Here is a 57671-nt window from a genome sequence, read left to right on the forward strand (position 1 = left end):
TTGCTATGGATGTTTCTTTGATTGTTCCGATTGCAATGGAAGAAAAATTGCGTTTTGCTATTCGTGAAGGTGGTCGTACTGTCGGTGCAGGTATCGTTTCTAAAATTATTGAGTAGTAATGGTTTTTTGGGTCTGTATCTGGGATGTTTTGTGAAATAGGGGTATAGCTCAGTTGGTAGAGCGGCGGTCTCCAAAACCGCAGGTCGCGGGTTCGAACCCTGCTGCCCCTGCCAAGTGTCGGTTTTTTTTGGTGAAAGATGAAATGGTTGCTTCTTTCGCTTTTTTTTCTATGGGGCTTGTTTTTTTGTGTGTGAATCGTTATTGGATAGGGGGTGATGGAGTCACATGAGGTTGGAGATTGTTTTTTTTGTATTTTTGTTTTCTCTGTTTGTTGTGTTGATCACGGTGGGATTAAAAAAAGAGTATAGTGTGACTGATGGCGTTTAAAACCAATCCGATTTCCTTTTTTAAGCAAGTTTATGCAGAGACAGCTAAAGTGAAGTGGCCTACACGTCGCGAGACTGTAGTTTCTACTTTTATGGTGTTGTTGGTGACCGCGTTGGCTTCGGCTTTCTTTTTTGTTGTGGATCAGGTTATACATTTTGTTATGTGGCAGGGTATTGATCTTCTGAAGTATTTTTTTAGTTGATGTAATGCAGGGAAGTGTGATCGTGGTTGCTCGTTGGTATATCGTTCAGGCCTATTCAAATTTTGAGAAGAAGGTAGCAGAGGCTATAGCCAAGGAGGCGAGGCAGAAGGGCCTTGATCATCTTTTCGAGAAGATTCTTGTTCCGACTGAGCGTGTTGTTGAGGTGCGCCGTGGTCGAAGGGTTGATGGTGAGCGTAAGTTTTTTCCTGGCTATGTCCTGCTTCGTGTTGAATTAACGGATGAAGTTTATCACCTCATTAAAAGTACTCCGAAGGTGACGGGTTTTTTGGGTTCTGATTCACGTCCTATTCCTATTTCCGATCAAGAAGCTGAGCAGATCCTCAGGCAAGTTCAGGAAGGTGTCGAATCTCCAAAATCTTCTGTGCTGTTTGAGGTTGGTGAGCAGGTTCGTGTTGCTGATGGTCCTTTTGTTTCGTTTAATGGTGTCGTTCAAGAGGTTGAAGAGGAGCGTTCTCGCCTTAAGGTTGAGGTACTGATTTTTGGACGTCCTACGCCTGTTGATTTGGAGTTTAGTCAGGTTGAGAAGCTATGATTTGTTTGGGGTGATTTAATCATTTTTTTTGGTGACACCGCGGGAGGTGAGTGTGTTTTTTTTTGTTGGTTTTTGTGATCGGGGTTGTGCAGCTGCAGTGGGTAGTTGGTGAAGCGGATTGCCGGTGCATTAATAAATAAGGGCGAATTGTTATGGCAAAGAAAATTATAGGTCAACTAAAATTGCAGGTTCCTGCGGGTTCTGCTACTCCGTCTCCACCTATCGGTCCTGCTCTTGGTCAGCGCGGTATAAACATTATGGAGTTTTGTAAGGCGTTTAATGCGGCTACGCAGGATGTTGAGAAGGGTTCGCCGGTTCCTGTGATTATAACTTATTATCAGGATAAGTCTTTTACGTTTTCTTTAAAAACTCCTCCTGTGTCGTTTTTGTTGAAGAGGGGAGCGGATTTAAAATCTGGCTCAAAAGAGCCTGGGAAGGTTTTTGTGGGTAAGATTTCTCGTGATAAAATTCATTCGATTGCGGAAATGAAGATGAAAGATCTTAATGCAAATGATATTGAGGCGGCAATGCGTATGGTTGAAGGCTCTGCTCGCTCTATGGGTCTGGAAGTTGTGGGCTAATGTTATGGGAAGAATTGCGAAAAGGATAAAAAATATTCGTGAAGGTGTTGAGTTTGATAAGCTTTATGCTTTGGCGGATGCTGTCACTATGGTTAAAGAGCGTGCAGTTGCTAAATTTGATGAGACGATTGAAGTTTCAATGAATTTGGGGGTTGATCCTCGTCATGCAGATCAAATGGTTCGGGGCGTCGCTCATCTACCTAATGGGACTGGACGAAATGTTCGTGTTGCCGTTTTTGCGCGTGGAGATAAAGCCAGGGAAGCTGAATCTGCCGGTGCAGATATCGTGGGAGCGGAAGATTTATTTGAGAGTATTAGCAGCGGTGTGATTAATTTTGATCGTTGTATTGCGACTCCAGATATGATGCCACTCGTTGGTCGTCTTGGTAAGATTCTTGGTCCGCGGAGTTTGATGCCGAATCCGAAAGTTGGGACCGTAGCGCTTGATGTCGCTGGTGCGGTTAAAGCTTCCAAGGGTGGTGCTGTTGAGTTTCGTGTTGAGAAGGCTGGTATTGTTCATGCTGGGATAGGTAAAGCCTCTTTCGGGGTCGAGGAAATAGTTGAGAATATTAAAGCTCTCGCTAGTGCGGTTGTTAAGGCTAAGCCGCAAGGTGCAAAAGGTGAGTATGTCAGGCGTGTTTCAGTTTCTTCAACGATGGGTGTTGGAGTTAAGGTTGATCCTGCTACGGTTCGTTCGGAATAGGCTTGGTAGGTTTGTGGTTTTGTTTTTTTTGGGTGTGTGAGTATTATTGAATTATATTTTTGGGTGTCGGTTTTGATCGATGTCTTGCTATCTGGGCTTTATTGAGCTTAGATTGTTCCGGGAGGGATTCCGGAATGTCCTGTCCGAGATTGTGGGTGATGCGTTGAGTGTCTTAATAAAAGTTCCTGCATGAGACTGGGTAAAAGCTGTAGAGTTAGAAAACTTAAAGGGTTTGAGCCAGGGTTGCCTTTGATCGTTATTCGTGAAAAAGGGGACAGGATCCTCGTCGATGGTGTGAAGTATTTTATGCTATTAGGTGTAAGGTATTTTATGCTATTAAAGGTAACCAGCGGGTTTGTTTTAGGCAAATCCGTTAAACGGAGAGATGTAGTGAATAGAGCGGAAAAACGCGAGTTTGTTACGTGGTTGAATGAGGCTTTCAAGAAGTCTGGTTCTATCATTGTTGCGCATTATTCTGGCCTGACAGTTTCTCAGATGAGCGATCTTCGCTCGAGAATGGGAGAAGCTGGTGGTGCTGTTAGAGTCGCCAAAAACCGTCTTGCTAAAATTGCTCTTCAGGGCACAGGATCTGAATCAATAGTGAATTTGTTTACCGGACAAACTCTCATTGCTTATTCAGAAGATCCAGTTACGGCGCCAAAAGTTGCTGTTGAATTTGCGAAGAATAATGATCGATTTGTGATTCTTGGTGGTTCAATGGGTGCGATCAATTTGAGTGTAGATGCCGTGAAGTCTTTGGCTTCATTGCCGTCATTAAATGAATTGCGGGCGAAGCTTGTGGGTATGATTTCTACTCCCGCAACTCGTGTTGCTCAGATTGTTAATGCGCCTGCTGGTCAGGTTGCGCGTGTTATTGGTGCGTATGCCCGGGAGGATAGGGCGGCTTAAGGTTGTTTTGTGTTCATGTGAATGGGAGGGCCTCGGTGCTTTCCTGTTTTTTCGGATGAATTTTAAGTGATGGTTCAAACTTTTTAATTGAAGGAATTTAAAAATGGCTGATCTAGCAAAGATCGTGGAAGATCTTTCTAATTTGACTCTTTTGGAAGCTGCAGAGCTTTCTAAGTTACTTGAAGAAAAATGGGGAGTTTCGGCTGCTGCTCCTGTTGCGGTTGCTGCTGTTGGTGGTGCTGGTGGTGCTCCGGTCGTTGAAGAGAAGACGGAGTTCGATGTCATTCTTGTTGAGGGTGGAGCTCAGAAAATTAACGTTATTAAAGAGGTACGTGCTCTTACGGGGCTTGGCCTTAAAGAGGCTAAGGATCTCGTTGAAGGAGCTCCGAAGCCTGTTAAAGAAGGCGCATCTAAGGATGAAGCAGAAAAGATTAAGTCTCAACTTGAAGCAGCTGGTGCAAAGGTTGAGCTTAAGTAAAATTATCACTGGCGGGCATTTGTGTTCGCCATTCTCTTTCTTTTTAGAAAAGAGAACGAGGTCGGTAAAACTCCCCCCCCAGCGTACGAGAATTGTTTTGGGTGTGAGTTTTTGTTTTAGTATCTATCTGCCGTATCTCGAGTTAAGTGGGTGATAGGTATTGGTAAGGTGTTTTGATGGTGCTCTTAACGGGCATTAAGTGAACTGGTCTGCATATGTAGGTTGATTGTGCAGGTTAATGATGTAAAGCCTTCGAGGTTGAGTTTGCCTTGAAGGGTAAAGATCGAGGAGCGACAATGGCTCAGACCCCGGCGATGACATCTCAATTCAATGGCCGTAGGCGCGTACGTAAGTTTTTTGGTAAAATTCCTGAAGTGGCGGAAATGCCGAATCTTATTGAGGTTCAAAAGGCGTCATACGATCAGTTTCTTATGATTGAGGAACCGAAAGGTGGCCGTCCAAATGAAGGCTTGCAAGCTGTCTTTAAATCGGTATTTCCTATTTCAGATTTTTCTGGTACGGCCATGCTTGAATTTGTTGGCTACGAGTTTGATTTGCCGAAGTTTGATGTTGAAGAATGTCGTCAGCGCGATTTGACTTATGCAGCGCCATTAAAGGTGATACTGCGGCTGATTGTTTTTGATGTCGATGAAGATACAGGTTCAAAGGATATTAAAGATATTAAGGAGCAGGGCGTCTATATGGGTGATATGCCCTTAATGACGACGAATGGAACCTTTATCGTTAATGGTACTGAGCGTGTTATTGTTTCACAAATGCATCGTTCTCCAGGAGTCTTTTTTGATCATGATAAAGGGAAGTCGCATTCTTCGGGGAAGCTGCTTTTTGCTGCGCGTGTGATTCCGTATCGTGGATCGTGGCTTGATATAGAGTTTGACGCCAAAGATGTTATTTACGCTCGCATTGATAGGCGGCGTAAGATTCCTGTTACAAGCCTATTGATGGCTTTGGGTATGGATGCGTCAGATATTCTGTCCACTTTTTATAACAAGGTTTCTTATGAAAGGGATGGAGATGGTTGGCGCATCCCTTATTCTGTTGACCGGTTTAAGGGGATGATGCTCGTTTCTGATCTAGTAGATGCAGATAGTGGTGAGGTAGTTGCTGAAGCTGGTAAAAAGTTAACGGTTCGTACTGCAAAGTCTTTGGCGGAGAAGGGGCTGAAGGCGGTTAAGATTAGTGAAGATGATTTATTAGGGTCTTATTTGGCGGAGGATATAGTTAATTATCAGACAGGTGAGATTTATCTCGAAGCTGGTGATGAAATTGATGAAAAAACGCTGAAAGTTTTGTCTGAGGTCGGTGCTGATCAAATTAATATTCTTGACATTGATCACATGAATATTGGGGCGTATATTCGCAACACCTTAAAAGTAGACAAAAATGAAAGTCGGCAGGATGCGTTGTTTGATATTTATCGGGTGATGCGTCCAGGGGAGCCGCCGACGATGGATACAGCGGAAGCCATGTTCCGTTCGTTATTTTTTGATCCTGAGCGTTATGATCTTTCGGCTGTTGGACGTGTAAAAATGAATTTACGCATGGACATTGATTGTCCAGATACGGTTCGTATTCTGCGTCAAGAAGATATTCTTGCTGTTGTTAAGATGTTGGTTGAGCTGCGTGATGGTCGTGGTGAGATCGATGACATTGATAATCTTGGCAATCGTCGCGTTCGATCGGTTGGAGAGTTGATGGAAAATCAATATCGCATTGGTTTGCTTCGCATGGAGCGCGCAATAAAAGAGCGTATGTCATCGGTTGAAATTGACACTGTTATGCCACAAGATTTGATCAATGCGAAGCCGGCAGCAGCGGCTGTTCGCGAATTTTTTGGCTCTTCACAATTATCTCAGTTTATGGATCAAACTAATCCATTATCGGAAATTACTCATAAACGTCGTCTTTCTGCTCTTGGTCCGGGTGGTCTAACTCGTGAGCGTGCGGGTTTTGAAGTTCGTGATGTGCATCCTACACATTACGGTCGTATTTGTCCTATCGAAACTCCGGAGGGTCCGAATATTGGCCTTATTAATTCTTTGGCGACGTTTGCGCGGGTTAATAAATATGGCTTTATTGAGAGTCCGTATCGCAAAATTATTGATGGTAAGGTAACGACGGAAGTTGTTTATCTTTCTGCTATGGAAGAGTCAAAGCACTACGTTGCACAGGCGAATTCTTCGTTGGATTCTGAGGGGCGTTTTACAGAAGAGTTTGTTGTTTGCCGTCATTCAGGTGAAGTTTTGATGGCTCCGCGAAGTCATATTGATTTGATGGATGTTTCGCCAAAGCAGTTAGTTTCAGTTGCTGCTGCTCTCATTCCATTTTTGGAAAATGATGATGCTAACCGTGCGCTGATGGGGTCGAATATGCAGCGTCAGGCGGTGCCGCTTGTGCGGACTGAGGCGCCATTTGTAGGGACAGGAATGGAATCTGTGGTTGCTCGCGATTCTGGGGCTGCAATTGTTGCGAAGCGTGGGGGGGTTGTTGATCAGGTTGATGCGACGCGTATTGTTATTCGTGCTACAGAAGATTTGGATCCTTCGAAGTCCGGTGTTGATATTTATCGTTTACAAAAATTTCAGCGTTCTAATCAATCTACTTGTATCAATCAGCGTCCCCTTGTGCATGTTGGTGATCGAATAGAAAAGGGGGATATCATCGCGGATGGTCCGTCTACGGATCTTGGTGATTTAGCTCTCGGATGGAATGTTCTTGTGGCGTTTATGCCTTGGAATGGTTACAATTATGAAGATTCTATCTTGCTTTCTGAACGCATAGTTGCTGATGATGTTTTTACTTCGATTCATATCGAAGAATTTGAAGTTGCTGCACGTGATACAAAGCTGGGTCCAGAAGAAATTACGCGTGATATTCCTAATGTTGCGGAAGAGGCGTTAAGAAATCTTGATGAAGCTGGTATTGTTTATATTGGAGCTGAAGTTCAGCCCGGTGATATCCTGGTTGGCAAGATCACACCAAAAGGTGAAAGTCCTATGACTCCAGAAGAAAAGCTTCTGCGTGCGATATTTGGAGAAAAGGCTTCAGATGTCCGTGATACTTCTATGCGAATGCCGCCTGGGACTTTTGGGACTGTTGTTGAAGTTCGTGTTTTTAATCGTCATGGTGTTGGAAAAGATGAGCGGGCGATGGCAATCGAGCGTGAAGAGATTGAGCGTTTGGCTAAGGACCGTGATGATGAACAGTCAATCCTTGATCGTAATGTTTATGCGCGTCTTGCGGATATGTTAGCTGGTAAGTTTGCTGTAGAGGGCCCAAAGGGGTTTTCAAGAGGTGAGAAACTCGACAGTGCAGTTATGGGGCATTATCCACGCTCGCAATGGTGGCAGTTTGCTGTTGAAGATGAAAAGCTTCAGAATGAAATTGAAGCTTTACGTAAGCAATATGATGAGTCAAAAGAAGCTTTGCAGCGTCGTTTTATGGATAAGGTTGAGAAAGTCCAAAGAGGCGATGAGATGCCCCCTGGTGTCATGAAGATGGTGAAGGTTTTTGTGGCTGTGAAGCGCAAAATTCAACCAGGCGATAAGATGGCGGGACGGCACGGGAATAAGGGTGTTGTGTCGCGTATTCTTCCGATAGAAGATATGCCTTTTCTTGAAGATGGGACGCATGCTGACATTGTGTTGAATCCGCTCGGTGTGCCTAGCCGTATGAATGTTGGTCAAATTCTTGAGACGCATCTTGGCTGGGCTTGTGCGGGTATGGGTAAAAAAATTGGCGATTTGGTGAATTTTTATAAAGAAACCGGAGATATACTTCCTTTACGTCAGCGTATTGAGGATTTTATCCCCGATAATGATCGTAATGAGCCGGTGCGTCAGTATGATAATGAGAGTCTCTACAAGTTGGCATTGCAGATGAAGAAGGGAGTATCTGTAGCTACACCTGTCTTTGATGGAGCCCACGAAGTTGATATTAACACGATGTTGGAGGATGCAGGCCTGGATAGTTCGGGACAGGTCACGCTTTATGATGGACGTACTGGGGAGCCTTTTGATCGTCCGGTGACAGTGGGGTATATTTATATGCTCAAATTGCATCATCTTGTTGACGATAAGATTCACGCTCGTTCAATCGGTCCTTACTCACTTGTTACGCAACAGCCGTTAGGCGGTAAGGCGCAATTTGGCGGTCAGCGTTTTGGTGAAATGGAGGTCTGGGCGCTTGAAGCGTATGGTGCTGCGTACACTTTGCAAGAAATGTTAACGGTTAAATCGGATGATGTGGCTGGACGGACGAAAGTTTATGAGGCAATTGTACGCGGTGACGATACGTTTGAGGCTGGTATACCTGAGAGCTTTAATGTGTTGGTGAAAGAAATGCGTTCGCTTGCTCTTGATGTCGAACTTGATGATGCACGTGAACTTATTGCTCAGCGGGCGTCATCTGATACGGTAGAGCAGTGATTTATGGAGCGCATTGGGGGGGTGCGTTCTGGTTGTTCGGGGAAATTAAAAAAGAAACTTCTATTGGAATGGAACAGGCAGTTTTGAAAGTGGAAACAGCTTTTGAGTCGGTGTCTGTAGTGAAATTAGGGAACTTTATAATGGGTTCTAAGAATCTTTGAAGGAGAACGGCATGAACCATGAGGTCATGAATCTTTTCAATCCTCAGACATCGGCGCAGACATTTGACTCTATTCGTATTTCAATAGCGAGTCCTGAGAAGATTTTGTCTTGGTCATACGGTGAAATCAAGAAACCTGAGACAATTAATTATAGGACTTTTAAGCCAGAGCGTGATGGTCTTTTCTGCGCACGTATATTTGGTCCGATTAAAGATTATGAGTGCCTTTGTGGCAAGTATAAGCGCATGAAGTACAAGGGTATTATATGCGAAAAGTGTGGTGTAGAAGTCACCCTCTCCCGCGTACGTCGTGAGCGTATGGGGCATATTGAGCTTGCAGCTCCGGTTGCTCATATTTGGTTTCTTAAATCTTTGCCTGGTCGTATTTCTACTCTTTTGGATCTAACTTTAAAGGATATAGAGCGTGTTCTCTATTTTGAAAATTATATCGTGACTGAACCGGGTTTGACGTCTCTCAAGTTGCATCAGCTTCTTTCTGAAGAGGAGTATATGCTTGCTGTTGATGAGTTTGGAGAGGATCAGTTTACGGCTATGATTGGTGCTGAAGCTATTTATGAGCTTTTGGCTGGCATGGAGTTGGAGAAAACGGCGAATGATTTGCGTGTTGAATTGTCTGAAACAACTTCGGAATTAAAACAGAAAAAACTGATTAAGCGGCTAAAGATTGTCGAGAATTTTCTTGAGTCTGGTAACAGACCAGAGTGGATGATTATGAAGACGATTCCGGTTATTCCGCCGGATTTACGTCCGTTGGTTCCGCTTGATGGTGGGCGTTTTGCGACATCGGATTTAAACGATCTTTACAGACGGGTTATAAATCGTAATAATCGATTAAAACGGTTGATTGAATTACGCGCTCCTGGGATTATCGTTCGTAATGAAAAGCGTATGGTGCAGGAGGCCGTTGATGCGTTGTTTGATAACGGCCGTCGTGGGCGCATGATTACTGGAGCAAACAAGCGTCCTCTGAAATCACTTTCGGATATGTTGAAAGGAAAGCAGGGGCGTTTCCGTCAGAATTTGCTTGGTAAACGCGTCGATTATTCGGGTCGTTCTGTTATCGTTACGGGTCCTGAATTAAAACTGCACCAATGTGGTCTTCCCAAAAAGATGGCTCTTGAATTGTTTAAGCCATTTATTTATGCGCGGCTTGATGCAAAGGGTTATTCGTCAACTGTAAAGCAGGCAAAAAAGCTCGTTGAAAAAGAGCATCCAGAGGTTTGGGATATTTTAGATGAGGTTATCCGCGAGCATCCCGTTTTGTTAAATCGTGCGCCGACGTTGCACCGTTTAGGGATACAGGCTTTCGAGCCTATTTTGATTGAAGGAAAGGCTATACAGCTTCATCCGTTAGTCTGTACTGCTTTTAATGCAGATTTTGATGGTGACCAGATGGCGGTTCATATCCCCCTTTCTCTTGAGGCACAGCTTGAAGCACGCGTTTTGATGATGTCCACTAATAATATTCTTCATCCAGCTAATGGTGCACCGATCATTGTGCCGTCACAGGATATGGTTCTTGGCCTTTACTATCTTTCAATTGTCTTTGAGAAAGAGCCAGGCGAGGGAATGGCATTTTCTGATATGGGAGAACTGCACCATGCTTTGGAAAATAAAGTGATAACCCTCCATACAAGGATCAAGGGTCGTTTTAAGAACATTGATGAAGAAGGAAAAGAGGTTCCTAAGCTTTATGATACGACGCCTGGCCGCTTGATAATTGGCGAGCTTTTGCCAAAAAATCGGAATATTTCTTTTGATATTGTTAATCAAGAGATGACTAAGAAGAATATTTCCAAAATGATTGATCAGGTTTATAGGCATTGTGGGCAGAAGGAGACTGTTATTTTTTGTGATCGCATCATGCAGCTTGGTTTTTCTCACGCTTGTCGTGCTGGAATTTCTTTTGGTAAAGATGACATGGTTATTCCCGATAGTAAATCGCGTTTGGTTGCTGAAACAGAAGCGTTGGCCAAAGAATATGAGCAACAATATAATGACGGTTTGATTACGCAGGGTGAAAAATATAATAAGGTTGTGGATGCTTGGGGAAAATGTACTGATCGTGTTGCGTATGAAATGATGAAGCGTATTCAGGCTGTTGGGTTTGATCCTAAGACGGGCCGTCAACGGCAGATGAATTCGATCTACATGATGTCGCATTCTGGGGCGCGTGGTTCTGCTAATCAGATGAAGCAGTTGGCTGGTATGCGTGGGTTGATGGCAAAGCCTTCGGGTGAGATCATTGAAACGCCGATTATTTCAAACTTTAAGGAGGGGCTAACTGTTAATGAGTATTTTAACTCGACTCATGGTGCACGTAAGGGGCTTGCTGATACTGCGTTAAAGACCGCTAACTCTGGTTATTTAACACGGCGTCTCGTTGACGTCGCTCAGGATGCTATTATTTCAGCTGTTGATTGTGGCACTGCCAAGGGTTTGACTATTCAGCCGATTGTTGACGCCGGGCAGATTGTTGCCTCTCTTGGTCAGAGAATTCTCGGTCGTACGGCGCTTACTGATATTTTGCACCCAGTTTCTGGAGAGGTTATTCTTGAGGGTGGTGCAATGATTGAGGAGGCTGATGTTATTAAGATTGAGGAAGCTGGGATTCAATCTGTTCAAATTCGCTCTGCTTTAACATGTGAAACGCGTCTTGGTGTTTGTGCTAAGTGTTACGGTCGCGATTTGGCGCGTGGAACACCGGTTAATCAAGGTGAAGCTGTTGGTGTTATTGCAGCTCAGTCTATTGGCGAGCCAGGGACTCAGCTCACTATGCGTACTTTTCACTTAGGTGGAACTGCCCAAGTTGTTGACTCATCGTATTTAGAGGCATCTTATGAAGGTACGGTGGAGATTCGTAATCGCAATGTTGTTCGCAATTCAGAGGGTCGTTCGGTCGTTATGGGGCGCAATGTAGCCGTAGTTATCAAAGATGAAACTGGGAAAGAGTGCATTGTACACCGTGTCAGCTACGGTGCGCATATTTTTGTTGATGATGGTGATGTTGTTAAACGTGGTCAGCGTATAGCAGAATGGGATCCTTATACGCGTCCTGTTTTGACCGAAGTTGATGGCTATGTCGGCTTTGAAGATATGATTGACGGTTTATCGGTTACAGAGACGGCGGATGAGTCTACGGGTATCACAAAGCGTTTGGTTGTTGATTGGCGGGCTAATCCACGTGGTTCCGAGCTGAAACCGGCTATTGTTATCCACACGGATGAAAAGAATGGGGTTGTAGCCAGGTTATATAAAGGGGGTGAAGCTCGGTATATGATGTCGGTGGATACTATTCTTTCTGTGGAATTGGGTGCTCGTGTGAAAGCAGGGGATGTTATTGCTCGTTTACCTATGGAGAGTGCTAAAACAAAAGATATCACAGGTGGTTTGCCACGTGTAGCTGAGCTTTTTGAAGCGAGGCATCCAAAAGATCACGCTATTATTTCTGAAATTAGTGGTACGATACGGTTTGGTCGTGGTTATAAAAATAAGCGCCGTATCATTATTGAGCCAAATGATAAATCCCTTGAGCAAGTGGAATACTTGATTCCAAAGGGCAAGTTGTTTCATTTTCAGGAAGGTGATCAAATTGAAAAGGGGGATTATATCCTCGATGGTAATCCGGCGCCTCATGATATTTTGGCAATTAAGGGTGTTGAGGCGTTGGCGTCTTATCTTGTTAATGAAATTCAGGAAGTTTATCGTTTGCAGGGTGTTTTAATTAATGATAAGCACATTGAAGTTATTGTTCGTCAAATGTTGCAAAAAGTTGAGATCACTGAATCTGGGGATTCTGGTTATATTCCAGGCGATCATGTTGATCGTATTGAATTAGATGAAATCAATGATAATTTGGTTTCCGAAGGCAAGAAGCCTGCGTCTGGTAATCCCATTCTTCTTGGAATTACAAAGGCGTCTCTTCAAACGCCGTCGTTTATTTCCGCTGCGTCATTTCAGGAAACAACTCGAGTGCTTACCGAGGCAGCGGTTTCTGGGAAAATTGATACTCTGCAGGGACTTAAAGAAAATGTTATTGTCGGTCGTCTCATTCCTGCAGGTACGGGTGGTACGATCGCTCAGATTCGTCGTATTGCTTCAGTGCGTGACGATTTGATTGTAGACGAGCGGTATAAGTCCAACAATGAAGGAGCGGCTAAGGCTATGCTGACGAATATGGCGACTGATGTTGTAGCTAAATAATTTGAATGCGTACAAACTACTGCTAGGATGTATGAGTATAAAATCAGGTGTCCTATTGGTTTTAGGTTATGGGGGGGTCTGTTGGAGTGGTATGCTACGGTTCAAAAGGGGGGGGTATTTTTGTGTGTTTAGCATTTATTCTTCGGATAGAGTCTTTTATTCGTGAAGCTAGGGTGGGGTCTGTTTTAAATGTACTCAAATTAGAAAAAGCGAGTGGAACAAGCGGAGTGTATCGGTTGACTTTATTATGAGGGAGAATGGTGGGTTATTTGAGAAGCGGTTACTCGATATCTTTAAGAGATTTTTTTAGTTAATTGGTGTTCTTTTAAAGTGGTAAGAAAAAAATAGTGAAATAGCCGAAATATTTTTTGATGGCGGAGTTATTTCTTGCGGAATGTAGAAGAAATACAGGGTGTGTGTATATGATAAAGGGATTTTATACTTATCGTTATCATAATATTTTACCAAGTTAAAGAAATAAAAGAGATATAAACTTCTCGATGATCAGTGCATTATGCTTAAAATGTACTTGGGGGGGATTTTTTAAATTTCCCTTTGTATAGAATGTCAAAAGAAACTTTTAACAAAAGTTGTGAATCATAAATCTGTGACCGGTACATTAACGGCTTATAATTTTCAGTTAACTTCAAAATTTTTTAATTTCACAATGGATGATGTAGAAGGGGGGCAGTGGATTGTTTGATGAAAAATGAAATCGGAAGTTTACCTTTTAAAATGGTGTTATTATTGGTAAGAGAGTCATTAGAATAAATAAAAACAAACTAAAAATAGTTTCTTTTGCAGATGTGGTTGTTGTGAAATTGAGTGAAGCAGAGTTATTCAATGAAGAGATGACTGATTGCAGAGCTTTGCACTAAGCGATAGATGGTCGTGAAAAGATTTCTAAAGATCAATGTGCTGCTGATGTAATTTGTACTATCTTACAGAACAACAAAACTTCTCTGTTTGTGAAGAAAAACAGTGAATCTACTAATGATTTTTATTTGCTCTTGGATAATGGAGATGTCGTTCGGGTGTCATCTTGTACCGCAGTGAGAGTTTTAATACAATTATTTTCACTTCTAGGTACTCTATAGATATAAAAAAGAAAACTACCAGTCCGTGCTAGCGGTTTTTATAAGTCTTATAATTCCAGGCTATATTTAAGGGAAGATAATGAATGGGTCGAGGAATTCAAAGCGGTGTGTAATCAAAACTAGATAAAGTCCAGTGACACAAAAAAGTGTTCAAAAGAAATCCCCAATCTGCTTCACTATATTGTAAAGACCGGGGGGCGGTGACGCGGAACTGAAAAAACAAAAAAACCCAAAGAGTTTTTGCAAAAAAGAGAAGACTTCATTCTTAGATCAAAAGAAATAAATTTTTCAATAAATTCTTTAGGTGTCCAATTCAACGCCATTTTCACAAATAATTCGCAATTAGTGGCGGAATTGTGCACTCCAATGTGGCAATAAAATGTCAAGATGTTGTCTAATAAGTAAATTTGAGCGGGAATTTTAGGTGATTGTTTAAATTTTGTATCGTTGCTTTTTGCACAATTTAGAAAATATTGGGAGGTTTGAAAATTTGGCTAAGTTAAGATATTAGTATTAACTTTTGAAGAGTCATTTCATTTTTTATGAAGGGCAGTTCGTTTTAACTTGATTAATAACGCTAGCGGGCTGGGGAGTCTTTTGTTTTGTAAAAGTATATCATGCGGAAAACAGTATGGTTTTTTATTGAGACTGATTATTATTAAAAATAGCAATGACTTATTTTTTATTACAGAGAAGAAATGACGAGAGAAAACAAAAATGGTGGATTCTTCTAAGGGGATTTTTCAATCTATTTTGTCGCGAAAATCGATTCGGGCTTTTACTGATCAGCCTGTTTCGCAGAAAATAGTCGAAGAAATTCTAAAACTTGCAGCGCGTTCTCCTTCTGGGGCGAATATCCAGCCTTGGCAGGTCATTGTTCTTACAGGAGAAGTGTTGGAACGAGTGGGACGAGAGCTTTCCCAGTTATCGCTGTCTGGTGTAGAAGGAGAGCGTGAATACGATTATTATCCACGTGAGTGGAGGGAGCCTTATATTTCTCGACGTCGAAAAGTGGGTTTAGACCTCTATAAAAGTCTTGGAATTCAGAAAGATGAGCAAGAAAAAATACTCCGCCAAAAGGCTCGAAATTTTTCATTCTTTGGCGCACCCGTAGGGTTTTTGTTCACGATGGATCGTGATATGGGAATTGGTAGTTGGCTTGATTTGGGTATTTTTATGCAGACCATTATGCTGGCAGCGCGCGGATTCGGATTAGATACTTGCCCACAGGCTGCTTTTGCCAATTATCATGAACAAATTCGCACATTGTTATCAATACCTTTTGATCGATGCGTCATTTGCGGTATGGCACTTGGTTACCGTGATGCAAGTGCTCCAGAAAATAATTTTGATACTGAACGTGCACCAATTCAAAATTTTGTGCGTTTTGCCGAATCTCATTCATAAAATATTTTTTACTGCTATTGAATATAAGACAACTCAAGATACATAGGAGGAGTTGGGTAGGGAATTTTTGTTCCTGTTTCATTTTGGTGTTGCATGTTAATGTTTATTTTACTACGTTCTCCTCGTCTGAATAGTATTTTCGGGGGCGTCGTTTGTTTTTCGAAGGTTGGCTATGGAAAGCGCTGTAGAGAAGAGATGTTGGCTTGTGGCGCGGCGGGCGACATTTGTGTTTATTGCCGTTATTTTCTTAGTTTATTTGGCAATATAGTTTTGATTTATTTGGCAATCAGTAAAATCGGTGAGGAAGCGCGTACCCTGGTTTTTTAGTTGATTTCGAGGTGTTCGTTGTTTTTATCTGTTTTTGATCTCTTTAAGATTGGTATTGGTCCTTCTAGCTCGCATACGATGGGGCCGATGGTTGCTGCTAATATGTTTTTGCAAGAGATTGTTAAGTGGAATTTGTTGCGTTCATCCCCTGCGAAGGTTTCTCATGTGCGTGTCTATCTTTATGGTTCATTGGCTTTTACGGGGATTGGTCACGCCACGGATAAGGCTGTTACGTTGGGGCTTTTGGGAAAAAACGCCTCCACTATTGATCCTGACTGTATAAGCCCGCTACTAGAGAAGGTTAAGCGTGAAAAGGAGGTGCAACCTGAGGGGCATCCCGCCTATAAATTTGATTTGCGTAATGATCTTATCTTTGAATGGAAGATAACCTTACCTGGACATGCCAACGGGCTCGCGTTTGAGGGACTTGATGCCGATGGAACTGTTCTTCTACGGCGGGTTTTCTATTCTATTGGTGGCGGTTTTGTTGTAACTGAAGATGAATTAAGCCATATGGGTTGTGGCGCACAGCCAGAGGCGCTTGATGTGCCTTATCCTTTTGATACTGCGAAGAATATGTTGTCGATGGCAGAGAAGTCTGGGTTGTCGATCGCTGAAATGAAGCGCATAAACGAAGAAACAAAAATAGAACGTTCTGCCCTCGATACTGGTCTTGATAAAATTTTTTCGACCATGGTTAGTTGTATTGATAGAGGGCTTTCAATGGAAGGTGAGTTGCCGGGTGAGTTGCATGTTCGAAGACGTGCTAAGGAATTACACGATAGGCTTTTAGAAAGTCAGAAGCGGAATTGCAATTATCCACTTTTGGCGAATGACTGGCTTTCTGTTTATGCTATGGCGGTGAATGAGGAGAATGCAGCCGGGGGCCGTGTCGTTACTGCACCGACAAATGGTGCGGCTGGTGTTGTTCCTGCGGTTTTGCGTTATTATATTCAGTTTAATGATGGATCAAATCAAGATGGGATACGTAACTTTCTGCTGACTGCAGCGGCCATTGGTGGCGTTATAAAGCATAATGCTTCTATTTCTGGCGCAGAAGTTGGTTGTCAGGGTGAGGTTGGAGCGGCGTCTTCGATGGCAGCTGCGGGGTTGACAGCGGCTTTGGGCGGGACGTCTGCTCAGATCGAAAATGCGGCGGAGATTGCTCTTGAGCATCATTTGGGAATGACGTGTGATCCAGTTGCGGGTCTTGTGCAGGTTCCTTGTATCGAGCGCAATGCAATGGGAGCTGTTAAGGCGGTGACAGCTTCTTCTCTTGCCTTACACGGCAATGGAAAGCATTTTGTTTCTCTTGATGCTTGTATAGAGACAATGCGTCAGACGGGACGCGATATGAGCGAACGCTACAAAGAAACGAGTAAAGCTGGGCTTGCAGTTAATGTGATATCTTGTTAATTTTTTTGTATTTCTAGTTTTGTGGATTTGTGTCTTATTATTGAGCTGTGGGTTAAGTGGCGACTGTGTTGCTTGAGTGAGGGGGGTGAGAGTCTACTCTTTATTAAATTGTTTGCAGGGATATTTTTTTTGAAGTTCCTAGTTAGCGCGCTTTGTTCCTCTACAGCTGCGAGAAAGTGTTGAGGAATACCCATATTCGGGCGCGATTCCCTTTTAGTATTGTCGGAGCGATTTTAAGAAATGGTCTATTTAGGGTTAAGAGATCGAGAATATATGGTCAAATATAATAAAACAAACTGTAGGGGAAAAGGTTGTTGTGATGAGACTATATATCTCAAAAAGATGGCGCGCGAACATTTTAATTAAAAAGCAGATTGCAAAGATCAAGTGAATTTAAGTATTCGTCGCGCCTAAGCGGATTTTAATAGGCACACCATCGCCTGTTTGGCTTACAACGCGTAAGTGAATGCGCACAGGGGGTATAGCTAAGCGGCGGCTTCTCGTTGTTTGGCAAATAAGGAGATTAACAAGATAGTGCGTGTTCAGCGTAGCAGGGGGAGTGTATTTGAAGCAAGCTAACTTTATCACGGCATCATGAAGAGAATGTAACGAAAGGGGATATGACTGCCTCAATAGTTTCCCTTTTTCTCGGGATGAAGCAGTAACGTTGTATGTCATGGAATTATCCTTAATGCAGAATTCAAGAATCTTCAGTAGGCTACAGTATAGCAGTTAAAATTTGCTTTCTTTAAAGTAGAACAAGCATTCGATGCAGCCTTTTTCGATGGGAAGCCTATAAATCGAGCGCGGTAATAATGGTGTCCACTCTTTTTGAATAGCTGCGTGTGCGAAGATGTGCGTTTTAAAGCCGAGGAAGCGGCATTTTCTGCTTTCAAAAGTAGAGCTTTTGCTTGTTTTTTTTCGGAAAGCGAACCAACTTGGATAGCCCATTTGGTGCTCGCAGATAAAGATGCAGTTACAATATGATTCTCTTTAACTTTTATTATCGCAGCTTTTTGAGGGTTAGGGATTGGTATAATTGCTTGATTTATGGCTGCTATTTGGGGGTTAGGGATTGGTATGATTGCTTGGTTTATGGCTGCTATTGCCGTGTCGGAAATTTTGGGCTGCTCTGCAAGTGCTGTCAACAAAGTGGAGACTTCATCATCAAGATCAGTTGGATCAGCTTTAACGATTGGCACGGGGGCGTTTAGGCCTGTAGGCAAATCATAGCGCGCAGAAGCCATCAGATAGTTCCCACCTTTTGAGAGACTTGCTTTTGGCATATATTTACTTAATAGGTTGCTCATATGATTATCACGTGCGGCGGACGACTTACCTCCCATAACGACAGCGACGATGGAGCGTCCATTCATACGCATGGATGTGGCTAAATTAGATCCTGACATTTGCGTATAGCCTGTTTTAATTCCGTCGACACCTTTCATCATTTTGACTAATTTATTATGGCTGCTAATGGTTCGACCGTGGAAGGTGAAGCTTGTCGTTTTAAATAGTCTGTACCGTTTTGGAAAATCTTTACGAAGAGCTAACGATAAAATAGCCATATCTCGTGCTGTAGAATAATTGCGCGCATCTGGAAGTCCTGAAGCATTTGCGAAATGGGTATGCATCATGCCAAGTTTACGGGCTTTTTCTGTCATTTTCTTAGCAAATTTTTTTTCATTACCGCTGAGATATTCCGCAACAGCCGTAGCAACATCATTTGCTGATTTTGTAATAAGCGCTTTGACTGCTGCCTCTGCGGAAATCGTCTGGCCCGCTTTGAGTCCTATCTTTGTCGGTGGGCGTGCAGCTGCGTAACTTGAAACAGGGATTGGTGTTTTCGGCGTTATACGACCTGTGTGCATAGCTTCAAAAAGCATATATAACGTCATCATTTTTGTTAAAGATGCGGGATAACGTTTCAATGTTGCATTGGCTTCAAATAAAGTTTTTCCTGTGTTCGCATCAATAACGATAGCCGCGTATTTATCTGGATAAGCTCCCTTAGGGGTGGCTGACGCCCAGGAGCAGGAAAGGGCTAAAACAATGTAGGAAATTACTAGCTTCTTACAGAAGTATACAATTTTTTTGCCGTCAACACACACTTGCTGTATCCTATTTACTCGTTCGTTTTCAAAGCTTTGCCAAGGCGCTCCCCCTTGTCGCAGTTCGTTTGCGCAATCTAGACGAATGATATTACCAATTTGTTTACGGAAACCGCTTTACGAGTCCCTATATTGATCTAGTTCTACCAAAAGGAAAAGCTCTTCCACGTAAATACACATTGCGGTGGTATCAGAGTGTTTTACAGGCGACAAGGAGCGCAATACGCAGGAAGTGCTGCCAACACTAAAATCCATAACGATTCCGATGCGTTTGCAATGTGCAAAATGAAAAGGGCAAAAATTAGAGAGAAAGATGATATGATTCTGTTATGAATGCTCGAGCTTACGCTTGGGCGGAGCGGTATTATATTTTTTACTTAATAGTGATATATCTCTACGTGAGTTTTGTTTTTTGGTAGTTTTTTCAGAAAATTGGAAAAATCGATATGCAATATATTGGATATTCGTCAAAGTGAGATGGGGTGAATTTTAGCTTGTGTTGATTGAAATTGGTTGAAATGAAAGTTGCAAGAATTGCAGAATTTTTTATGCCGAAATAAATATTTTTTACGACGCATAATGGGATGGAAGTAGAGAATTGGCCATGTCTTCATTCTTGGGCAAGATGCCGGTGGAAATTTAACGGGACGCTTTCTTTTTTCTGGGTATTTTAGGTAATGTCTGATACGGATTCAGTTGTCTTGCTCATCAAGCGGGCCGGGAAAGACTGCAAGAGGGTTTAACTGGTTGATTTAATATCACGATACTGTATTTAGTTATTCTAACAAGGTGAAATGTTTTAGATTAGCATTTTTCCCGCAATTTTGTCTGTCTATGAAGATTATGCAGCATAATTTTGAAAGTTTGTTGTGGTTAAAATGCAAGCTGGGTAAAGTAACGGAGGAATTCGCAAAATTATCTTCACTGTGTATCCGGTCGGTATTTGTTATTATTAGTATAGAAATTTCACGATTGGTTATGCGCTACTGCTTTATCTGCGACTTTACTTTTTTACTTTGGTTGATAACAATCAGGTTGTGCGGGGGGGGGTGTTTTTTGTTCGAATTACGATTCATTGATGGGGATTTTTTTAAATTAACTACCTTCGCCAAATCATCTTCTCTCTAAACGAAGGAAAAACGTTCGAGGGAGTAGAGGCTTGTTGTATTATATAAAACGCATTAAAAGGCTATCAATGAATGGAACTTTTCTAGAAATTTATGCAATAGATTTCAGCACAATCCGCATGCTGATCACACAAAATAAATTTTGAAAAATATAAGGAACCTCCGACGGTCACACTGTTCGCCACGCCGATTTGTTAAATATTATGTTTGTTCATTAAAATCAGCTAAGCTGTATGTTGGGCAAAAAGGAAAGGCAGAAAAATTGTCCCATTATAATGTGTTAAGTGCATCTCGAATTTTTTTAGCGTTTTCTTCAAGTATTTCTGTGGGTGTGACAACACCATTATGAGCAGTGAGCTCTATTCCTTTCATGCGTGGTATGACGTGGAAGTGGAGATGGAACACTGTCTGTTGGCTTGCTTCTTCGTTAAACTGCATAATCGTTATACCATCTGCTTGAAAGGCTGTTTTTACGGCATTTGCGATTTTGTGAACAACTTTAATGATTGGAAACAATGTTTCAATATCTGCGTCTAGTAGATTCCTGGATCCTTTTCGAGGGATAACGAGCGTGTGTCCCGGTGCTTGGGGCATAATATCCATGAATGCAATGACATCATCATCTTCATAAACTCGAACAGAAGGAATTTCATTGCGAATTAATTTAGCAAAGATATTATTATTGTCATAAGCTTGTTTCATACAATCATCTCCTTTGAATTCTTTTAGGATAAAAAGGCAATTGTTTCGTGGATTACCAATCGGAGGCTTTTTGTGTTTGGTCTTTGCCTTATGTAGGTCTATTGCCGTTTATGAAGGATCAAATTTCCACAACTGCTTCAATTTCTACCGGAACGTTCATAGGTAGAGTTGCAACGCCAATAGCAGAACGGGCATGTTTTCCAGATTCACCAAGAATGTTAGTCAGTAAATTAGAAGCTCCATCGGCGACAAGGGGAATATCTGTAAAATTGGAATCAACAGAAACAAAAACAGTAATTTTTACCACTCGTTTTATTTTATTAAGATCGCCGATAGCTGCTTTTATTTGTGCGAGAATATTAATAGCGCAGACTTCCGCTGATTTTTTTGCTTGTTCAACACTAATGTCTGTGCCAACTTTGCCGATCAATATTGGTTTTCCATCCAAAAGAGGGAGCTGTCCAGAGATAAAAAGTTGGTTTCCGCTTTGTGCTGTTGTTACATAGTTTGCTATGGATTGCGTTGCTTCAGGAATAGTAATTCCGAATTTTTGAAGGGAACTTTCAATAAAGTGAGTCATAATTTGAACCTCGTAGCTATTTTAAAATAGATCTATTGCATAAACTATTTTTTAGTTTAAGGAAATGCGTGGCTAGCGGAATGTTGGCCTTTTGTGGTTTCGTTATTTGATGGTATGCAGTGGGGGAGAATTGGGAATTGGGAATGATTAGGTCATTTTTAATAATAATTTTGGGTTTTTCTTTTTTACTATCTGCAGAGGCTGCGGGCAGCGTTTTTGTCGCGCCTCATAGGGCGGTTTACGACTTTCAGCTTGACAGCGCTTCTAACGAAATGGCGATTTTGGGGATGACTGGGCGAATGGTTTACGAGCTTACTGGTTCTGCGTGCCAGGGGTACACTACGCGTTTCCGTTTTATCAGCCGGATCCATATTGAAGATATGCCAGAGCGTCTAACCGATCAACAGACTACCAGTTATGAAGCTGGTGATGGTCGAACGTTCCACTTTAGCTTTATGGATCAGGTCGGACAAGATGCAGCGCATAAGGCTGAAGGATTCGCTGAGCACACTGAAGATGGGATTATAGTCAAACTACAAAAACCGCAGGAGAAAGAGTACAGGCTCTCAATGGCTGAATTCCCGGTTACGCAGTTAAAGAGCATTATTCAGCATGCGAAAACGGGACACAATTTTTATCATACTACCGTATTCGATGGAACGAATAAAGCAGATAGGGTTATAAAAGAGAGCATAGTTATTGGAGAGAAAAGGGTTCAGCCACTTGATTCTGAGATAATCAAAATAGGGGTGTTAGATGGGGAAGAGTATTGGCCAGTTACAGTTTCTTATTTTGATGATGTGGAAAATAATGATGGGTTGCCCATGTACCGCACGAGCTTTCTTTTACATGAAAGTGGTGTTATGCGCGATCTTCGTGTAGACTACGGAACTTTTGCTGTGCGTGCAAAGCTGAATAGCCTAGAGTTGTTTAATGTAGGGGAAAAATTGGATCAATGTGAACGTTAAATAGTTCAATAACTGTGTAAAATAACTTGAAAAAGAATCAAATACTAGTATGTTCGCCTTATTCCACACGCGGAATTTGGGTGTCTATGGAGAGAGTCTGGTTGACATCCGCCGGTAGCAGGGGTCCTGCTTTTTTCCGCGGAGGTTTAACCGGAAAGGATAGATTATGGCATTACCAGATTTTACTATGCGCCAGCTTTTAGAAGCGGGAGTGCACTTTGGTCATCAGACACATCGTTGGAATCCGAAGATGTCTGCTTATATATACGGCCAGCGCAACAATATTCACATCATTGATCTTGCTCAAACCGTGCCGCTTTTGCATCAAGCACTGAAACTTGTTTCGGATACGGTTGCGCGTGGTGGTCGTATTTTGTTTGTTGGTACCAAGAGACAAGCTGCTGACAGTATTGCTGATGCAGCAAGTCGTTCGGCGCAATACTATGTTAATGCGCGTTGGCTCGGCGGTATGCTCACAAACTGGAAGACAATTTCCAATTCGATACATCGTTTACGTAAGCTGGATAAAATTCTTGCTGCTGAAGCTCAGGGTTTTACGAAAAAAGAACGTCTAAATCTTGAGCGCGACCGTGAAAAGCTTAACCGTGCGCTTGGTGGTATTAAGGATATGGGTTCTGTTCCGGATCTCATTTTTGTTATTGATACTAATGAGGAAAATATTGCTATACAGGAAGCTAGGCGTTTGGGCATTCCGGTGGTTGCTGTTATAGACACTAACTGCAGTCCTGATCACATAGATTATCCGATTCCAGGTAATGACGACGCTTCGCGCGCGATTTCCCTTTATTGTGATCTCGTTGCTCGTGCAGCGCTTGATGGTATTGCTCGTCAGCAAGGCGCGATGGGTGTCGATTTAGGGGCTCAAGTTGACGCGCCTGCAGAACCCGTTTTAGAGGATGTCGTTCCTTGTTCTGAATGATGATTTGAAAAGGTGATTGGGTTACTTATCTACAAACAAGATGTCGTTAGCGTATGATGTGCCCTCTTGCGCTTTCGCCATCACAAAATAAAGAGGCAAACAAATATGAGCATTACTGCTGCACAGGTAAAAGAACTTCGAGAGTTGTCGGGGGCAGGCATGATGGATTGTAAGGCGGCTTTAGCCGAAACCAGTGGCGATTTAGAAGCTGCGATTGACTGGCTCCGCAAAAAGGGGGTGGCTAAGGCGGACAAAAAGGCTGGTCGTATGGCAGCTGAAGGATTGATCGGGGTTGCATCGGGGGATAAGAGCGCGGTTTTGGTTGAGGTTAATTCAGAGACAGATTTTGTTGCGCGTAATGGGGTGTTTCAGGATATCGTGCGTAATGTTGCCACGGCGGCTTTGGGTACTTCGGGTGGTGTTGATGCTGTTTCTGCGTCTTTTTACCCCGGTTCTGAAAAAACTGTAGAAGCGGCGATTAAAGATGCCATTGGCACGATTGGTGAGAATATGGCGTTTCGTCGTTCTGCCAAGTTGTCTGTTGAGGAGGGCGTAGTGGCTGCTTATATACACAATAGTGTGACCGATGGTCTCGGTAAGCTAGGTGTTTTGGTTGCTATTGAAACTACGGGGAATAAAGAAGTGGCTGCTTCTTTTGGTCGGCAGATTGCAATGCATATCGCTGCAGTTAATCCGTTGGCGATAACAGAGCAGGATGTTGATTCTGCCGTTGTTGAACGTGAGAGAGAGATTTTTTTGGATCAGGCGCGTCAATCTGGGAAACCTGAAAGTATTATTGAAAAAATGGTAGAGGGGCGTGTGCGCAAATTCTATGAGGAGGTCGTTTTGCTATCTCAGGCTTTTGTTGTGAACCCTGATGTTACTGTTGGGGTGGCTTTAAAGGGGGCTGAGGAGTCGATTGGTGCGCCGGCAAGAATTACGGGGTTTGTTCGTTTTGCATTAGGTGATGGTGTAGAAAGAGAGGAGACTGATTTTGCTTCAGAGGTTGCAGCAGCTGCTAAGGGGTAATTGTTCTTAAATTGTTGATTATGATTTTGAAACTGTGTCATTGGTCATGGGTTTGGTTTGCCGGTGTGAGGGGCGCTGGTTGGTTGGAGGGCGTCACGCTGTGAAGTGGTGCCCTCGGTGGTGTTGGAAGCAAAAATAAGTGCGCTTTGTGGGCGATGGTTGGTTATGTTAACGCTTCAGTATAAACGTATTCTTTTAAAAGTTTCCGGTGAGGCTCTTATGGGGGATCGGAGTTTTGGGATTGATGTTTCGGTGGTGGATCGTGTTGCTGCTGATATTGCTGAAGTGCGTGCGATGGGTGTAGAGGTTGCTGTTGTTATAGGTGGAGGTAACATTTTTCGTGGAGTTGCTGTCGCTTCTTATGGGGGAGATCGTGTGACTGGCGACCATATGGGGATGCTCGCAACTGCTATTAATTCTTTAGCTTTACGGACATCTTTGATAAAATTAGGGATTGAGGCGGTTGTGTTGTCTGCGGTTGCTATGCCTCAAATTTGTGAGAGCTTTTCACAGCGTAAGGCGATGAGTTACATGGGGCAAGGTAGGGTCGTCATTTTCGCAGGTGGTACTGGTAATCCGTTTTTTACTACTGATTCTGCTGCTACTTTGCGTGCGGCAGAAATTGGGGCGGATGTTTTGTTGAAGGGAACACAGGTGGATGGTATCTATTCTGCGGATCCAAAAATAGATTCTGCAGCTAAACGTTTTGATCGATTGACACATGCTGAGGTTTTGCAGTTGGGTTTGTCCGTTATGGATACTACGGCGGTTGCTTTGGCGCGCGAGAACAATGTAGCGATCATCGTGTATTCGATTCATGAAAAAGGTGGTCTAGCTAGGGTACTGAATGGAGCGGGAAAGTTTACGATCGTATCGGAGTAAAGGCAACTTCAGAGTATAGGTAAGGGAGACAGAAATATGACTGTTGAATCGATTATGGATGATCTGAGGCGTCGTATGAGTGGAGCCATTTCGGTTTTTAAACGTGAGTTAAGCGGTCTGCGGACTGGACGGGCGTCTGCCAGTTTGTTGGAGCCATTGACGGTTGAGTCGTATGGTTCTGTCGTTCATATAAATCAGGTTGCTAACATTTCTGTTCCAGAGCCACGGATGCTTTTGGTTTCTGTGTGGGACAAAACTATGGTGGGTGCTGTAGAGCGTGCTATTCGCGATTCTGGGCTCGGTTTAAATCCTATTGCTGATGGTGCGATTTTGCGTATTCCTCTACCTGAGTTGAATGAAGAGCGCCGTAAGGAACTTGTAAAGATTGCGCATCAATATGCAGAACAAGCTCGTGTTGCTACACGTCATGTCCGCCGAGACGGCATAGATAATTTGAAGAAATTGGAAAAAGAGGGTGAAGTTGGCAAAGATGAAGTTCATAGCCTATCTGAAAAAGTTCAGAAATTTACGGATGAATCTATCGCTGATATTGACAGAATTTTGGCCGCAAAAGAGTCGGAAATTATGCAAATTTGAAATGGCTTCGTCGTCAGAAAAGATGTAAACGCAAGAAATTTATCTCTGCATAAGTGGGATGTGATGGGGCGGGTTTTGTTGCACTGTGGTGCTTGGTGTTGTGGACAATCTTGGTTCGGGTTGGGTGGTATTTTTTTTATCTGTCAAGAAAAATTTGGATCATTCGTTAAGGAAATTAAGTAAGGTAGTAAATCTCTGGAACGTTTCTTTATTTTGTTGTATAGTGGACCCCCTATCTTGTTAACGAAATGATCGGCTTGGTTATATGATGGGCTGTGTGATAGTGGATTTTATTGGGGATGTGGTGCCTTAATCTCGCTATTGCTCTCGGTTATAAATTATGGTCAGGTAAACGAAACGAGCTGAAGTTTATTTATGGTTCTTCGTCGATTTTTTCATGTGGTTTTGGCAGTGTGATGGAAGATAGTTTAATGTAGGTGAAGGTTCTGGGGCAGAATTCGGTTGTCTTCGTGGTTGGTTTCCCGGGAGCGGTGTGGCCGGTTGTTGGTTTGTTGGCATTGTATGACATGTTCATCTTGTTATTTAGGAATTGACGGGAAGGTTTTGTGGAGTTGCGCGTATAAAGATGCTGCTTAGAGGGGGGGGTTTAGTTATTTTTTTGGTTTTGTGTCTTTCGTTTGGATGTCGATTTGTCTGATCTCGTTTCTCGTATTTTGACTGCTGTTGTTTTTGGTAGTTTCGCTTTGTTCTTAACGTGGTTTGGGGGGGCGGTATTTTTTTTATTTGTATGGCTGATCGGTGGTTTTATCCTATATGAGTGGATTGGTATCACTGGGGAGAAGTGGAATGCTGCGCAAAAGATATTGGCAGGTGTCTTTTATTTATTTTTTTGCCCTTTCTTAATATGGGGAGTGTCCCCTTTACTAGTCTTCTTTGCTTTAATAGTTTTTTCCGGACTGTTGGCGATCTTTGGGTCTGGTAGGAATAGTGGGTGGGTTTTTTCTGGTTTTTTATATTCATCTTTCCCGGTTGAGGCTTTGTCTCTTTTAAGAGGCAATGAAATGCTGGGGTTTTGGGTTGTTATCTTTTTGTTTGCTATAGTATGGGGCACGGATATTTCCGGGTATTTTAGCGGGCGCACGTTTGGTGGTCCAAAGTTAGCTCAACGATTTTCTCCTAATAAAACGTGGTCTGGTGCGATCGGTGGTACAATTGCTGGAGTTTTTGGTGGTACATTAATCGCCTTTTGTTTCTTAAACGCAAGTTTAGGAAGTTTTTTTGTGCCGTTACTTGCCTTTGCTTTATCAGCTGTTTCTCAAGTAAGTGATTTGGGGCAATCGTGGTTGAAGAGAAAGTTTTCTGTTAAAGATTCTGGTTATTTATTACCCGGACACGGTGGGTTCATGGATCGGATGGATGGGTTAGTGGGGGCTGCCTTTTTCCTTTATTTAATTGGCTCGTTTATGTCTGGTATAGATACGCCTTTTAATCTTTTTTCATGAGTTAATTGGGAGAAGATATTTTGGATTTTTTGGATCATGTATCAACCGCAAGTAGCTTGCTTCTAAGGAGTTTTGGCGTTTTTTTTGTCGTTATGGCCGTTATTTTTGTTCATGAGTTTGGGCATTATCTTGTTGGGCGTTTGTGTGGTATCAAGGCATTAGTGTTTTCGCTCGGATTTGGGCCTAAAATATTGAGTTACGTGGACAACCACGGTACACAGTGGCGCTTGGCGCTTATCCCTTTGGGGGGATATGTGAAGTTTGTTGGAGATGAAAATGAGGTGGATGCTCTGTCTTCGTCCGTTCATGGTTCGTTTTCTAGCGCTCACGCTTGGAAAAAAGCGGCGACGGTTTTTGCTGGCCCCTTATTCAACGTTCTTTTGACTGTTGCTATTTTGACGTTTTTTTTCTTTTCTCAGGGACGTATAGCTACAGAGCCTGTCGTTGGTTTTTTGGTGAAAGATGCTCCTGCTGCTCAGGTTGGGCTTATGCTTGGCGATCGTTTTATTGAAATGGATGGACGTCGTATTGAGAGTTTTGAGGATTTAGCGGCTTATGTCGCTTTTCATGGTGGAAATCCTATAGAATTTAAAATGGAGCGGATGGGAAGGGTGTTTACCACAGTAATTACACCAATAATGATCGAGCAGGATGATGGGTTTGGAAATCGGGTTTTGGGTGGGGCAATAGGAGTGGCTGCTCCTGCTGATCCAAATAACCCCACGCGTTTAGATCCAGCTTATGAAAAACGTATCCATTACAATTTTATGGAAGCAGTAGTTGTTGCGTTAGAACGTACAATGCGAGTCGCTACACAGACAGTTTTTTTAATTGGCCGTTTAATAGGAGGGAAGGAGGATCGTTGTCAGCTGAGCGGTCCGTCAAAAACCGTCAAAATTGCTTGGCGAGTTAGCGAAGCAGGTTTTATTTCTTTGTTAAATTTCGCGGCTTTTCTTTCGATTGGTATTGGGCTTGTTAATCTTTTTCCGATTCCGCCTCTCGATGGTGGGCATTTATTGTTTCATGTGGTTGAAGCTCTTTCTGGTAGCCCCGTCTCCGCTGAAATTCGACAGGCTGTTTTTTATTTGGGGTTTTGTGTGGTCCTTCTATTTATGATTTTTGCACTGTTTAATGATTATTTTTGTTGGCTTAGCTAATTTAGTCAATTAAATTATGGAAAACATTTCGAAAATTGGGTAGTAGTGGGGTTTATAGCTTAAAATTTGTTTACCATGTCCGCAAAATAATATGGCGTTGCGCATTGTGGTTGTTACTTAAAGGGGAGGCTCTGCTGTGGATGTTATGAGCACAAAGAGCTGTCGTTGTGGTTGGCTTTTCGAGGCGTTATGTCCGGGAAATAAGGTAAGGTAAGAAACAATGATTATAAATTCAAAGTTTTTAAGTGCGGCGTCTATGTTTGTTTTGGCTGCGGATGTGGTTGTGCCGGCGACAGCGTTTATGTCGGTCGCTATGGTCAAAGAGGTACAGGCGGCTGTGGTTAGCTCTATCGAAGTTCGCGGGAACAAATTTGTAAGTGCGCAGGCAATTCTTGACAATATGGACATAAAGGTGGGGCGGAGCTTTTCCAGCGGTGATATTGATGCTGCGGTTAAACGGCTTTTCGGTTTGGGTTTATTTTACGATGTCAAAATAAATCAGGTGAATAACAAGCTGATTGTTCTGGTTAAGGAGTATGAGGTAGTAAATCAGGTCCTATTTCAGGGAAATAAATCTTTCAAGGATCCCGATCTTAAACGGTTCATTTCGTTGAAGCCGAATGAGTCATTTAGTTCTGCTAAGCTTTCTTCCGATGTGGGCGTGATTCGTGAAGCTTATAAAACCGTTGGTCGTGATAATGTGGCTGTCACGGCTAAGACCATCAATCTTGGAAGAGGGCGCGTGAATGTAGTTTTTACCATTGTTGAGGGTCGGAAAACAAAAATTAGCAGTATTACGTTTAAGGGTAACAATGCTTTTGGGAGTCGCCGTCTGCGTGATGTAATTTCAACGCAGCCTTCAGGTATACTGTCATTGTTGACGAGAGGTGATGTCTATAGTGAGGAACGTTTATCCGTGGACGAAGAGGCTTTACGTCGCTTTTATTATAATCGTGGTTACGCAGACTTTAGGGTTGTTTCGTCCAAGGCAGTTTTTGATGAGGTGAGTGGCGCATATAAAATTGATTTCGTTCTTGACGAAGGTGTGCGCTATAAAATTGGTAATGTCAGGATTGAAAGCGATATCGATGGAATTGATGTTAGTTCCATGAAAGGATTGCTTAAGACACGTCCGGGTGGTGTTTATAGTGCGGGTGATATTGAGCAGTCTGTTGCGATTATCAATAATAAGGTTGCGGATTCGGGGTACGCTTTTGCAAAAGTTGAACCGCGTGGGAATCGCGACCTGGTAAATCATACGATTTCGATTGTGTATAGCGTTGAACGAGGTCCGAGAGCGTATGTCCAGCGCATTGAAATACGTGGCAATGAGAAGACTCGTGACTACGTTATTCGCCGTGAGATTGATTTAAATGAAGGTGATGCTTTTAATCAGACTCTAATGCAGCGGGCAAAGAGTCGCTTAGAGAGTTTGGGTTTTTTTAAGGCTGTTAATATTTCAATGGTTCCTACTGATCAGTCAGATCAGGTTGCTTTGGTTATAGATGTAGTGGAAGCTTCAACAGGGGATCTTTCCCTTTCAGGGGGATATACTACTGGTGGTACAAGTCCTGGGATGTCGTTTGAAGTGTCTCTTACTGAACGCAATCTTGGCGGGCGTGGTCAGTATGTTCGTTTGGGCTTAGGTGCCGGACAAGAGAAGTCTCGTAATTACAATTTGTCATTTGTTGATCCTCATTTTTTTGGTTACCGCTTATCGGCTGGTATTGATATATTCCGCAGTACTTACCGTGCTGATAAGGCGTATGATGTGCGCCAAACGGGCGGTTCGCTTCGATTTGGGCTTCCTATTAGCGACCAGTTGTCCGCTAATTTAGCCTATTCTTATGTGCAAGAAGAATATGATTTTGGTGGAGCGTATGACTTAAACGATGATAAGGTTGTAAGAGAGCTCTACGATAGATATTCTGGTGCTATCGTTCAAGCTTCAAAGAACAGTCCTTGGAAGCGTTCGTCGGTTAGCTATGGTCTGACTTATAATTCCATCGATGATATGAGTAATCCACACGATGGGCTGTATATGCGTATTCTTCAAGAGTACGCTGGGCTCGGTGGAAACGCAAAATTTTTAAAGACAACTGGTAAGGCTATGGTGTATAAGACGCTTTCTGATCCAATGGATGTCGTCGGCTTGCTTTCTTTTGGCGCTGGTCATATTCGTGAAGTAGAGAAAGACGGTGTTCGTATTTTTGATATGTTTAAGAGCTCTGACCTAATTCGAGGTTTTAAATACAATGGGATAGGTCCGCGTCAAGTGTCTAATAAGGGTGAGGTGTATTTCTTGGGTGGCACGACATATGTGAACGCGACAGCAGAGCTTCAGTTCCCTATACCTGTCGTTCCCGAAGGTTTGGGGCTGCGTGGCGCTTTGTTTGCAGATGCTGCAACGCTCTACGGTAATAATTATACGCCTGTTTTTCAAGGTGAGGCGCCGGTTACAGATATTAAAAGCGCGTGGCGCACGTCTGCGGGTGCTAGCTTAATGTGGGAATCTCCATTTGGTCCGCTACGTTTTGATTATGCTTGGCCGATTAGTAAGCGGGAGGGTGATCGTGTGCAGCAGTTTAATTTCGGTATTTCTACTAAATTTTGATTTAAGTTTTTTCCAAAAGGGAATATGTTGAGGAAAATGAATTAGGCTGGGAGAGAAAGTGTTTTGATGGCGGATGCATTTTTTTTTACGCCGTCCCGGCGATTGACGGTTGCGAATATCGCGGAGCTAACAGGTGCAAAGCTTCTTAATCCAGAGTTTTCTAATACGGTTGTCGATACTCTCTCTTCACTAGAGAGTGCGAGGGAGGGTTCTCTCGTATTTGTGGAGAATCGAAAATTTTCTGATGCTTTATTGGGAAGTTCTGCTGTTGCTGTTTTTTGTACGAATGAGGTGGTCTTTAAGGTTCCCGAGTCCATGGCAATTTTGCTGACATCCACTCCACAACGTGATTTCGCGCAGATTGGCCGCATCTTATTCCCTACTTCTGTGAAGCCGATGCCTTGGTTTGGGCAGGGGGGGATCTCGCCGCACGCGCACATTCATCCGACTGCTGAACTTGCAGACAATGTATGTGTTGAGGCGGGGGCTGTTATTGGTAAAAATGTTAAGATCGGTGAAGGAACCCTTATTTCGTCAACTTCGGTTATTGGGGAAAATTGTTGTATCGGACGCGAATGCTATATCGCTCCTAGAGTAACAGTTCAGTATTCTCTAATAGGCGATAGAGTCCACATTTATCCTGGCGCTTGCATTGGGCAAGATGGCTTTGGCTACATTGGTAGCAGCGTTGGTGGAATCGAAAAAATTCCACAGATCGGTCGCGTCGTCATCCATGATGGCGCAGAGATTGGAGCAAATACAACAATCGATCGCGGGACATTTGGGGACACCATAATCGGGGAAGGCAGTAAGATCGACAATTTGGTGCAAATAGCCCACAATGTAAGAATCGGCAGCTACTGCCTCGTTGCCGCACAATGCGGAATCGCTGGAAGCACGTCCATAGGCGACATGTCTCGCCTTGGCGGAAGCGTTGGAGTAGCAGACCATATTGTGATAGGTAAATGTGTTCAGATTGCGGCTGGGAGTGGTGTAATGAATGATATTCCAGATGGTGAAAAATGGGGGGGAAGTCCAGCGCGGCCGTTTAAGCAATGGTTTCGTGAAGTTGCAGCGTTGCGTAATATTGGCAAAGCTAAAAAGGAGAAGCGCTAGTATGCTCAGCATCGAAGAAGCGAAAAATCTGGAGTCTGCAGATATTGAGAAGTTGCTTTCGATATTACCGCATAGGTATCCATTTTTGTTGATTGATCGTATAGTTGAAATCGATGGAGAGCAGGAAGCTATAGGTATCAAAAATGTAACGGTCAATGAGCCGCATTTTATGGGGCATTTCCCCATGAATCCGATTATGCCAGGGGTTTTGATCTTAGAAGCAATGGCGCAGACAGCGGGAGCAATTTCACTTTTGAAATTGGTTAACAGGAAGACAAATCTGGTTTATCTTATGAGCGTAGATAATGCAAAGTTTCGTAGACCTGTTGTTCCAGGTGATCAGTTAAAAATTCACGTTCAGCTTTTAAAAAAACGGTCGGGTATGAGACGTTTTTCATGCATCGCGAAAGTAGAGGGTGTTCGTGTTGCTGAGGCAGAAATTGCTGCGATGATTAGCGATTACAGTGGGTAATATATAGTAGGAATTTTGGTATGTCTGGTGTGAAAATTCATCCAACTGCTCTTGTAGAAAAAGGAGCGATGCTTGGTGAGGATGTGCTCGTCGGACCGTTTTGCCATATTGGTTCAGAGGCTGTTATTGGAGATGGATGCAGTCTGATGAGCCATGTTGTAATAATGGGAAGAACAACACTAGGCTCTAATAGTAAGGTATTTTCTCATGCAGTTTTAGGTACAGATCCACAAAATAATAAGCATAAGGGAGGTCACACAACTCTTTCTATTGGTAAAAATTGCACAATTCGTGAGGGTGTGACGATGCATAGGGGATCAGATTCGAGTACGGGAGTGACACTTGTTGGTGATGATTGCCAATTTTTTTGTTATGCGCACGTTGCTCATGATTGCTGTGTAGGAAATCATGTAACGTTTGCAAATAACGCAATGATTGCTGGTCACGTTAGTATTGGTGATCACGTCATTATCGGCGGAGGTTCTGCTGTACATCAATTTGTTCGTGTTGGGCATTACGCGTTTATAGGTGGTGTCTCGGCGTTGGTTGGTGACTTAATACCCTACGGGACGGCCGTTGGAGTGCAGGCAAAGCTTGCTGGATTAAATATAACCGGCATGAAGCGTGCCGGTTTAAAACGCAAGGATATTCATGCGTTACGCCATGCTGTTGCTATGCTTTTTGATCGCAGCAAACCGTTCAGAGAACGTGTAAGCGATGTTTCTTCTGGTTCTACTTCTCAGCCTGTTCTTGATGTCGTCAGGTTCATTCAGGAGGAAGGGAAACGTTTTTATTGTACACCAAAATTTGAAGATGATAGAGCAAAAGAAAATAGGGGTTAAGAATGTCCGTTTCTAGTGCTAGGAGTTTTCTTTCTGGGAGGACTGCTATTATAGCGGGGAATGGTGTTTTGCCTATCACTGTTGCTCAAGCTCTTGAAAAGCACGGACAAAATCCTTTCATTGTACTTTTGCGTGGAGAAGCAGATGAAATGCTTTGCCGTTATGAGTGTTGTGAATTATCGATTGTTGAATTGAAACGACTTGTTACAACTTTGAAAGCGGCTGGAGTTTGTAATGTTGTATTTGCGGGAGGGGTAAAAAAGCGGCCTCTTTTAAAGCATTTACGTTTCGATTGGCCAACTTTTTTGTCTTTTCCCAAAATACTTGGGGCTCTGGGGAGCGGGGATGATGCATTATTAAGGGCTTTTATACGGATCATTGAGGCATATGGTTTTTGTGTAATTGGTGCTCACGAGATAGTTCCGGATTTATTGGCTCCAATGGGGTTCGACTTGACATTGCAGCGTGCCACTCGAAAAGAAAAAAAAGATATTTTGTTGGCAGTAGAGGCCGCAAAGCTTTTAGGACGATTGGATATTGGGCAAGCAGCTGTAGCTATCAGCGGGAGAGTGATCGCTGTGGAGGGTGCAGAGGGAACTGATAACATGTTATGGCGGGTTTCTGAAATGCGAGAAAGGAAGCAAATTCCTCCTAAAGGTGGTGTTCTTGTTAAGTGTGCAAAACCACAACAAGATCATCGCGTTGATTTGCCATCAATTGGTCCTGCGACAATGATAAATATCGCGAAGAGCGGCTTGTCTGGTGTTGCGGTTGAAGCGAATAAAAGTTTGATATTGTCTGTGAAGGCAACTGTAGAGAAAGCTAACAAGCATTCCCTGTTTATTGAAACATTTGAAAATTCTGATTATGAGTGATCGTTTTTTTAAAATTGCTGTCGTTGCAGGCGAAGAATCCGGTGATTTTCTCGGTGCAGATTTAATTAATTGTTTATCCAAACAGACAGGGCGCAACGTTCGTTTGATTGGCGTTGGGGGAAGGCACTTAAAGGCGCTAGGTTTGGAAAGCGTTTTTGATGCTAATGATATTGCCTTAATAGGTTTAGCTGCAGTGTTGAAGAGATTGCCGTTTTTATTGTGGCGGATTCGTAGTTTGTCCAAATTTATTGCGCGGGAACAGCCCGATTGTTTGATTATCATTGATAGCCCTGATTTTACACACCGTGTTGCAAAAAGGGTGCGTGCTTTGGCACCTTCTATTCCTGTCATAAAATATGTTGCGCCGACTATTTGGGCTTGGCGGCCGGAGCGTGCTAAAGCTATGCGCAGATTTATCGATCATGTTTTGGCAATTTTTCCTTTTGAAGAAAAAATTATGGAGGAATTTGAAGGACCTTCTACCACCTATGTTGGACATCGTCTTTTAACTTATCCGCCGCTTTTGGCTGCAAGATCAGAAAAAGAACGCTTGCACGGTAAACAAGAATCACCGCCTACGCTTATTGTTTTTCCGGGGTCACGTGATACGGAGATTTGCTCTTTGATGCCTACTTTTGGAGAAACTATGCAAATTCTCGTACAGCGTATTCCTAATTTGCGTGTTATTTTGCCAACGTTGCCGCACTTGGCAAATAAGGTTCGTCGGTTTATCAAAGATTGGAAAGGAAGAATTGAAATTGTTGTTGGCGAAGATGAGAAGTGGCGTGCCCTTGCAGATGCGGATGTTGCACTTGCTGCGCTTGGGACAGTTTCACTTGAGTTGGCATTAGCAAGAGTTCCTATGGTTCTTTGCTATAAGCTCGATTATTTTGCTAAATTATTTATTCTTCCTAAAATAACGTTATGGAGCGCTGCTCTTCCAAATATTATTTTTGATCAACCTATCGTGCCAGAGTATTTTAATGAGTTTTTGCGACCTGGTATGCTGGCAAGGCAGATAGAGCAGCTTTTATATAACCCTTCATTGAGACAAGCGCAGCTCGATGCTTTTGCGGCGATGGAACGGAAGATGGAGACTAAGGTGCCGTCAGGTGTTCTGTCCGCTCAGACCGTTATTTCTGTTCTAAAAAAGCAGCGTTCTCGAAGTTTTGTAGATAACAAATGTCGTTAACGGTCAATGTTGAATCTTGGAAAGAAAGTCGCGTGCGCGCTGGCTTTTGGGGACGGTAAAAAATTCTTCAGATGCTGTATCTTCAATAATCTTCCCGTTTTCCAAAAAGAGTATTCTCTCCGAAACTTCGCGGGCGAAGCTCATTTCATGGGTGACACAAAGCATTGTCATGCCTGTATTTGCTAATTGAGCCATAACCTCTAAAACTTCTCTGACGCTTTCTGGATCAAGAGCTGATGTTGGCTCATCAAATAGCATCATTTCAGGCTCCATGCAGAGTGCGCGTGCAATCGCGACGCGTTGCTGTTGCCCGCCAGATAGCTGCAAAGGATATTTTTCACGGTGCTTTTCAATTCCAACATGAGCAAGATAGTAGATTGCCCGTTCTCTTGCTTGCTGCTTAGAAAGTCCTTGAACCGTCATAGGCGCCAACGTGCAATTTTGCATAACGGTCATGTGGGGAAATAAATTAAAATGCTGAAAAACCATCCCTACTTTTCGTAAAACATTTTTTTGCTGGTGTATAGGGGCGGTATGAATATCAACATTATGGATACAAATTGAGCCCTCTTGTCCTTTTTCTAGCTGATTGATGCAGCGGATTAGCGTTGATTTTCCTGAACCAGAGGGTCCACAGATAACAATCCGTTCACCAGCTGATACATCTAAATTAATGTCGTATAATACTTGGAAGGTTTTGTACCATTTATTCAAATTGCGAATAGAAATTACTGGTCCTTCAGCGGTATAGGTAGATTTTTTATTTTCAAAATTCATCTTAGTTTCACTCTTTCATTGATGAATAAAATCATTGATTTAGTACTTTTGTTTTGTGAAATTTCTACGACTATTTTTGTTTATCGCAAATACCGCGTTAGGTAGCGTTCGAGAAGAACGATACAATGATGAATAAGTCCAACGATAAGAAGATAAATAAGAGCAGCCCATATGTAAACTTGAAAATCGAATGTGCGTGAGTAAGTGAGTTTAGCAACTCCCATTAAATCATAAACAGTGACAAGTGAGGCGATAGCGCTAGATTTTATCATCAAGATGAATTCATTTCCCAAAGGGCGCAGCGCTGAAACCATCGCTTGTGGAAGGATGATCTTAAAAAAGGTCACAGATTTACTTAGCCCTAAGGCTTTTGAAGCTTCTCTTTGTCCGGTTTTAATTGAGAGAAGGCTCCCCTTGAAGATTTCGGATTGGTAAGCAGCGGAATTAAGCGAAAAAACAAAAAGACAGCAATACCACGCATTTTGGAAAAACCACCATAAGCCGACTTGTTGCCAAAAGTTATTCATTGAACCAAGACCGTAATAAAAGAGAAAAAGTTGGGCTAGTAGGGGAGATCCGCGGAAAAAATATACATAGGTGCGTGCAAAACATCGCAAAATGCTGCTATTCGACGAACGTGCAAATGTAATGCAAACGCCGAGAACAAAACCAGCAGAACAAGCTATGAATGCAAGCTCAAGTGTGACGATTAATCCGTCAATAAATTTTAGTCCATAACGGCTTAAGAGAATAGGATTGAAAAGGAAGTGTAGCCACTCAGGAAACATCAGATCAGTGCCTTTCGATATCCTTTTTTAGCGTATATTTCTAAATAACGCAGTATAACGGAAAAAAATGCTGAAAATGACAAATAGAATAAGCATGCTACAAAGTAAAATAGCATAGGTTCGTTGGTGGCTGCGACCGCTAAATTCGTTTGTCGCATAAGGTCGACTAACGAAATAGTCGAAACGAGGGATGTGTCTTTAAGTAAAGTGAGCCAATTATTAGAAAGCCCCGGTAAGGCGTTTCGCACGAGTTGAGGAAATACAACATGAAAAAAAGTGGTCGATCGTGCAAGTCCTAAAGCTTTGGCTGCTTCATATTGTCCTTCATCAAATACGCTGAATGCCCCGAGCCAAACTTCGCAAGAGAAGGCAGAAAGAACCATACTAAGCGCGAGAATACCGGCGATGAAGGCGTTGATGCTGAATGTTATATTGATGGAAAAATAATCAAGGATTGTCTGGATAACACTCTGCAAGCCGTAATAAACTAAAAATAAAGTTAAAAGCTCCGGTAATCCACGAAACACTGATGAAAAGAAGATAGCAGTAATTTTGGCTATTTTAGCATTAGATCGAATCATTATTGCGTTCAGAAGCCCTAAAGGGAGTCCTATGAGTCCACAGCACAAAGCCAGCGACAACGTCATTCCCGCACTATAAAGTATAACGACACCCCACCCCCCATTGCTAAACGATAGCAACGCTAAATTCTCAATCATTTTTGTGCTCCTCGCAAAGATCTGTACGAAATCCATCAGACATAAGAGGTTTGTTCAATTTTAGTTCACATTGACATTTAATAAATATCAAATGTGAAATATTTTTTCATAATTTTATCATAGGTTTTATCTTCACGGATTTTCTTTAGTGCTTCGTTGAATTTATTTTTAAGATCGTCATTATTCTGGCGTATACCAATCGCAATTGGCGAGCTTGTTCCTTGAAGGATTCCAAGAAGTTGACAGCAATCTTTTCCTTCGTTTTTGAGCCAGTTTGATGCTTGCAGTTCATCAAATATAATTACATCAAGTCTGTGGCTCAAAAGGTCGCGGCTAACTTCTATCGCGGTGGGATAAAGCTTGATATTCACTCCTTTAGAGGCGTAATGGTCTTCTGCGTATGCAGCTTGCGTTGTATTCGATTGCACACCAAGGTTTTTACCCCCAAAAGCTTTTGCAGAGATTTCTTGAATCCCTGAATCTTTGGTAACAATAACAGCTAATGCTGTATTATAATAAGGATCTGTGAAATCAATTTTCTGTAACCGTTCTTGTGTAGGAGCGAGTGAGGCGACGATAGCGTCGTATTTTTTTGCCAGAAGACCAGGGATAATTCCGTCAAAATCTTGAGTCGTGATAATGCACTCGACGTTCATTGCTTCACATAATGCATGAGATATATCAATATCAAAGCCGTGAAGTTCGTTATTCGAATCAACGTAACTAAATGGAGGGTAAGAGCCTTCACTCGCGATTTTTAGCGTTGTAGCGTGAGTTATTTGAGCAAATAATGTTGCAATTATCGTAAAGGCTGTTGCCAATGGATTCATTCTATTCTCCTGTTTGATGAGTGGGAAGATCGGGGTTGTCGCGCGTTTTTATAGTCTGTAAACTATTTCGAGGGCAATGCAAAAATCTATCGGTATTCATTTTGTTATCATCATGAAAACGCTGTTATAAAAAAAATATTCATTTTTATTCAATATAAGCACGGTAGATATAGGAAAATAAAAATGAATGTTCCATTCACCCAAGGTTATTTTTTATTGGGTAGTTTGCTTTTGTTGTTTTTTGCCATAAAGATTAAGAGTGCAGTTTTGAAAAATATCCTCTGAATTTAAGTTCGGAAGGATGCAAATGGAGCATTATCTGTTATGATTTTATTACCACAGAATATTTGCAGTATGCTGAGGTATACAGAGCTTATATCGGTTATCATTTTGCTTATAAAGGCAGCATATCATCTGTGACATACTAGGAATAATAATTATTTTGGGTTAGATACGGTTGCATGGCACTGCTTTATCATCTTTGAAAGACTATTAATAATAACATGCTCTGTCTTTTTTGGTGACTCGTAGGAAAAGTGCGCGGTAGTGCGTCCATTGTACCGCTAAAACGGCGTTTTTGCTGTTCTTTTTTATACTTTTTACAAACAAAGAGGGGATATTTTCGCCAGCTTAGTGCCTGTACGTATAGCATTTTAGGTTTACAGGTGGGGTGGTAGATGATGTCTAATTTGGGTGAAATTACAAATCTAATAATCCCTACCGTAATTATTACGGTTTCGACGGTGTGTGGCTGCAAAAATTTGGAATTAAAAAATCATAAAAGCTATATATTTTTTCCACACAAACACACTCGCCCCAGAGCTCCGACAAATTGGAGCCCCGATGGTTGGTTTGTTGCATTTTTTAGCGCGTGCGCTCATCTATGGGGACGTATTCACGTACGGAATATCCTGTGTAAAGTTGGCGCGGTCGCCCGATTTTTTGCGCTGGATCTTCAACCATTTCTTTCCATTGCGCAACCCAACCAACGCTACGTGCTAAGGCGAAAAGAACGGTAAACATTTTAGTCGGAAAGCCTAAAGCTTTTAATGTGATTCCAGAATAAAAATCGACGTTAGGATAAAGCTTCTTTTCAATAAAATATTCATCATTAAGAGCAATATTTTCAAGCGCGACAGCCACATCAAGAAGTGGATCATCTTGGATGTTTAATTCTTTTAGTACTTCATGGCAGGTTTGCTGCATAATTTTTGCACGTGGATCATAATGTTTATAGACTCGATGACCGAATCCCATGAGACGGAAGGGGTCTTTTTTGTCTTTTGCACGTGCTATGAATTCAGGAATTCTTTCTGCAGAACCGATTTCCTTTAGCATATTTAGGCATGCTTCATTGGCTCCGCCATGGGCTGGTCCCCAAAGACACGCAACACCCGCTGCGATACACGCAAACGGGTTAGCTCCTGATGATCCCGCAAGGCGTACAGTAGATGTGGAGGCATTTTGTTCATGGTCTGCATGGAGAGTAAATATGCGGTCCATGGCCCGGACAAGAATGGGATTGACTTTATATTCTTCGCAGGGAACAGAAAAGCACATGTGAAGAAAATTTGCGGCATAACTGAGATCGTTACGTGGGTAAACGAATGGTTGCCCGATGTTGTATTTGTAGGCCATGGCGGCGAGAGTTGGCACCTTTGAAATGAGACGAATAGAAGCGATCATTCTTTGTTGGGGATTTGTTATATCAATGGAGTCATGGTAAAATGCAGACATAGCACCAAGACATGCAATCATAACGGCCATGGGGTGAGAGTCGCGGCGGAAGCCGTGGAAGAATCTGGCAAACTGTTCATGCACCATTGTGTGCTGCATAATACGACGATCGAAGTCAGCCTTTTTTTCCTTCGTTGGCAATTCACCGTAAAGAAGGAGGTAGCAGCTTTCCAGGAAATCTCCCTTTTCAGCAAGTTCGTTGATAGGGTAGCCGCGATAAAGCAATATTCCTTTGTCACCGTCGATGTAGGTGATTTTTGATTCACAAGAAGCGGTTGAGGTGAAACCAGGATCGTAAGTGAAAGTATCCGTTTTCGCATAAAGAGAAGAAATTTCGATGACACCCGGGCCTGCGGTGCCTTTGCGTGTGGGAAGTTCTACTTTTTTATCATTTACAGTAACTTGTGCCTTACTTTCAGACATTAAATATTCCTTTCAAATATTTGCCTCTGAAGCTAAGAGCCGCTTCATTAATAAATATGGAGGTGTGCAACAGAAGCCCTTTCTATCTATATTTAGGGTAGATTTACCCCAAAAGTTAATTCATGCAATCTAAAAATATTTTTTTATTTGCATTTTATCAAATACGTGTCCGGTTACCTAAAATGAATAATACCACTCAATCACGCATTTGTATTTACCAAATATGCTTACATTATCGTTATATGAAAATCAGTGTGTGATTTTAACGAGTTGGTCATGGATGCGATTAAGGGATTCGTTGCGTCCCAATGAAACAAGCACATCAAAAACTCCGGGCGATGTTGTGCGCCCCGTGAGGGCCGCCCGAAGCGGTTGAGCGATAGCTCCGAATTTGATATTTCGCGTTTGTGCATAATGTCGAAGAATCTTATCCAAGGTTTCTGTATTCCAATAGGAGCACGCCTTTAGAGCAAGATAGACATCTTGCAAGATGGCCTGGCCATTTTGGCTTAAGAGTTTTTGTGCTTTTTCATCAAGAAACAATGGCCGTTGCGCAAAAATAAAATAGGCATTATCAATAAGTTCGCGTAACGTTCTTGAGCGCTCTTTTAAGCTTGGCATAGCTGTTAATAATTGGGACTGGCGTTGCTTATCAAGCTTTTCAATTATCTCTGATCCCCCTTCAATTTCTGGCAAAATATTAAAAACGGCGTCGAGGAGATGTTGGTCACTGCTTACACGCATATAATGCCCATTGATAGCATCTAATTTTTTAAAATCAAAACGAGATGCAGCTTTGTTAATGTCGTCGATATCAAACCAAGAGATCATATCTCCAATTGAAATTAGTTCATCATCACCATGGCTCCAACCTAAACGAACTAAGTAATTGAGCAAAGCGTCAGGAAGATACCCCATTATCCGGTAGGCATCAACTCCCAGTGCACCATGGCGTTTTGATAATTTCGCTCCGTTTTCACCGTGAATGAGTGGGATGTGTGCCATAATGGGGATATTCCATCCCATTGCATGGAAAATAATTGCTTGACGTGCCGCATTTGTGAGGTGATCGTCACCGCGTATGATATGGGTTATCCCCATATCGTGATCATCAACGACAACTGCATGCATGTAGGTTGGAGAGCCATCAGAACGCAAGATGATAAAATCATCCAAATCTTTGTTGGGAAATCGGACATCTCCTTGAACGCGATCATGCAAAATCGTTTCTCCATCTCGTGGTGCCTTTATGCGAATTACAGGCTTGATATTCTTGGGAGCTTCAGAAATATCACGATCACGCCAGCGTCCATCATAACGTGGTGGACGTCCTTCCGAATGGGCTTTCTCGCGCATTTCAGTTAATTCTTCGGGTGAAGCATAACAGTAATAAGCCTTTCCGTCTCTTACCAATTGCTCAGCAACTTGGCGATGACGTTCTGCTCGTGAAAATTGTGAAATAGGGTCACCATCATAGCTAAGTCCTATCCAGTGTAAGCCATCTATAATGGCTTGTACAGCTGCTTCTGTTGAACGTTCTCGATCTGTATCCTCGATACGGAGGAGCATTTTTCCTCCTGTATGTTTTGCATAAAGCCAATTAAAAAGGGCAGTACGAACACTTCCAATATGAAGAAAGCCTGTAGGTGATGGGGCAAAACGAGTAACGACAGACACGGATATCTTCCTTTAGCAAATCAAATTAAGACATTTATATAGAACTTTGCGGGAAGGTCATGTTAGCATAGGCTACAAAGTGTGCAACAGTTACATCCCCGAGTGGAATAGAAGATGCTAGTATTAAATCAAAATAAAGTTAAGGATAATTTACAAAAAAGTTTCATCGAAAACTTGATTTTATGTGGCAGAGTATTTTTCGGACTTTTCACAGCATAACGAATACGGATGACAACAAATAAAAGATTTCTTCGTTTATGTCTTTAAAAAAAACAATAATTTTTTTCTGGAAGTGGTTGGTAGACTGCATATACAGAGAAATTTCTTTTGGGCTTCCCTTCTTATTAGTTTTTGTATTCTTTTCCATAGGAATCATTTTTTATTTCAGTTTAAATCAAGAGCCAAGTTGGGAACAATTGATTGCGTTGGTTAGCGCATTCCTTGGAATATTTTATGTTTTACGCTCTTGTAGAGGAATGTGGTTCATTGTGGGGTTTGTACTCTGCATTGTATTGGGAGTTTTGGCTGCAAAAATCGAAACGTGGCGTGTCTCTACATCGATGTTAGGTAGTGATATTTTTACCACATTAACGGGAAGAGTCGCTTCTATCGAGCCAACGGGGAAAAGAGATTTTCGCATAATTTTGGACGTTTTGAAAACAGAAAAGCCATTGTTACTCCATGGGCCTAATCGTGTTCGCTTATCTGCTCGGCATTTGCCATATGGATTGGCGATCGGCGATGGATTATACGGAAGGGTTAAAATTCTTGCATTATCTGGTCCGGTACGACCTGGGGGTTATGATTTTAGCTTTCACAATTACTTTAAAACCATTGGTGCTCAAGGAGTTTATTTGGGAAAACCAGCCAAGGTATCAGTTCCACAGCCTGAGACAATGTTTGGTACAGTTTTACAGAAAATTGAAAATTTACGGATGAATGTGACACAAAAAATCCGTACGGCTATTGGTGGGGAAAATGGCCGTGTGGCGGCAGCTCTCATAACAGGGCAGCGGGGCGGCATTTCGTACGACACAAATGAAGCGCTGCGTGCCGTTGGATTGGCGCATATTTTGTCAATATCAGGATTGCATATGGCTTTATTGGGTGGCATAATTCTCTTCGGTGTCCGCGGTTTTTTGGCATTTTTTACGGTTTTTTCGTCACATTATCCCGTCAAGAAATTTGCTGCCGTCGCGGCATTGATGGTCACGGCTTTTTACTTGCTATTGTCCGGAGTGACCGTGTCCGCGCAGAGAAGTTTTATAATGATTGCTGTGATGCTGGTTGCGGTGTCTTGCGGTCGTTCTCCGGTAACGATGCGTAATTTCGCTGTTGCGGGTTTGATAACTTTATCTATCGCTCCACATGAAATATTAAGTCCAAGCTTTCAAATGTCTTTTTCAGCGACTGCGGCTTTGATTGCTTTTTTTGATTGGTATAATGGGAGGTCGTTTTTTCGTGCAAGAAAGGCCACACCTTTTCAAGTTGGGGATAAGGTCGTCCGTTTTATCTTTTCTTCGATTGCTTCAATATCTGTGTCTTCGCTTGTAGCAGGATCTGTGAGTGGAGTTTATGCTACTTATCATTTTTCTAATGTTGCACCGCTTGGCATCATAAGCAACACTTTAGCTTTGCCTATTATGTCAATGTTAATCATGCCTTTTGGGTTGATTGCGGTATTCGCAATACCCTTTGGGCTTGAATGGCTGCCTTTGCAAATTATGGGGCTTGGTGTTGGTGCTGTGATAAAAATTGCTCGTGCTATCAGGAATATTTCTCCTGTTTTGAATCCCAGTTTTATGCCGCTATCTGCGCTAATTTTGTTTACTTTAGGCTTTGTTGGATTGATTTTTTGTAGAACGGGAATCAGATTTTTCTTCAGCATCTTTATTCTCGCTGGTATTTATGTTTTTTTGACATATCCACCTGTGCAATTAATTATAGCAAACGATATGATGCTGGTAGGTGTTATTAACGGGGAAAAATTGTACACTGATCGCCATTATATCTCTAAATTTACGAGATCTATATGGAAAAAGTCATTCCGTGTGAGTGAGGTTGTCAAACCGGCAAGGTACGGCCCTTTATTTCACGGACAATTTATTTGTGATGATCGTGTTTGTACGTCTGTGTCAGCAGATGGGTTAAGAGTTGTTGTTCTGCACGGAGAAATCGACCGATGTGTGGAAGCAGATATAGTTATTAAGGCATTTAAATCGGAAAGTAAGATATGCGATCGTGAGACACAAATAATATTTACACTCCAAGAGTTATTATTACGGGGAAGCGTCATGATGACAAAAAATGGGGATATTATTTGGTCTTCTTTTGGTGCTTCCAGGCCTTGGAATATGCACAGGAAGTATTCCCAAAATTGAGTATATCATGTTTCTATTAAAAATGGTGGGTTGCAGTGTCACCGAAAGCAGATTTTTAAACATCTGGGTGAACTGTAACTTCATAGAGATACACGAAGTCAGCGTACGTAATTTACATTAAGGGACTGGCTTAAGACAGTTATTAGGTATGAAAAATATTAGTGGATTTGGAAAAAGGTAAAATATTGATCGCTCTATTTTAAAATCATTAATATTTTTTAGCCAGAATAGCGATACGTAGTTTTATGAAAAATTAAGGATAATAAATTATTTTGTTATTGATTTACGGTGGATATTGCTGATTGGCAAAAGAGGCGAAATGATTCATGGATGTTCAGCAGTTAAAAAAAATGGCGGCCGCCAAGGCTCTTGAATTTGTTCAAGATGGTATGCGGCTTGGTATAGGAACTGGATCTACAGTGAACGAGTTTATACGCCTTTTGGGTAAACGCGTTACGGACGGTTTTAACGTGATTGGAGTTGCTACTTCAGGATGTTCTGAGCAACTGTGTCATGAATTTGGCGTACCCATCACTACTCTAGAACAAGTATCTGAACTTGATCTTGATATTGATGGGGCGGATGAAATTGGTCCAAAAATGACCTTAGTTAAAGGAGGAGGTGGGGCGCTGTTACGCGAAAAAATTGTAGCTGCAGCTTCTCGCTCTATGCTTGTTATTGCTGATGAAACAAAATTGGTGAAAACGCTTGGGGGTTTTGGGCTGCCGATTGAAGTCAGTCCGTTTGGTGTTAATGTTACGCGGAGGGCTATCGAAAAAATCGCTGACAGCTTAGGACTCTCTGGGGAAATTGTATTACGGATGAATGGAAAAAGTCCTTTCGAAACAGATGGTGGACACTTTATTCTTGATGCCTTTTGGGAGCATATTTTGCAGCCCAAGTTGTTATCTGATGCACTTTTTTCGGTTCCTGGTGTTGTTGAGCACGGTCTCTTTTTAGGGTTAGCTTCGCGCGCAGTTGTGGCGATGGAGGATGGTCGGGTAAAAATTTTAGAACCGTGTGACTTATAGATAAGACAGCTTATATGTTCATTGCGTTAGCGCAATGAGAGGGGGCATTTTGGGAAAAATAATAAATTAGAATTACGATTAATTATCGGGGTAACCATTAGATGAAAACAATATTTTCTTTTCGGCGTGTTTTGGCGTATTCTGTTGTAGTTGCCGTTTTGTTTGTGGATGTTGGGGGAGCAGTTCGTGCACTCGGTGTGAGCGATGCGCACTTAGATTCAGCAAGGAAGGCTATCAATGCTATGCGTGCAACTGATCAATTTGATAGTTTTTTACCAACCGCCGCACATGAGCTTAAGAACGAATTAATAGGTGATGATCCAAATTTGGCGGCAGCTATCTCTGATATTGTCGATGAACAGGCGCTTGCTTTGGCAAGACGGCGTTCTGATTTAGAAAAAGAGATTGCACATGTATATGCAAAATATTTTACTCGAGAAGAGCTTGAAACAATCACAGCGTTTTATAGCTCAAGTACTGGGAAAAAGTTTTTGAAAGAGGTCCCCAGTATCGCGCGCGATGCTTATTCTACATTCGAGGCGTGGCGCTCCGTTATTATGCAGGATCTTGCGAAAAACGTGAAAAAAGAAATGTCCGAAATGATTAAATTGGATAACTCTGCTACTCCTACGGTGTCTAGTTCTCCGATAAAGAAAAAATGATTTTGTCAATCTTTTGTTCTTAGTGAAAATTTTTTTCGTTTTTTTTTAAAGCGGCGGGAAACCCGCCGTTTTTGACGAAGTAGACCTTTTGTGGTGTTATCTTACGTAAATAGCGTCCGGGAGTAAAAATGGTTTCTGTTTTGTGTTAAACAACAATAGCTTGTTATTATAAAATATGGGAAGGGACAGTTAGTGAGATCTTTTGACTTCGATTTATTCGTTATTGGAAGTGGTTCGGGTGGGGTGCGCGCTGCCCGCTTAGCAGGAGGGCTTGGGAAGCGTGTTGCCATAGCAGAAGAGTATCGTATAGGGGGGACTTGTGTCATTCGTGGTTGTGTTCCCAAAAAATTGTATGTCTATGCATCGCAATATGCACGAGAATTTGACAGAAGCGCTGGTTTTGGGTGGAAATATGCTGATCCAACTTTTAGCTGGGAAAAATTGGTTGCTGCTAAGAATAAAGAAATATCGAGGTTAGAGGGTCTTTATCGTAAAGGATTGCAGGTTAATAACGTCCACATATATGAAAGTCGTGCTGTTTTCGTGGATGAACATACACTAGAGCTCTCTGCGACGGGTGAACGGGTGACAGCAGAAAAAATCTTAATCGCGACAGGAGCAAAGGCTGCGCCGAATGTTGCAGTAAAAGGCGAGAATTTATGTGTGACTTCCAATGAAATTTTTGACCTTAAAACACTCCCCAAATCAATAGTTATTGTTGGTGGTGGATATATTGGCGTCGAGTTTGCAAATATTTTTCATGAATTAGGTGTTAAAACGACGCTTCTCCACCGTGGTGATTTAATTCTTCGTAATTTTGATTACGATTTACGGAAGTTGCTCAATGATGCGATGGTCGAGAAGGGGATATCTATTATATACGGGGCGACAATTGCCAAAGTTCAGACTGTGGGTCATCGCCGTGAAGTTGTTTTATCAGATGGGCAGATTGTCAGTACTGATCAGGTTCTGTTGGCCACGGGGCGTGTAGCAAATACAACAGGTTTGGGACTTGAGCGGGTCGGCGTTAGATTAAACGAATTTGGTGCTATTGTTGTTGATGAAAAGATGATGACAAATATACCCTATATCTGGGCTGTTGGTGACGTAACAGGTCACACCCAATTAACTCCCCTGGCAATCCATGATGCAATGTGCTTTATTAAGACAGCTTTTGAAGATGTTCCTACTACACCTAGTTATGATTTGGTGGCAACAGCGGTTTTTTCGCAGCCGGAGATTGGAACAGTCGGTCTTTCGGAAGAAGATGCAGTGCGTCAATACGAGCGTATTGAAATTTATCGTACAATTTTTTCTCCTATGCGTAATGTTCTTTCTGGTGCTTCAGAAAAAATGTTCATGAAACTCGTTGTTGACGGTGAAAGTCGTGTCGTTTTAGGTGCACATATTTTGGGAGAGGGTGCTGGCGAGATGGTTCAGCTTATTGGAATCTCTCTCAAGGGAAAATTGACGAAAGATATATTTGATGAAACTATGGCAGTTCATCCAACTATGGCAGAAGAATTAGTAACGATGTACAATCCGGCTTACATATATGAAAATGGAAAGAAAGTAGAAGTTTGATGCGAGTATTCTTGCAGCGGTCGTGAAGCTTTTTCTATCATCAGTGATGAGCTTAAGTTCTTGTGAGGGTGAAATGGTACAAGAATGGTCGCCTGATTTTTGGAGGGAAAAGCTGATTGAGAAAGTTTTTGCTCGTCCAAATGAAGCTGCATTTATAGATTTTGAATGGGAGCCGCATAGCTATCTCCCTCTTTGGTTTTTTCAGGTGAGGCGCATGGTTAAAGAATGGATTGGCTTCTGTCGCAGAAGGCAGGGCTTTTTTATTGCAAGGTGCGGGTTATGTAGAAAATTTTCCGGAGCGTGAGGTTGGTGTTGTACGCGATTTTTGATGGAAATTGTTTTGATTCCTGGAAGTTCTAATTCAGCTGTTAAAATTATCTGCGTTGCTGGTCAGTTTGCAAAGCCGTACTCCCCTAATACAGAAAAAAGAGAAGGTGTTGAGCTTTCTGCTTATCGGGGAGGCGTTATAAACGGTGTCAAGTTTGTGGAAGATCCTCGTATTTCTGATCCACGAAGGACGTCTGTGGCTTATAGTCAGCTGATCGCGTTTAATTTGTTACGTGCTTTTCTACAAGAGGGATACGATAATTTCGGATATATCCACACCTGGATGCTAGATTTTGTTTCTGATAGTTCGCAAGGCGGACACTGTAAACAATTAGGAAGGCAGATTTATGAAATGATTGCTTTTGTGTTTTTCACAAAAATTACGACTAAAGAGGATTCTTCGTTACGTGAAATATCTTTTTGTACTAATTATGAAGGGCTCTTGCTCGGCCATAAAGAGGCCTTGATGCGGATTGTTTCAATTCCCGGAGGTTAGTGCACGATGTCTGGGCACATATTGTGGACTGGTGATTGTATGCTTCAGGCCGGTCACACTCGCGTTGAATATTGCTGTGGTTAAGAATCCCATCGGATTAAATTTTGGTTTCTTTATTGATCTTGGAGGGGCTTTTAAATTTGATTGATACTTTAAATCCGGAAAATGATTCTGGCAGGTTGACGCTCATTGTTCATTTTTGTCATGATCATGCAGAGAATCGTCTTCATAAATTAATTCGTACAGTTGATTGTGAAAAACACAAGATTATGCGGTCGTATGATTCTATGCGCGGTAATATGGTTACTATAGATGGCTATAAAACGCTCCTTTTTGATCACGCTCTGGGGGAGGTAGAGTTTTTTTTCAATACATTATAGGGAGGGAATTTATCCTAATGGTGTTCTTATTGAGGTGATTAGCTGTGATGTTACTGAATGTACGGGTGGTGTACACGCTATTCCTGTGGGAGACTTGCTTTATCGCTACCATACATGTTGTGATATACGACTAAACGCTTGAATTAGCTTTTCTTCTTTCTTATTGCTGCACTTATCGAGAAAAATGTGTCATACCGGTCCGTTAGTTATGATCGTGAATGATTAAATGGAAAGACGTGTGATATTTATTATTTTAATCGTTCATGGAGGAATTTTTTGAAGGAAAGAATGTTCTTTTGTAAGTTTAATAGGGTTCTGGTTACTAATTAATGACATGATACAAAGGCTTGTAAAGAATAATTTCCGGGTAGCTGTCGCCCAATTGAATCCTGTTGTAGGTGATATCGAGGGAAACTTTTCTCTTGCGGTAACGGCGTATCGGAAAGCCAAAGAAGAGGGTGCTGACCTTGTTTCATTCACCGAGCTTTTTATGACCGCTTATCCACCGGAAGACCTCGTTGTTAGACCTGCTTTTATAAGGGCGAGTGGAGATGCTGTTAAAGAGTTGGCAAAAGTGACAAAAGGGGGACCAGGAATCATAATTGGTGCTCCATTGTGGCATGATGGTAGCATTTACAATGGCGCTGCGCTTCTCGATGAGGGGCAGGTGGTTGCTGAGATTTTTAAATCTGATTTGCCCAATTATGCCGAATTTGACGAAAAGCGTGTCTTTTGTGCTGGATCAGGTTCTAAACCTGTTGCTTACCGTGGAGTAGGGTTAGGAATAGTAATATGTGAAGATATTTGGAGCAATCCTTCTATTTGTGCAGAACTTAGCAGCAGGGGCGCTGAGATTGTTTTCGTCCTTAATGGGTCTCCATATCGTCGTAATAAGACATTGAAGCGTATAGAAATTGTCCGCGCACAAGCCATTCGATCTGGTGTACCGGTTATTTACGCTAATCAAGTTGGAGGTCAGGATGAGTTGGTTTTTGATGGTGGGTCCTTCGCTCTGGATGGAAAGGGAAAGATAGTATTTCAAATGAAACATTTTGAAAGCCATATTGCTTTGAGTTGTTGGCAGAGGCAGTCCACTGAATGGCGGTGTGTTTCTGGTCCACACGAAAGTCTTTTCGATGGATTGGCCGCAGATTATCTGGCGTGCACTTTGGGTTTGAGAGATTACGTTAACAAAAATAACTTTGAGGATGTTATTCTCGGTCTTTCGGGTGGAATCGATTCGGCACTTTGTGCAGCAATGGCAGTTGATGTTTTTGGTAGAGAAAAAGTTCGCGCTGTAATGATGCCCTATCATTATACTTCACAAGAGTCCTTGAAAGATGCTGAAAGTTGTGCACGTCTTTTAGGATGTCGTTACGACGTTATACCAATTGTGCAGCCTGTTGAAGCTTTTTTGAATATAATGTCTCCCGTTTTTTCGGGTTTTTCACTTGATGTAACAGAAGAAAATCTTCAAAGTCGTGTACGTGGAACTATTTTGATGGCTCTTTCAAATAAGTTTGGTTCAATGGTAATAACGACGGGAAATAAGTCTGAAATAGCTGTAGGATACGCAACACTTTATGGGGATATGAACGGGGGTTTTAATCCTATAAAAGATATCTACAAAACGCAAGTTTACGCGTTGGCTGAGTGGCGCAATAAAAACTATCTGGATGGTTTCAAGGGGCCGAAGGGGACTGTTATTCCTTCTAATATTGTAGTTAAAGCACCTTCTGCAGAGCTTAGGGAAAACCAAAAAGATGAGGATTCTTTACCTGCTTATCCTATTTTAGATGATATTTTACAATCTCTCGTAGAAGATGACATGAGTGTTGGTGATGTCGTGAAGCGTGGACACTTACGGGAAACGGTTAAGAAAATCGAACATCTTCTTTATTTGGCAGAGTATAAAAGGCGACAGTCTGCACCTGGTGTAAAAATTGGCGACAAACATTTTGGGCGCGATCGCCGTTACCCCATCGTCAATCGTTTTCGTGATAAAAGTTGAGTATCGTTAAATGATAAAAGTTCGTTTTGCTCCATCTCCAACAGGCTACATTCACATCGGTAACGCTCGCATCGCGTTATTCAATTGGCTTTATGCGCGAGCGAATAGTGGGAAATTTGTTTTGCGCTACGATGATACGGATGTTGAGCGTACCAAGCGAGAGTATGTTGATAATATCATGATTGATCTTGAGTGGCTCGGTATAAAACCAGATGAAATTTATCATCAATCTAGACGAGTGAGTCGGTATCATGAAGTTGCTGAGGCTTTAAAACAAAGTGGTCTTCTTTATCCTTGCTATGAAACAGCAGAGGAATTGGAGCGACGTCGTAAGATACAACTTTCGCGTAAAAAACCTCCTGTTTATGATAGGGGGGCATTAAAATTAACATTGGAAGATAAAAAAGCACTTGAAGATCAGGGACGTAGACCTCATTGGCGTTTTCTCTTACCTAATTTTGAGGGGGACCCATTACAGGTTAAGCGGACAGAGGTTCATTGGGAGGATATTGTAAAAGGCGAGCAGACGGTTGATTTGTCCTCTCTTTCTGACCCTGTTTTAATTCGCGAGGATGGGAGTTATCTTTATACTTTACCATCTGTAGTTGACGATATGGACATGGGTATTACACATATCATCCGCGGTGATGACCACGTCACAAATACAGGCGCCCAGATCGCTATTTTTGAAGCACTTGGCGTAAAGTTACCGATTTTCGGACATATTAATTTGTTGAGTACGGTTTCAGGAAAGGGACTTTCGAAGCGTAACGGCGATCTTTCTATTCGTTTTTTACGGGAGGAGGGGTTTGAATCTGTAGCTGTTCAGTGTCTTGCTGTTTTGATTGGAACATCGCAAAATGTGCACATTTATCCTCATCAGGAAGCTCTTTTAGAGCATTTTAATCTTAAAGATACGTCGAAGTCTGTCGCAAAATTTGATGTTGCTGATCTCCTTGCTTTGAATAGTCATCTTGTTCATGAGTTGGACTACGATACAGTGGAATCGCGGCTTAAAGGCCTTTCTATTGATGGAGAAAAGGCGGAATATTTTTGGAACGTGATAAAAAGCAATGTTGATAAAGTGAATGATGCTGTTTTCTGGTGGAAAATTATTCATGATGATCAGAATTTTGGTGCTGTTCCGCTTGAGGATCACGCGTTTGTACGCCAATCAGTTCATTTTTTACCTGAAGGTGAATGTGATGAAGAAAGTTGGAGAATGTGGACAATGGCATTAAAAGAAGAGACAGGTCGTAAAGGAAGAGATTTGTTCATGCCCTTGCGTCAAGCACTTACCGGAACGGATCATGGTCCCGAAATGGGAAAAATCCTGCAGCTTTTAGGACGCAAAAAAGTGATAAAAAGGTTGACTATGTAGAGACATTAGAAAGGTGGGGATATGAAGCCTTAAATTCAGGTACGAGTTTTTATAAACATGAATGCCGGAGTGTCATCACCAAACCCAAGAAGGACCTGTTCTTTGTTTTTTCGATGACAACGCTGTTCAGATGGTTTTTCTTTGTTTTTTGTGGCTACAGTATTTCTTCCTTTTTTATCTTTTGAGGATTTTTTATCTCTTACAGAGCGTTTTTCTTGTGCCGTTTTTTTCGATGATTTTGTGGATTGTACTTTTAAAAAAGTATCATCTGTTTGATCATCATCAACTGTCAAAGTAGACAAATCTCCATCGAGCCATTCAATTTTTTCGTTATTTATTTTTTCGATGGCGCTGATATATTTTTGATCAGCTTTTGTGACGATTGTAAAAGCTTTTCCACTGCGGTTGGCGCGCCCCGTACGCCCGATTCGATGGACATAGTCTTCGGCGTGCGTAGGAACGTCGTAATTAAAAACGTGACTCACGTCCGGAATGTCCAATCCCCGGGCGGCAACATCTGAAGCGACGAGGAGCGTAAGCTTATTGTCTTTAAAATCGGCCAATGTGCTCATACGCGAATACTGATCCATACCCCCATGCAGCGCCCCCACACTGAAATTATGTTTAACGAGCGATCTAAAAAGTTCTGAAATATCCCTCTTTCGGTTACAGAAAATAATAGCATTCTTAAGTTCATCACCTTCATTTTTTATAAGGTTCCGTAAAATAGCTCTTTTATCCCATGCTTTACTTTCAGATTTAACAAGTCGTTGCCTAATCGTCTTCGCTGTTGAAGATGCTTTTGTAACTTCAACAGATACGGGAGAATGCAAAAACTGCTTTGCTAACTTTGCAATTTCCGGTGCCATCGTTGCTGAAAAAAATAAAGTTTGGCGTGTAAATGGTGTCAGTTTACAGATGCGCTCAATATCAGGGATGAACCCCATATCTAGCATACGATCGGCTTCATCGATGACAAGAATCTCGACACCCATCAGAAGTAATTTTCCACGTTCAAAATGATCAAGAAGGCGTCCTGGTGTCGCTATAAGGATGTCGACACCTCGTTCGATTTTACGATCTTGATTCTCAAAAGAAACGCCACCTATCAAAAGTGCCACATTCAGACGGTGATTCATTCCGTATTTATCGAAATTTTCCTCAACCTGTGCTGCCAGTTCCCGCGTTGGCTCCAGTATGAGAGTCCGGGGCATCCGTGCTCTTGCACGGCCTTTTTCGAGCAACGTCAGCATAGGCAAAACAAATGACGCCGTCTTACCTGTCCCTGTTTGAGCAATTCCCAGAACATCTTTTTTTTGAAGTACATGAGGGATTGTCCCACTTTGAATGGGAGTCGGAGCCGTATACCCTACCGCCTTCACTGCCTTAATAACCTTTGCAGAAAGACCTAAATCATCGAAACTGTTTAGAGGTGCTATCATTTTTTTTCTGTCAATTGCTTTGCAACTTTAATTCCATTATTAAAACCATCAACAATACTGAGCATTTTATATCATTAAGAAGGGGTTAAGACGCATTTACAAAAAAGTCAACTATAATAGCCGTATAGTTGAAGAAAGCTATGATACATCAATAACTAGTAGCGAAATTGTTCTGACAAAATTCGTTCATCCCATGAATGGTTGTAATCAAAAAGGATTGCGGCTGTCACCTCGGCGGCTGATGAGATAGTGACCGAATAAACGGATTTAACTTCAACATTATCGGCTGCAGCATTAACTGGACGTTTGCAAGGTTCGAGCATATCAAAGCGCACTGTTACCGTGTTGGGAAGCAGTGCGCCGTGCCAGCGCCGGGGGCGAAAAGGGCTGACAGGAGTCAGGGCCATGAGAGGGGCCATGAGGGGTAAAATAGGGCCTTGTGCTGATAAATTATAAGCTGTAGATCCCGCTGGCGTAGCAACAAGGATTCCGTCACAGCTTAGTTGTTCGATGCGTACATTATCGTCAATGCTTATGCGAATCTTGGCTGCTTGATAAGATTGACGGAATAGAGACACTTCATTGATAGCGAGTGCTTCAATACATTCTTGACATTCGGCTCGCGCAATCATACGCAATGGATGAATTTCTTTTTTGTGTGCGACAGCAATGCGATCAGGCAATTTTTTCTCGTGGAATTCATTCATAAGAAATCCCACAGAACCCTGGTTCATGCCATAGATAGGCTTTCCCGTATTCATAACATTGCGTACAGTTTGCAGCATTGTGCCATCTCCCCCGATTGCAACGACAACGTCAGTTTCTTCAAGCGGAGAATGACCATAAATAGAAATTAATTTATTGGTAGCTTCGATGGCTTCTTTGGTTTCAGCGGAAACAAAGTGAAAGCGGTTCGGTAGTTTAGTCATTAAGAGTCATCCTAGTACTTTTTCTTGCTTTTAGCGAATTTTAATCAAGTTTTAAAGTTTTAATAAAAGCTATCCTTGTAAGAAGAGGATGTTACAAAAAATGATCTGTTGCAGATAATCAAAGTGCTATTGTAAAATGAGGCAGGAAGGTTGCACAATGTACTTAAATGTCGGATGAATATTTTTTTTAAATGCTAATTCGTCATTGAAGCTGAGAGTATGATCGGTTACAAGGGTGGAAGTGGTTTTGTTGCTGATTGCAGGCACCCGTAGCTCAGTTGGATAGAGCGCTGCCCTCCGAAGGCAGAGGTCACAGATTCGAATTCTGTCGGGTGCGCCATGCCTCGCGGTTCATTTTCGTGAAAATATCATTGGCTTGTTTTTGTATTACGTTGGTTACGGGGGGTACTTATCGAACCGTATTTTAAGTTGCTAGGTTGCTCTGAGAGAGATAATGTGTATGGCGGGCTGCACTTTTCTGTGGCTAATTGTTTTCTATATTGGAACCAAAGAAGGAAAGGAAAATGGTGAAAATTCATCATATTGAAGTTGCTTTGTCCTCCATTTCACCGAGAACTGGCTATTTTTCCTTTCTGCACAGAAAAATATAAATTCCGTTTGTATCTAATAAAGAAAGCATTGTATGGAATTTGTTCGTTAAATACTAAAGGGAATGTTCATTGATGTTGCCGTTTTGTGGATTTCAAAAGTTGGGAAACTGTTTGGTTCGTGAGTTGTATATTGCGGCTGTTTTTTTGTTTTTTGCTAGCATATCCCGATTGATTCTTTAAACAAATAAGAAAGAAAATTATGACTATTACACTAAATCCTGGCAGTGTGTCGCTTAGCGAACTTGAAGCTGTTTATTTGAACGGTGAGAAGAGCAGGCTTCATGGTGATACGTATTTGGCTATCGAGAAGGGGGCAGAGCGCATTGCTAAAATTGCTTCGGGAAGTGAACCAGTTTATGGAATCAACACCGGTTTTGGTAAGTTGGCTTCGATAAAAATTAAGACGAGTGATGTGACCGTTTTACAAAAAAATCTCATTTTGTCACATTGTTGTGGTGTGGGGGAGCCTTTAGCTGAAGATGTCGTACGTTTAATGATGACCCTAAAGCTTATTTCGCTGGGGCGAGGGGCCTCTGGTGTTCGTCTTGAATTGGTGCATTTGCTAGAGGATATGCTCGCAAAAGGGGTTATTCCTGTCATTCCTGAAAAGGGATCTGTTGGTGCGTCCGGGGATCTTGCTCCGCTCGCTCATATGGCAGCCGTCATGATGGGAGAAGGAGAAGCATTTTTTCAAAATATCCGTATGAGTGGGTCAGCTGCTTTAGAGAAAGCGGGATTATCTCCTATCATCTTAGATGCAAAGGAGGGGTTGGCTCTCATTAATGGTACCCAAACATCAACTGCACTTGCTCTTGTGGGACTTTTTCGGGGATACCGTGCGTTGTGTGGTGGACTTCTTGCAGGAGCGTTAACAACAGATGCTATTATGGGGTCAACAGCGCCGTTCCACGGTGATATCCATATTTTGCGTGGCCATTACGGGCAGATTGCAGTATCACAAACACTAAGAGAACTTTTAGAAGGTTCAGAAATTAGGGATATGCATTTGCGCGATGATAGTCGTGTACAAGATCCTTATTGTGTGCGTTGTCAACCGCAGGTTATGGGCGCATGTCTTGATATTCTTAGCGCAGCAGCAAAAACGCTTATTATTGAAGCAAATGCGGTTACAGATAATCCACTGATTTTGAGCAATGGTGATGTTGTATCGGGCGGTAATTTCCATGCTGAACCCGTGGCATTTGCCGCGGATCAGATTGCTCTTGCTTTGTGTGAAATAGGTTCGATTTCTCAAAGACGTATCGCCCTTATGGTTGATCCAGCACTTTCCCATGGGCTTCCGGCATTTTTGGCGAAAAATGCAGGTCTTAATTCAGGTTTTATGATTGCTGAAGTAACCGCGGCGGCTTTAATGTCTGAAAACAAACAAATGGCACACCCTGCTTCGGTTGATTCGACACCAACTTCTGCAAACCAGGAGGATCACGTTTCGATGGCTTGCCATGGTGCTCGTCGATTATTGGTAATGAGCGAGAATCTTTTAACTATCGTCGGAATTGAAACACTCGTTGCTGCACAAGGAATTGAATATCGTTCTCCTTTAAAAACAAGCCCCTTGTTGCAATCTATTGTAGCATTTTTACGCAAAAGTGTTGATACTTTAGAAGCGGATCGCTATATGGCTTCGGATATTCGTGAAGCATGCATGCTTGTAAGTGAAGGGCGTTTGTTGTCTGTTTTGCCGGGAACAATTTTTCCACAATTGAAGTTAAGGTAATATCTATTTTGGGCTTGGGAAAAAGGAAAAAATTTAATTATCGAGCTTTTTAAGATAAAATTTTGGCCCTATGAGGGTATTCGAGGGAATTTGTGAAGGGATGTATTTGTTGGTCGGCGTAAATTTAG

44 protein-coding genes, 2 tRNA genes and 2 pseudogenes are annotated in these 57671 nt (G+C 42.2%); 36 read left to right on the forward strand and 12 right to left on the reverse strand.

The annotated features are described in order from the left end of the window. From WCP75_RS03280 to WCP75_RS03340, 13 genes are all read left to right on the forward strand, one after another. On the forward strand, window positions 1-116 hold a 116-nt coding region (locus WCP75_RS03280), incomplete at its 5' end, for an EF-Tu C-terminal domain-related protein (protein ID WP_455578898.1). Window positions 117-157: 41 nt separating this feature from the next. Beyond that, window positions 158-233: transfer RNA gene (locus WCP75_RS03285), tRNA-Trp, on the forward strand. A 203-nt stretch (window positions 234-436) separates the two neighbouring features. Then, window positions 437-649, forward strand: coding sequence for a preprotein translocase subunit SecE (gene secE, locus WCP75_RS03290; RefSeq protein ID WP_336276828.1), 213 nt, complete (start codon window positions 437-439; stop codon window positions 647-649). A gap of 22 nt (window positions 650-671) precedes the next feature. Next, window positions 672-1202, forward strand: a complete 531-nt coding sequence (gene nusG, locus WCP75_RS03295; RefSeq protein WP_336276871.1) for a transcription termination/antitermination protein NusG — start codon at window positions 672-674, stop codon at window positions 1200-1202. A 152-nt stretch (window positions 1203-1354) separates the two neighbouring features. Next, complete coding sequence (gene rplK / locus WCP75_RS03300; RefSeq protein WP_336276829.1) at window positions 1355-1783, forward strand: 50S ribosomal protein L11; 429 nt, start codon at window positions 1355-1357, stop codon at window positions 1781-1783. Window positions 1784-1787: 4 nt separating this feature from the next. Beyond that, window positions 1788-2486, forward strand: a complete 699-nt coding sequence (gene rplA, locus WCP75_RS03305) for a 50S ribosomal protein L1 (protein ID WP_336276830.1) — start codon at window positions 1788-1790, stop codon at window positions 2484-2486. A gap of 390 nt (window positions 2487-2876) precedes the next feature. After that, window positions 2877-3395, forward strand: coding sequence for a 50S ribosomal protein L10 (gene rplJ / locus WCP75_RS03310; RefSeq protein ID WP_336276872.1), 519 nt, complete (start codon window positions 2877-2879; stop codon window positions 3393-3395). Window positions 3396-3498: 103 nt separating this feature from the next. Further along, window positions 3499-3873, forward strand: coding sequence for a 50S ribosomal protein L7/L12 (rplL, locus tag WCP75_RS03315; RefSeq protein WP_336276831.1), 375 nt, complete (start codon window positions 3499-3501; stop codon window positions 3871-3873). 296 nt (window positions 3874-4169) lie between these two features. Then, the gene (rpoB, locus tag WCP75_RS03320; protein WP_336276832.1) at window positions 4170-8321 is read left to right on the forward strand and encodes a DNA-directed RNA polymerase subunit beta; all 4152 of its coding nucleotides are present in this window, start codon (window positions 4170-4172) and stop codon (window positions 8319-8321) included. Between the two features lie 172 nt (window positions 8322-8493). Beyond that, window positions 8494-12705 (forward strand): DNA-directed RNA polymerase subunit beta', encoded by a 4212-nt coding sequence (gene rpoC / locus WCP75_RS03325; RefSeq protein WP_336276833.1) that lies wholly within the window; start codon window positions 8494-8496, stop codon window positions 12703-12705. 1814 nt (window positions 12706-14519) lie between these two features. Next, window positions 14520-15209 (forward strand): nitroreductase, encoded by a 690-nt coding sequence (locus WCP75_RS03330; protein ID WP_336276834.1) that lies wholly within the window; start codon window positions 14520-14522, stop codon window positions 15207-15209. A gap of 93 nt (window positions 15210-15302) precedes the next feature. Continuing rightward, window positions 15303-15536, forward strand: a complete 234-nt coding sequence (locus WCP75_RS03335) for a hypothetical protein (protein WP_336276835.1) — start codon at window positions 15303-15305, stop codon at window positions 15534-15536. An 18-nt stretch (window positions 15537-15554) separates the two neighbouring features. Continuing rightward, the gene (locus WCP75_RS03340) at window positions 15555-16952 is read left to right on the forward strand and encodes an L-serine ammonia-lyase (RefSeq protein WP_336276836.1); all 1398 of its coding nucleotides are present in this window, start codon (window positions 15555-15557) and stop codon (window positions 16950-16952) included. Window positions 16953-17345: 393 nt separating this feature from the next. Here the strand turns inward: WCP75_RS03340 and WCP75_RS03345 are convergent, their stop codons facing one another. The 4 genes from WCP75_RS03345 to WCP75_RS03360 form a co-directional block, all read right to left on the reverse strand. Continuing rightward, on the reverse strand, window positions 17346-17630 hold the full coding sequence (locus tag WCP75_RS03345) for a hypothetical protein (RefSeq protein WP_336276837.1): 285 nt from the start codon (window positions 17628-17630) through the stop codon (window positions 17346-17348). A 32-nt stretch (window positions 17631-17662) separates the two neighbouring features. Then, window positions 17663-19063 (reverse strand): serine hydrolase, encoded by a 1401-nt coding sequence (locus WCP75_RS03350; RefSeq protein ID WP_336276838.1) that lies wholly within the window; start codon window positions 19061-19063, stop codon window positions 17663-17665. Between the two features lie 1397 nt (window positions 19064-20460). After that, a complete protein-coding gene (locus WCP75_RS03355) occupies window positions 20461-20892 on the reverse strand; it encodes an HIT family protein (protein ID WP_336276839.1) in 432 nt (143 codons plus the stop codon). Window positions 20893-21010: 118 nt separating this feature from the next. Further along, window positions 21011-21472, reverse strand: coding sequence for a RidA family protein (locus WCP75_RS03360; protein WP_336276840.1), 462 nt, complete (start codon window positions 21470-21472; stop codon window positions 21011-21013). A 143-nt stretch (window positions 21473-21615) separates the two neighbouring features. Here WCP75_RS03360 and WCP75_RS03365 point away from each other — a divergent pair, with 143 nt between their 5' ends. From WCP75_RS03365 to lpxB, 13 genes are all read left to right on the forward strand, one after another. Continuing rightward, the gene (locus WCP75_RS03365; protein ID WP_336276841.1) at window positions 21616-22440 is read left to right on the forward strand and encodes an EipB family protein; all 825 of its coding nucleotides are present in this window, start codon (window positions 21616-21618) and stop codon (window positions 22438-22440) included. 166 nt (window positions 22441-22606) lie between these two features. Then, window positions 22607-23380 (forward strand): 30S ribosomal protein S2, encoded by a 774-nt coding sequence (gene rpsB / locus WCP75_RS03370; RefSeq protein ID WP_336276842.1) that lies wholly within the window; start codon window positions 22607-22609, stop codon window positions 23378-23380. Between the two features lie 105 nt (window positions 23381-23485). After that, entirely contained in the window at window positions 23486-24409 is a 924-nt protein-coding gene (gene tsf / locus WCP75_RS03375; protein WP_336276843.1) for a translation elongation factor Ts, read from the forward strand. 165 nt (window positions 24410-24574) lie between these two features. Next, entirely contained in the window at window positions 24575-25291 is a 717-nt protein-coding gene (gene pyrH / locus WCP75_RS03380) for a UMP kinase (protein ID WP_336276844.1), read from the forward strand. 36 nt (window positions 25292-25327) lie between these two features. After that, window positions 25328-25888, forward strand: coding sequence for a ribosome recycling factor (gene frr, locus WCP75_RS03385; protein ID WP_336276845.1), 561 nt, complete (start codon window positions 25328-25330; stop codon window positions 25886-25888). A gap of 650 nt (window positions 25889-26538) precedes the next feature. After that, window positions 26539-27351 carry a phosphatidate cytidylyltransferase gene (locus tag WCP75_RS03390; protein ID WP_336276846.1) on the forward strand — a complete coding sequence of 271 codons (813 nt, stop codon included), beginning with the start codon at window positions 26539-26541 and terminating at the stop codon, window positions 27349-27351. 20 nt (window positions 27352-27371) lie between these two features. Next, the gene (gene rseP, locus WCP75_RS03395; protein ID WP_336276873.1) at window positions 27372-28508 is read left to right on the forward strand and encodes an RIP metalloprotease RseP; all 1137 of its coding nucleotides are present in this window, start codon (window positions 27372-27374) and stop codon (window positions 28506-28508) included. A gap of 220 nt (window positions 28509-28728) precedes the next feature. Further along, entirely contained in the window at window positions 28729-31122 is a 2394-nt protein-coding gene (gene bamA / locus WCP75_RS03400; RefSeq protein ID WP_336276847.1) for an outer membrane protein assembly factor BamA, read from the forward strand. Between the two features lie 66 nt (window positions 31123-31188). Next, window positions 31189-32238, forward strand: a complete 1050-nt coding sequence (lpxD, locus tag WCP75_RS03405) for a UDP-3-O-(3-hydroxymyristoyl)glucosamine N-acyltransferase (protein WP_336276848.1) — start codon at window positions 31189-31191, stop codon at window positions 32236-32238. A gap of 1 nt (window position 32239) precedes the next feature. Beyond that, window positions 32240-32710, forward strand: a complete 471-nt coding sequence (gene fabZ, locus WCP75_RS03410; RefSeq protein ID WP_336276849.1) for a 3-hydroxyacyl-ACP dehydratase FabZ — start codon at window positions 32240-32242, stop codon at window positions 32708-32710. 20 nt (window positions 32711-32730) lie between these two features. After that, window positions 32731-33552, forward strand: a complete 822-nt coding sequence (gene lpxA, locus WCP75_RS03415; RefSeq protein WP_336276850.1) for an acyl-ACP--UDP-N-acetylglucosamine O-acyltransferase — start codon at window positions 32731-32733, stop codon at window positions 33550-33552. A 2-nt stretch (window positions 33553-33554) separates the two neighbouring features. Further along, window positions 33555-34427 carry an LpxI family protein gene (locus WCP75_RS03420; protein WP_336276851.1) on the forward strand — a complete coding sequence of 291 codons (873 nt, stop codon included), beginning with the start codon at window positions 33555-33557 and terminating at the stop codon, window positions 34425-34427. Further along, window positions 34420-35619 (forward strand): lipid-A-disaccharide synthase, encoded by a 1200-nt coding sequence (lpxB, locus tag WCP75_RS03425; RefSeq protein ID WP_336276852.1) that lies wholly within the window; start codon window positions 34420-34422, stop codon window positions 35617-35619. The genes WCP75_RS03420 and lpxB overlap by 8 nt, the downstream gene beginning before the upstream one ends. A 3-nt stretch (window positions 35620-35622) precedes the next feature. Here lpxB and WCP75_RS03430 read toward each other — a convergent pair whose 3' ends face one another. The 6 genes from WCP75_RS03430 to gltX (WCP75_RS03455) all read right to left on the reverse strand — a co-directional run bounded on the left by WCP75_RS03430 (window position 35623) and on the right by gltX (WCP75_RS03455) (window position 42570). After that, a complete protein-coding gene (locus WCP75_RS03430) occupies window positions 35623-36396 on the reverse strand; it encodes an amino acid ABC transporter ATP-binding protein (protein WP_336276853.1) in 774 nt (257 codons plus the stop codon). Window positions 36397-36476: 80 nt separating this feature from the next. Continuing rightward, entirely contained in the window at window positions 36477-37184 is a 708-nt protein-coding gene (locus WCP75_RS03435; RefSeq protein ID WP_336276854.1) for an ABC transporter permease, read from the reverse strand. Next, the gene (locus WCP75_RS03440) at window positions 37184-37903 is read right to left on the reverse strand and encodes an ABC transporter permease (protein WP_336276855.1); all 720 of its coding nucleotides are present in this window, start codon (window positions 37901-37903) and stop codon (window positions 37184-37186) included. Before WCP75_RS03440 ends, WCP75_RS03435 begins: the two co-directional genes overlap by 1 nt. A gap of 77 nt (window positions 37904-37980) precedes the next feature. Further along, window positions 37981-38733 carry a transporter substrate-binding domain-containing protein gene (locus tag WCP75_RS03445; protein WP_336276856.1) on the reverse strand — a complete coding sequence of 251 codons (753 nt, stop codon included), beginning with the start codon at window positions 38731-38733 and terminating at the stop codon, window positions 37981-37983. A gap of 864 nt (window positions 38734-39597) precedes the next feature. Then, window positions 39598-40893 carry a citrate synthase gene (locus WCP75_RS03450; RefSeq protein ID WP_336276857.1) on the reverse strand — a complete coding sequence of 432 codons (1296 nt, stop codon included), beginning with the start codon at window positions 40891-40893 and terminating at the stop codon, window positions 39598-39600. A 249-nt stretch (window positions 40894-41142) separates the two neighbouring features. Next, complete coding sequence (gltX, locus tag WCP75_RS03455; RefSeq protein ID WP_336276858.1) at window positions 41143-42570, reverse strand: glutamate--tRNA ligase; 1428 nt, start codon at window positions 42568-42570, stop codon at window positions 41143-41145. Between the two features lie 114 nt (window positions 42571-42684). On the opposite strand from gltX (WCP75_RS03455), the pseudogene WCP75_RS03460 reads away from it, so the two are divergent. From WCP75_RS03460 to gltX (WCP75_RS03495), 8 genes and pseudogenes are all read left to right on the forward strand, one after another. Continuing rightward, window positions 42685-44951: pseudogene (locus tag WCP75_RS03460) on the forward strand (ComEC/Rec2 family competence protein). A gap of 326 nt (window positions 44952-45277) precedes the next feature. Beyond that, window positions 45278-45982, forward strand: a complete 705-nt coding sequence (rpiA, locus tag WCP75_RS03465) for a ribose-5-phosphate isomerase RpiA (protein ID WP_336276859.1) — start codon at window positions 45278-45280, stop codon at window positions 45980-45982. A 101-nt stretch (window positions 45983-46083) separates the two neighbouring features. Then, window positions 46084-46644 carry a DUF2059 domain-containing protein gene (locus WCP75_RS03470; RefSeq protein WP_336276860.1) on the forward strand — a complete coding sequence of 187 codons (561 nt, stop codon included), beginning with the start codon at window positions 46084-46086 and terminating at the stop codon, window positions 46642-46644. 192 nt (window positions 46645-46836) lie between these two features. Then, window positions 46837-48228 carry a glutathione-disulfide reductase gene (gene gor / locus WCP75_RS03475; RefSeq protein WP_336276861.1) on the forward strand — a complete coding sequence of 464 codons (1392 nt, stop codon included), beginning with the start codon at window positions 46837-46839 and terminating at the stop codon, window positions 48226-48228. Window positions 48229-48556: 328 nt separating this feature from the next. Further along, window positions 48557-49051 carry a 3-deoxy-7-phosphoheptulonate synthase gene (locus WCP75_RS03480; RefSeq protein ID WP_336276862.1) on the forward strand — a complete coding sequence of 165 codons (495 nt, stop codon included), beginning with the start codon at window positions 48557-48559 and terminating at the stop codon, window positions 49049-49051. Between the two features lie 179 nt (window positions 49052-49230). After that, window positions 49231-49573 (forward strand): annotated as a pseudogene (locus tag WCP75_RS03485) (3-deoxy-7-phosphoheptulonate synthase). Between the two features lie 192 nt (window positions 49574-49765). Continuing rightward, a complete protein-coding gene (locus WCP75_RS03490; protein WP_336276863.1) occupies window positions 49766-51442 on the forward strand; it encodes an NAD+ synthase in 1677 nt (558 codons plus the stop codon). Between the two features lie 10 nt (window positions 51443-51452). Next, a complete protein-coding gene (gene gltX, locus WCP75_RS03495; protein WP_336276864.1) occupies window positions 51453-52823 on the forward strand; it encodes a glutamate--tRNA ligase in 1371 nt (456 codons plus the stop codon). A 35-nt stretch (window positions 52824-52858) separates the two neighbouring features. Here gltX (WCP75_RS03495) and WCP75_RS03500 read toward each other — a convergent pair whose 3' ends face one another. Continuing rightward, window positions 52859-54265 (reverse strand): DEAD/DEAH box helicase, encoded by a 1407-nt coding sequence (locus WCP75_RS03500; protein WP_336276865.1) that lies wholly within the window; start codon window positions 54263-54265, stop codon window positions 52859-52861. Between the two features lie 155 nt (window positions 54266-54420). Next, complete coding sequence (locus WCP75_RS03505; RefSeq protein WP_336276866.1) at window positions 54421-55194, reverse strand: NAD kinase; 774 nt, start codon at window positions 55192-55194, stop codon at window positions 54421-54423. A 263-nt stretch (window positions 55195-55457) separates the two neighbouring features. On the opposite strand from WCP75_RS03505, the gene WCP75_RS03510 reads away from it, so the two are divergent. Together WCP75_RS03510 and hutH are read left to right on the forward strand one after the other, a co-directional pair. Then, window positions 55458-55534 (forward strand) — tRNA-Arg (locus WCP75_RS03510). 470 nt (window positions 55535-56004) lie between these two features. Continuing rightward, window positions 56005-57543: a histidine ammonia-lyase gene (gene hutH / locus WCP75_RS03515; protein WP_336276867.1), complete on the forward strand. Its 1539-nt coding sequence runs from the start codon at window positions 56005-56007 to the stop codon at window positions 57541-57543. Window positions 57544-57671 lie beyond the last annotated feature (128 nt).

The sequence above is a fragment of the Bartonella numerosa genome (genome assembly GCF_037070845.1).
Taxonomy (GTDB): Bacteria; Pseudomonadota; Alphaproteobacteria; order Rhizobiales; family Rhizobiaceae; genus Bartonella.

Coding starts and splice junctions, on each gene's coding strand:
- tsf (WP_336276843.1), top strand. CDS start 23,486: ATGAGCATTACTGCTGCACAGGTAAAAGAACTTCGAGAGTTGTCGGGG.
- WCP75_RS03505 (WP_336276866.1), bottom strand. CDS start 55,194: ATGACTAAACTACCGAACCGCTTTCACTTTGTTTCCGCTGAAACCAAA.
- WCP75_RS03335 (WP_336276835.1), top strand. CDS start 15,303: ATGTTAATGTTTATTTTACTACGTTCTCCTCGTCTGAATAGTATTTTC.
- hutH (WP_336276867.1), top strand. CDS start 56,005: ATGACTATTACACTAAATCCTGGCAGTGTGTCGCTTAGCGAACTTGAA.
- lpxB (WP_336276852.1), top strand. CDS start 34,420: ATGAGTGATCGTTTTTTTAAAATTGCTGTCGTTGCAGGCGAAGAATCC.
- WCP75_RS03480 (WP_336276862.1), top strand. CDS start 48,557: ATGGAAATTGTTTTGATTCCTGGAAGTTCTAATTCAGCTGTTAAAATT.
- secE (WP_336276828.1), top strand. CDS start 437: ATGGCGTTTAAAACCAATCCGATTTCCTTTTTTAAGCAAGTTTATGCA.
- WCP75_RS03435 (WP_336276854.1), bottom strand. CDS start 37,184: ATGTTTCCTGAGTGGCTACACTTCCTTTTCAATCCTATTCTCTTAAGC.
- rpsB (WP_336276842.1), top strand. CDS start 22,607: ATGGCATTACCAGATTTTACTATGCGCCAGCTTTTAGAAGCGGGAGTG.
- lpxA (WP_336276850.1), top strand. CDS start 32,731: ATGTCTGGTGTGAAAATTCATCCAACTGCTCTTGTAGAAAAAGGAGCG.
- pyrH (WP_336276844.1), top strand. CDS start 24,575: ATGTTAACGCTTCAGTATAAACGTATTCTTTTAAAAGTTTCCGGTGAG.
- WCP75_RS03470 (WP_336276860.1), top strand. CDS start 46,084: ATGAAAACAATATTTTCTTTTCGGCGTGTTTTGGCGTATTCTGTTGTA.
- fabZ (WP_336276849.1), top strand. CDS start 32,240: ATGCTCAGCATCGAAGAAGCGAAAAATCTGGAGTCTGCAGATATTGAG.
- WCP75_RS03330 (WP_336276834.1), top strand. CDS start 14,520: ATGGTGGATTCTTCTAAGGGGATTTTTCAATCTATTTTGTCGCGAAAA.
- rplL (WP_336276831.1), top strand. CDS start 3,499: ATGGCTGATCTAGCAAAGATCGTGGAAGATCTTTCTAATTTGACTCTT.
- WCP75_RS03420 (WP_336276851.1), top strand. CDS start 33,555: ATGTCCGTTTCTAGTGCTAGGAGTTTTCTTTCTGGGAGGACTGCTATT.
- WCP75_RS03440 (WP_336276855.1), bottom strand. CDS start 37,903: ATGATTGAGAATTTAGCGTTGCTATCGTTTAGCAATGGGGGGTGGGGT.
- WCP75_RS03365 (WP_336276841.1), top strand. CDS start 21,616: ATGATTAGGTCATTTTTAATAATAATTTTGGGTTTTTCTTTTTTACTA.
- gltX (WP_336276864.1), top strand. CDS start 51,453: ATGATAAAAGTTCGTTTTGCTCCATCTCCAACAGGCTACATTCACATC.
- rplA (WP_336276830.1), top strand. CDS start 1,788: ATGGGAAGAATTGCGAAAAGGATAAAAAATATTCGTGAAGGTGTTGAG.
- WCP75_RS03360 (WP_336276840.1), bottom strand. CDS start 21,472: ATGACTCACTTTATTGAAAGTTCCCTTCAAAAATTCGGAATTACTATT.
- lpxD (WP_336276848.1), top strand. CDS start 31,189: ATGGCGGATGCATTTTTTTTTACGCCGTCCCGGCGATTGACGGTTGCG.
- WCP75_RS03450 (WP_336276857.1), bottom strand. CDS start 40,893: ATGTCTGAAAGTAAGGCACAAGTTACTGTAAATGATAAAAAAGTAGAA.
- bamA (WP_336276847.1), top strand. CDS start 28,729: ATGATTATAAATTCAAAGTTTTTAAGTGCGGCGTCTATGTTTGTTTTG.
- rplK (WP_336276829.1), top strand. CDS start 1,355: ATGGCAAAGAAAATTATAGGTCAACTAAAATTGCAGGTTCCTGCGGGT.
- frr (WP_336276845.1), top strand. CDS start 25,328: ATGACTGTTGAATCGATTATGGATGATCTGAGGCGTCGTATGAGTGGA.
- rpoC (WP_336276833.1), top strand. CDS start 8,494: ATGAACCATGAGGTCATGAATCTTTTCAATCCTCAGACATCGGCGCAG.
- rpiA (WP_336276859.1), top strand. CDS start 45,278: ATGGATGTTCAGCAGTTAAAAAAAATGGCGGCCGCCAAGGCTCTTGAA.
- WCP75_RS03500 (WP_336276865.1), bottom strand. CDS start 54,265: ATGATAGCACCTCTAAACAGTTTCGATGATTTAGGTCTTTCTGCAAAG.
- WCP75_RS03345 (WP_336276837.1), bottom strand. CDS start 17,630: ATGACATACAACGTTACTGCTTCATCCCGAGAAAAAGGGAAACTATTG.
- WCP75_RS03355 (WP_336276839.1), bottom strand. CDS start 20,892: ATGAAACAAGCTTATGACAATAATAATATCTTTGCTAAATTAATTCGC.
- WCP75_RS03445 (WP_336276856.1), bottom strand. CDS start 38,733: ATGAATCCATTGGCAACAGCCTTTACGATAATTGCAACATTATTTGCT.
- WCP75_RS03490 (WP_336276863.1), top strand. CDS start 49,766: ATGATACAAAGGCTTGTAAAGAATAATTTCCGGGTAGCTGTCGCCCAA.
- WCP75_RS03430 (WP_336276853.1), bottom strand. CDS start 36,396: ATGAATTTTGAAAATAAAAAATCTACCTATACCGCTGAAGGACCAGTA.
- rpoB (WP_336276832.1), top strand. CDS start 4,170: ATGGCTCAGACCCCGGCGATGACATCTCAATTCAATGGCCGTAGGCGC.